The sequence below is a fragment of the Micromonospora sp. NPDC050417 genome (genome assembly GCF_044458865.1).
Taxonomy (GTDB): Bacteria; Actinomycetota; Actinomycetes; order Mycobacteriales; family Micromonosporaceae; genus Micromonospora_G.
In genome coordinates, this window is sequence record NZ_JBITIH010000019.1 from 1 (window position 1) to 56,395 (window position 56,395).

Annotated in this window: 57 protein-coding genes, 1 pseudogene and 1 riboswitch (1 of these 59 cut by a window edge); of the genes and pseudogenes, 12 read left to right on the forward strand and 46 right to left on the reverse strand. The window is 70.8% G+C overall.

All coding sequences use genetic code 11. The annotated features are described in order from the left end of the window. Positions 1-453: 453 nt before the first annotated feature. Complete coding sequence (gene tyrS, locus ACIBF5_RS23290; protein WP_396815116.1) at positions 454-1,698, reverse strand: tyrosine--tRNA ligase; 1,245 nt, start codon at positions 1,696-1,698, stop codon at positions 454-456. Between the two features lie 182 nt (positions 1,699-1,880). Here tyrS and ACIBF5_RS23295 point away from each other — a divergent pair, with 182 nt between their 5' ends. From ACIBF5_RS23295 to ACIBF5_RS23320, 6 genes are all read left to right on the forward strand, one after another. After that, the gene (locus ACIBF5_RS23295; RefSeq protein ID WP_396814938.1) at positions 1,881-2,294 is read left to right on the forward strand and encodes a PaaI family thioesterase; all 414 of its coding nucleotides are present in this window, start codon (positions 1,881-1,883) and stop codon (positions 2,292-2,294) included. Positions 2,295-2,635: 341 nt separating this feature from the next. Continuing rightward, positions 2,636-3,562, forward strand: a complete 927-nt coding sequence (locus tag ACIBF5_RS23300; protein ID WP_396814940.1) for a sulfite exporter TauE/SafE family protein — start codon at positions 2,636-2,638, stop codon at positions 3,560-3,562. Positions 3,563-3,787: 225 nt separating this feature from the next. Continuing rightward, on the forward strand, positions 3,788-4,753 hold the full coding sequence (locus tag ACIBF5_RS23305) for a metal ABC transporter substrate-binding protein (RefSeq protein WP_396814942.1): 966 nt from the start codon (positions 3,788-3,790) through the stop codon (positions 4,751-4,753). Next, positions 4,746-5,528, forward strand: coding sequence for a metal ABC transporter ATP-binding protein (locus ACIBF5_RS23310; protein ID WP_396814944.1), 783 nt, complete (start codon positions 4,746-4,748; stop codon positions 5,526-5,528). Before ACIBF5_RS23305 ends, ACIBF5_RS23310 begins: the two co-directional genes overlap by 8 nt. Beyond that, a complete protein-coding gene (locus tag ACIBF5_RS23315) occupies positions 5,528-6,430 on the forward strand; it encodes a metal ABC transporter permease (RefSeq protein WP_396814946.1) in 903 nt (300 codons plus the stop codon). The genes ACIBF5_RS23310 and ACIBF5_RS23315 overlap by 1 nt, the downstream gene beginning before the upstream one ends. Next, a complete protein-coding gene (locus ACIBF5_RS23320; RefSeq protein WP_396814948.1) occupies positions 6,427-7,287 on the forward strand; it encodes a metal ABC transporter permease in 861 nt (286 codons plus the stop codon). Before ACIBF5_RS23315 ends, ACIBF5_RS23320 begins: the two co-directional genes overlap by 4 nt. 23 nt (positions 7,288-7,310) lie before the next feature. Here the strand turns inward: ACIBF5_RS23320 and ACIBF5_RS23325 are convergent, their stop codons facing one another. The 7 genes from ACIBF5_RS23325 to ACIBF5_RS23355 all read right to left on the reverse strand — a co-directional run bounded on the left by ACIBF5_RS23325 (position 7,311) and on the right by ACIBF5_RS23355 (position 14,945). Further along, on the reverse strand, positions 7,311-8,330 hold the full coding sequence (locus ACIBF5_RS23325) for an ABC transporter permease (protein WP_396814950.1): 1,020 nt from the start codon (positions 8,328-8,330) through the stop codon (positions 7,311-7,313). After that, positions 8,327-9,928 carry a sugar ABC transporter ATP-binding protein gene (locus tag ACIBF5_RS23330; protein ID WP_396814952.1) on the reverse strand — a complete coding sequence of 534 codons (1,602 nt, stop codon included), beginning with the start codon at positions 9,926-9,928 and terminating at the stop codon, positions 8,327-8,329. Before ACIBF5_RS23330 ends, ACIBF5_RS23325 begins: the two co-directional genes overlap by 4 nt. After that, the gene (locus ACIBF5_RS23335) at positions 9,928-10,980 is read right to left on the reverse strand and encodes a sugar ABC transporter substrate-binding protein (protein ID WP_396814954.1); all 1,053 of its coding nucleotides are present in this window, start codon (positions 10,978-10,980) and stop codon (positions 9,928-9,930) included. The genes ACIBF5_RS23330 and ACIBF5_RS23335 overlap by 1 nt, the downstream gene beginning before the upstream one ends. Before the next feature lie 128 nt (positions 10,981-11,108). Beyond that, positions 11,109-12,419, reverse strand: coding sequence for an L-fuconate dehydratase (locus ACIBF5_RS23340; protein WP_396814956.1), 1,311 nt, complete (start codon positions 12,417-12,419; stop codon positions 11,109-11,111). Further along, positions 12,416-13,270 (reverse strand): fumarylacetoacetate hydrolase family protein, encoded by an 855-nt coding sequence (locus ACIBF5_RS23345; RefSeq protein ID WP_396814958.1) that lies wholly within the window; start codon positions 13,268-13,270, stop codon positions 12,416-12,418. Before ACIBF5_RS23345 ends, ACIBF5_RS23340 begins: the two co-directional genes overlap by 4 nt. A gap of 393 nt (positions 13,271-13,663) precedes the next feature. Next, the gene (locus tag ACIBF5_RS23350) at positions 13,664-13,858 is read right to left on the reverse strand and encodes a hypothetical protein (RefSeq protein ID WP_396814960.1); all 195 of its coding nucleotides are present in this window, start codon (positions 13,856-13,858) and stop codon (positions 13,664-13,666) included. A 472-nt stretch (positions 13,859-14,330) separates the two neighbouring features. Further along, complete coding sequence (locus ACIBF5_RS23355; RefSeq protein WP_396815117.1) at positions 14,331-14,945, reverse strand: DNA-3-methyladenine glycosylase; 615 nt, start codon at positions 14,943-14,945, stop codon at positions 14,331-14,333. Between the two features lie 275 nt (positions 14,946-15,220). On the opposite strand from ACIBF5_RS23355, the gene ACIBF5_RS23360 reads away from it, so the two are divergent. Next, entirely contained in the window at positions 15,221-15,406 is a 186-nt protein-coding gene (locus ACIBF5_RS23360) for a hypothetical protein (protein ID WP_396814962.1), read from the forward strand. After that, a complete protein-coding gene (locus ACIBF5_RS23365; RefSeq protein ID WP_396814964.1) occupies positions 15,406-15,684 on the forward strand; it encodes a hypothetical protein in 279 nt (92 codons plus the stop codon). The genes ACIBF5_RS23360 and ACIBF5_RS23365 overlap by 1 nt, the downstream gene beginning before the upstream one ends. A 97-nt stretch (positions 15,685-15,781) precedes the next feature. On the opposite strand, the gene argH is transcribed toward ACIBF5_RS23365, so the two are convergent. The 19 genes and pseudogenes from argH to ACIBF5_RS23460 all read right to left on the reverse strand — a co-directional run bounded on the left by argH (position 15,782) and on the right by ACIBF5_RS23460 (position 33,487). After that, positions 15,782-17,245 carry an argininosuccinate lyase gene (argH, locus tag ACIBF5_RS23370; RefSeq protein WP_396814966.1) on the reverse strand — a complete coding sequence of 488 codons (1,464 nt, stop codon included), beginning with the start codon at positions 17,243-17,245 and terminating at the stop codon, positions 15,782-15,784. Between the two features lie 8 nt (positions 17,246-17,253). After that, positions 17,254-18,465: an argininosuccinate synthase gene (locus ACIBF5_RS23375; protein ID WP_396814968.1), complete on the reverse strand. Its 1,212-nt coding sequence runs from the start codon at positions 18,463-18,465 to the stop codon at positions 17,254-17,256. A gap of 103 nt (positions 18,466-18,568) precedes the next feature. Then, positions 18,569-19,045: pseudogene (locus tag ACIBF5_RS23380) on the reverse strand (arginine repressor); the annotation flags it as partial. After that, positions 19,042-20,046 (reverse strand): ornithine carbamoyltransferase, encoded by a 1,005-nt coding sequence (gene argF / locus ACIBF5_RS23385; protein WP_396814970.1) that lies wholly within the window; start codon positions 20,044-20,046, stop codon positions 19,042-19,044. The gene argF and the pseudogene ACIBF5_RS23380, both read right to left, overlap by 4 nt. Next, entirely contained in the window at positions 20,043-21,263 is a 1,221-nt protein-coding gene (locus ACIBF5_RS23390; protein ID WP_396814972.1) for an acetylornithine transaminase, read from the reverse strand. Before ACIBF5_RS23390 ends, argF begins: the two co-directional genes overlap by 4 nt. Beyond that, the gene (gene argB, locus ACIBF5_RS23395; protein WP_396814974.1) at positions 21,260-22,195 is read right to left on the reverse strand and encodes an acetylglutamate kinase; all 936 of its coding nucleotides are present in this window, start codon (positions 22,193-22,195) and stop codon (positions 21,260-21,262) included. The genes ACIBF5_RS23390 and argB overlap by 4 nt, the downstream gene beginning before the upstream one ends. Then, the gene (argJ, locus tag ACIBF5_RS23400; protein ID WP_396814975.1) at positions 22,192-23,364 is read right to left on the reverse strand and encodes a bifunctional glutamate N-acetyltransferase/amino-acid acetyltransferase ArgJ; all 1,173 of its coding nucleotides are present in this window, start codon (positions 23,362-23,364) and stop codon (positions 22,192-22,194) included. The genes argB and argJ overlap by 4 nt, the downstream gene beginning before the upstream one ends. Before the next feature lie 58 nt (positions 23,365-23,422). Further along, a complete protein-coding gene (argC, locus tag ACIBF5_RS23405; RefSeq protein ID WP_396814976.1) occupies positions 23,423-24,430 on the reverse strand; it encodes an N-acetyl-gamma-glutamyl-phosphate reductase in 1,008 nt (335 codons plus the stop codon). A gap of 263 nt (positions 24,431-24,693) precedes the next feature. Next, positions 24,694-27,216: a phenylalanine--tRNA ligase subunit beta gene (pheT, locus tag ACIBF5_RS23410; protein ID WP_396814977.1), complete on the reverse strand. Its 2,523-nt coding sequence runs from the start codon at positions 27,214-27,216 to the stop codon at positions 24,694-24,696. Between the two features lie 40 nt (positions 27,217-27,256). Further along, the gene (locus ACIBF5_RS23415) at positions 27,257-28,318 is read right to left on the reverse strand and encodes a phenylalanine--tRNA ligase subunit alpha (protein ID WP_396815118.1); all 1,062 of its coding nucleotides are present in this window, start codon (positions 28,316-28,318) and stop codon (positions 27,257-27,259) included. A 170-nt stretch (positions 28,319-28,488) separates the two neighbouring features. Then, entirely contained in the window at positions 28,489-29,367 is an 879-nt protein-coding gene (locus tag ACIBF5_RS23420) for a TrmH family RNA methyltransferase (RefSeq protein WP_396814978.1), read from the reverse strand. A gap of 29 nt (positions 29,368-29,396) precedes the next feature. Further along, positions 29,397-29,789, reverse strand: a complete 393-nt coding sequence (rplT, locus tag ACIBF5_RS23425) for a 50S ribosomal protein L20 (protein WP_396814979.1) — start codon at positions 29,787-29,789, stop codon at positions 29,397-29,399. Positions 29,790-29,824: 35 nt separating this feature from the next. Continuing rightward, positions 29,825-30,019, reverse strand: a complete 195-nt coding sequence (gene rpmI, locus ACIBF5_RS23430; protein ID WP_396814980.1) for a 50S ribosomal protein L35 — start codon at positions 30,017-30,019, stop codon at positions 29,825-29,827. Positions 30,020-30,038: 19 nt separating this feature from the next. Beyond that, the gene (gene infC, locus ACIBF5_RS23435) at positions 30,039-30,653 is read right to left on the reverse strand and encodes a translation initiation factor IF-3 (RefSeq protein WP_396814981.1); all 615 of its coding nucleotides are present in this window, start codon (positions 30,651-30,653) and stop codon (positions 30,039-30,041) included. Positions 30,654-30,988: 335 nt separating this feature from the next. Next, the gene (locus ACIBF5_RS23440) at positions 30,989-31,402 is read right to left on the reverse strand and encodes a PH domain-containing protein (protein ID WP_396815119.1); all 414 of its coding nucleotides are present in this window, start codon (positions 31,400-31,402) and stop codon (positions 30,989-30,991) included. Between the two features lie 94 nt (positions 31,403-31,496). Next, positions 31,497-32,345 carry an ATP phosphoribosyltransferase gene (hisG, locus tag ACIBF5_RS23445; protein ID WP_396814983.1) on the reverse strand — a complete coding sequence of 283 codons (849 nt, stop codon included), beginning with the start codon at positions 32,343-32,345 and terminating at the stop codon, positions 31,497-31,499. A 63-nt stretch (positions 32,346-32,408) separates the two neighbouring features. Beyond that, on the reverse strand, positions 32,409-32,690 hold the full coding sequence (locus ACIBF5_RS23450; protein ID WP_211349693.1) for a phosphoribosyl-ATP diphosphatase: 282 nt from the start codon (positions 32,688-32,690) through the stop codon (positions 32,409-32,411). Between the two features lie 66 nt (positions 32,691-32,756). Then, a complete protein-coding gene (locus tag ACIBF5_RS23455; RefSeq protein WP_396814985.1) occupies positions 32,757-32,927 on the reverse strand; it encodes a hypothetical protein in 171 nt (56 codons plus the stop codon). Next, entirely contained in the window at positions 32,924-33,487 is a 564-nt protein-coding gene (locus ACIBF5_RS23460) for a SigE family RNA polymerase sigma factor (protein WP_396814987.1), read from the reverse strand. The genes ACIBF5_RS23455 and ACIBF5_RS23460 overlap by 4 nt, the downstream gene beginning before the upstream one ends. Before the next feature lie 187 nt (positions 33,488-33,674). On the opposite strand from ACIBF5_RS23460, the gene ACIBF5_RS23465 reads away from it, so the two are divergent. From ACIBF5_RS23465 to ACIBF5_RS23475, 3 genes are read left to right on the forward strand one after another with little or no spacing between them, the layout of a single operon-like run. Next, entirely contained in the window at positions 33,675-34,538 is an 864-nt protein-coding gene (locus ACIBF5_RS23465) for an ABC transporter substrate-binding protein (protein WP_396814989.1), read from the forward strand. Beyond that, positions 34,535-35,380 (forward strand): amino acid ABC transporter permease, encoded by an 846-nt coding sequence (locus ACIBF5_RS23470; RefSeq protein WP_396814990.1) that lies wholly within the window; start codon positions 34,535-34,537, stop codon positions 35,378-35,380. Before ACIBF5_RS23465 ends, ACIBF5_RS23470 begins: the two co-directional genes overlap by 4 nt. 3 nt (positions 35,381-35,383) lie before the next feature. Beyond that, positions 35,384-36,181, forward strand: coding sequence for an amino acid ABC transporter ATP-binding protein (locus ACIBF5_RS23475; protein ID WP_396814991.1), 798 nt, complete (start codon positions 35,384-35,386; stop codon positions 36,179-36,181). A gap of 27 nt (positions 36,182-36,208) precedes the next feature. On the opposite strand, the gene ribH is transcribed toward ACIBF5_RS23475, so the two are convergent. From ribH to ACIBF5_RS23510, 7 genes are all read right to left on the reverse strand, one after another. Further along, positions 36,209-36,709 (reverse strand): 6,7-dimethyl-8-ribityllumazine synthase, encoded by a 501-nt coding sequence (gene ribH / locus ACIBF5_RS23480; RefSeq protein ID WP_396814993.1) that lies wholly within the window; start codon positions 36,707-36,709, stop codon positions 36,209-36,211. A gap of 2 nt (positions 36,710-36,711) precedes the next feature. Further along, positions 36,712-38,013, reverse strand: coding sequence for a bifunctional 3,4-dihydroxy-2-butanone-4-phosphate synthase/GTP cyclohydrolase II (locus ACIBF5_RS23485; protein ID WP_396814995.1), 1,302 nt, complete (start codon positions 38,011-38,013; stop codon positions 36,712-36,714). Beyond that, positions 38,010-38,615 carry a riboflavin synthase gene (locus ACIBF5_RS23490; RefSeq protein ID WP_396814997.1) on the reverse strand — a complete coding sequence of 202 codons (606 nt, stop codon included), beginning with the start codon at positions 38,613-38,615 and terminating at the stop codon, positions 38,010-38,012. Before ACIBF5_RS23490 ends, ACIBF5_RS23485 begins: the two co-directional genes overlap by 4 nt. A 3-nt stretch (positions 38,616-38,618) precedes the next feature. Further along, positions 38,619-39,680, reverse strand: coding sequence for a bifunctional diaminohydroxyphosphoribosylaminopyrimidine deaminase/5-amino-6-(5-phosphoribosylamino)uracil reductase RibD (ribD, locus tag ACIBF5_RS23495; protein ID WP_396814999.1), 1,062 nt, complete (start codon positions 39,678-39,680; stop codon positions 38,619-38,621). Positions 39,681-39,852: 172 nt separating this feature from the next. Further along, a riboswitch (FMN riboswitch) is annotated at positions 39,853-40,030 on the reverse strand. A 185-nt stretch (positions 40,031-40,215) separates the two neighbouring features. Then, positions 40,216-41,178, reverse strand: coding sequence for a response regulator (locus ACIBF5_RS23500; RefSeq protein ID WP_396815001.1), 963 nt, complete (start codon positions 41,176-41,178; stop codon positions 40,216-40,218). Continuing rightward, complete coding sequence (gene rpe / locus ACIBF5_RS23505) at positions 41,175-41,855, reverse strand: ribulose-phosphate 3-epimerase (protein WP_396815003.1); 681 nt, start codon at positions 41,853-41,855, stop codon at positions 41,175-41,177. Before rpe ends, ACIBF5_RS23500 begins: the two co-directional genes overlap by 4 nt. Before the next feature lie 170 nt (positions 41,856-42,025). Next, a complete protein-coding gene (locus ACIBF5_RS23510; protein WP_396815005.1) occupies positions 42,026-43,033 on the reverse strand; it encodes an NAD-dependent epimerase/dehydratase family protein in 1,008 nt (335 codons plus the stop codon). A 290-nt stretch (positions 43,034-43,323) separates the two neighbouring features. On the opposite strand from ACIBF5_RS23510, the gene ACIBF5_RS23515 reads away from it, so the two are divergent. Then, positions 43,324-44,217 (forward strand): septum formation family protein, encoded by an 894-nt coding sequence (locus tag ACIBF5_RS23515; RefSeq protein ID WP_396815007.1) that lies wholly within the window; start codon positions 43,324-43,326, stop codon positions 44,215-44,217. A 126-nt stretch (positions 44,218-44,343) separates the two neighbouring features. On the opposite strand, the gene ACIBF5_RS23520 is transcribed toward ACIBF5_RS23515, so the two are convergent. From ACIBF5_RS23520 to ACIBF5_RS23575, 12 genes are all read right to left on the reverse strand, one after another. Next, on the reverse strand, positions 44,344-45,891 hold the full coding sequence (locus tag ACIBF5_RS23520) for a transcription antitermination factor NusB (protein ID WP_396815009.1): 1,548 nt from the start codon (positions 45,889-45,891) through the stop codon (positions 44,344-44,346). Beyond that, positions 45,888-46,832, reverse strand: a complete 945-nt coding sequence (gene fmt / locus ACIBF5_RS23525) for a methionyl-tRNA formyltransferase (protein WP_396815120.1) — start codon at positions 46,830-46,832, stop codon at positions 45,888-45,890. Before fmt ends, ACIBF5_RS23520 begins: the two co-directional genes overlap by 4 nt. Before the next feature lie 5 nt (positions 46,833-46,837). After that, positions 46,838-47,398: a peptide deformylase gene (gene def, locus ACIBF5_RS23530; protein WP_396815011.1), complete on the reverse strand. Its 561-nt coding sequence runs from the start codon at positions 47,396-47,398 to the stop codon at positions 46,838-46,840. A gap of 241 nt (positions 47,399-47,639) precedes the next feature. Then, positions 47,640-48,638, reverse strand: a complete 999-nt coding sequence (locus ACIBF5_RS23535) for an AAA family ATPase (RefSeq protein ID WP_396815013.1) — start codon at positions 48,636-48,638, stop codon at positions 47,640-47,642. A 177-nt stretch (positions 48,639-48,815) separates the two neighbouring features. After that, a complete protein-coding gene (locus ACIBF5_RS23540; protein ID WP_396815121.1) occupies positions 48,816-50,921 on the reverse strand; it encodes a primosomal protein N' in 2,106 nt (701 codons plus the stop codon). Between the two features lie 38 nt (positions 50,922-50,959). Beyond that, positions 50,960-52,153: a methionine adenosyltransferase gene (gene metK / locus ACIBF5_RS23545; protein ID WP_396815015.1), complete on the reverse strand. Its 1,194-nt coding sequence runs from the start codon at positions 52,151-52,153 to the stop codon at positions 50,960-50,962. Between the two features lie 87 nt (positions 52,154-52,240). Further along, a complete protein-coding gene (gene coaBC, locus ACIBF5_RS23550; protein WP_396815018.1) occupies positions 52,241-53,449 on the reverse strand; it encodes a bifunctional phosphopantothenoylcysteine decarboxylase/phosphopantothenate--cysteine ligase CoaBC in 1,209 nt (402 codons plus the stop codon). 18 nt (positions 53,450-53,467) lie between these two features. Next, a complete protein-coding gene (gene rpoZ, locus ACIBF5_RS23555; RefSeq protein ID WP_007075826.1) occupies positions 53,468-53,731 on the reverse strand; it encodes a DNA-directed RNA polymerase subunit omega in 264 nt (87 codons plus the stop codon). Positions 53,732-53,751: 20 nt separating this feature from the next. Then, positions 53,752-54,294: a guanylate kinase gene (locus ACIBF5_RS23560; protein WP_396815020.1), complete on the reverse strand. Its 543-nt coding sequence runs from the start codon at positions 54,292-54,294 to the stop codon at positions 53,752-53,754. A 25-nt stretch (positions 54,295-54,319) separates the two neighbouring features. Further along, the gene (gene mihF, locus ACIBF5_RS23565) at positions 54,320-54,637 is read right to left on the reverse strand and encodes an integration host factor, actinobacterial type (protein ID WP_396815022.1); all 318 of its coding nucleotides are present in this window, start codon (positions 54,635-54,637) and stop codon (positions 54,320-54,322) included. A 171-nt stretch (positions 54,638-54,808) separates the two neighbouring features. Continuing rightward, positions 54,809-55,651 (reverse strand): orotidine-5'-phosphate decarboxylase, encoded by an 843-nt coding sequence (pyrF, locus tag ACIBF5_RS23570; protein WP_396815024.1) that lies wholly within the window; start codon positions 55,649-55,651, stop codon positions 54,809-54,811. A gap of 81 nt (positions 55,652-55,732) precedes the next feature. After that, positions 55,733-56,395: the 3' portion of an adenosylmethionine--8-amino-7-oxononanoate transaminase gene (locus tag ACIBF5_RS23575; protein ID WP_396815122.1), read on the reverse strand. Its footprint extends 552 nt past the window's final position; 663 of the gene's 1,215 nt are visible here — the last part of the coding sequence; its start codon lies beyond the right edge, outside the window; it ends in the stop codon at positions 55,733-55,735.

Below are 56,395 nucleotides of genomic sequence, written 5' to 3' on the forward strand. Positions count from 1 at the left end.
TCCCACTTCCATTCACACCCGGCGTTCCCGCCCGGCGCTTTAACTACGCTACCCGGTCGTTTCCGCCGAGTCAAACCGGCGTTTCCCGGTTTGTCCTACTCAATCCCATGGAAAGTCACGGCAGGTGATCTGCCGTAGAAGTTCCTGAGGGATTTGCAGGCCGTCCTGTCTGCGGATTCACCCGCACGTCGTCCGGTTCCCTGCCGACCTGTAACCATACCCGGTCAGACCCGCGACACCAAATCGACCCCACCAGCAGATCGTCCGTGTCGCTCCGCCCGGCCAGTCTCCTCCCGGCGGTTACCCGCCGGAGAGCCTGGAGGTTGTCCCGCAGATCCGGCCTTCCGGTGTTGTTCGCACCGTTTCCGTCCGTTCCCCTGCGGGCAGAGAGAAAGTTACGCGCCCGGCGGATTGATCGTCAAATCCGCCGGGCGCGTTCCGCGTCACACGTGACTAGCCGGCCAGCTCCACACCGGCGAAGGTGCGCTTGCCCCGGCGCAGTACGAGGAATCGGCCGTGGAGCAACGCCTGTGGCGACACCGTGGCGTCCACATCCGACACGCGCTCGTTGTTGACGTACGCGCCACCCTCGGTGATCGCCCGGCGCGCCTCGTTCAAGCTCGCCACTAACCCGGCCTCCTTGAGCAGCACGGCAACCGTCGGCAACTCCGCGAGGCGTACCAGTCCGGCCTCCGTGAGCGCGGCCTCCAGCGTCTGCGGGGCGAGTTCGTCCAACGAACCGCGCCCGAACAGCGCCTGACTCGCCGCAATGGCCTGGCGGGTCTCCTCCTCCCCGTGCACCAGGGTGGTGAGTTCCTCAGCCAGGGCGCGCTGCGCCAACCGGGCCGCCGGTCGCTCTGCCGTGGCGCGCTCCAACTCCTCGATCTCAGCGTGCGAGCGGAAGCTGAAGTACCGCAGGTAGCGGCTGATGTCCCGGTCGTCCGAGTTGATCCAGAACTGGTAGAAGGCGTACGGACTGGTCATCGAGGGGTCGAGCCAGACGGTGCCGCTCTCGCTCTTACCGAACTTCGTACCGTCGGATTTGGTGACCAGCGGGGTGACGAACGCGTGCGCCGGGCCGGCACCGCGGCGCCGGATGTAGTCGACCCCGGCGGTGATGTTGCCCCACTGGTCGGATCCGCCGAACTGCAACTGGCACCCGTACCGCTGGTGCAGCTCGTAGTAGTCGTGCGACTGCAGCAGCTGGTAGCTGAACTCGGTGTAGCTGATCCCGCTCTCCAGCCGTGCGCGCACGACCTCCCGGGCGAGCATCTTGTTGATCGGGAAGTGCTTGCCGACGTCGCGGAGAAATTCGACCACCGACATGGCGCCGGTCCAGTCCAGGTTGTTGACCAGCTGGGCGGCGTTGTCGCCGGTGTAGCTGACAAAGGGGGACAGCTGTTGGCGGATGCGCTCCACCCATCCGGCGACAACCTCTGGCGGATTGAGTGACCGCTCCGCGCTCTCCTTGGGGTCACCGATCTGTCCGGTCGCGCCCCCCACCAGCAGCAATGGCCGGTTTCCGGCCAGTTGCAGCCGGCGCGCGGTGGTGATCTGCATCAGGTTTCCGATGTGCAGGCTCGGCGCGGTCGGATCGAAGCCGACATAGAACGTCACCGGCCCGGCGGCGAACTGCGCCCGCAGTTCCTCCAGCCCGGTGGCGTCCTGGATCAGGCCCCGCCACTGCAGGTCATCCATCAGCGGTCCCGGTCCGGTTGGTCCGGTGGGTGTCTCGCTGCTCTCGGTCACGGTGCTGCTATCGGTCACGGTAGGGATTCTCCCCCATCCCCGCTGGTGGCCCCTACCCGGTTTACCAGGCGGGTAAGGAGTCGGCGGATGATCACCACCGCGGGCGACAGCCCGGTCGAGGAGGAGCAGCCGTGGAACTACCTGAACTGACCGGTGGTTTCACGGGTCTGCTGGGACTGCGGCTGGACGAGGCAACCGCCGAGCGCGTGGTGATCAGGTGGGACTGCCGACCAGAGCTGCACCAGCCGTACGGAATCCAGCACGGCGGGGTCTACAGCTCGGTGGTCGAGTCAGCCGGGAGCATCGGTGGTGCCCTCTGGTGGGGCGACCGGGGTCAGGTGGTCGGGGTCTCGAACCAGACCGACTTCCTGCGCGCGGTGCGCGACGGTGAACTGACCGCGGTGGCGACCCCGGTGCACCAGGGCCGCAGCCAGCAGCTCTGGCAGGTCGTCATCACCGACGCCGACGACCGGCTGGTCGCCCGTGGTCAGGTGCGGCTGCAGAATCTGAACACCACGCCGCCGGCCGGCACGTCCGCCCGGTAGCCGCCGGCTCCCCCCGCCGCCAGCTCGACCTCCGGGTACGCCCTGCGCGTCCCGTTCCCCCTCCCGCTACGCGACCCGCGCACGGCCGGGGATGGTTGCCGCCTTCTGTCCCGCGCCCTGTCGAGGGCTGTCCGGGCGAGCCGCCTCCGGCCGAGCGGCTCCGCGCCCGCGGCCTGTCGACCGAGGGTGGCTCTCCACCCGGGTGAGAACTCTTGACCCCACCATCCGAGTAGCGCACAATCCCTATCACTTAAGTAGGGAACAGCACCGCCTCGTCTCCTGCCCTCACGCCGAACCCCCACGTACCAACGCCGGCGACTGATTCAGGGAAAGGAACCACCGTGCGCAAACTCCTCCTCCTCGCCTTGGTGGGCCTCGGTGCCCAGTTGGTGGATGGCAGCCTCGGCATGGCCTACGGCGTCACCTCCACCACGCTGCTACTGGCCATCGGCACCAACCCGGCCGCCGCGTCCGCCACCGTGCACCTGGCCGAAATCGGCACCACGCTCGCCTCCGGCGCCTCGCACTGGAAGTTCGGCAACGTCGACTGGAAGGTCGTAGCCAAGATCGGTATACCGGGCGCCATCGGCGCGTTCGCCGGGGCAACCTTTCTCTCCGGTCTCTCCACCGAGGTCGCCGCGCCGGTGATGGCGCTCATCCTGCTCGCGCTCGGCATCTACATCCTGGTCCGCTTCACCGCCTTCGGTATCCCCCGCGACCGCCTCGGCCTGCCGCTGCGCAAGCGCTTCCTCGGCCCGCTCGGCCTGGTCGCCGGTTTTGTCGACGCCACCGGTGGCGGCGGCTGGGGCCCGGTCGGCACCCCGGCGATCCTCGCCAGTGGTCGGATGGAGCCGCGCAAGGTGATCGGTTCGATCGACACCAGCGAGTTCCTGGTCGCCATCGCGGCCAGCCTCGGCTTCCTCATCGGCATCGGCAGCGAGAACATCGACTTCGCCTGGGTGGCCGCACTGCTGATCGGCGGCGTCATCGCCGCGCCGATCGCCGCCTGGCTGGTCCGGCACATCCCGCCACGGATCCTCGGCTCCGCGGTCGGCGGGGTCATCATCCTGACCAACAGCCGCTCGCTGCTGCGCAGCGACTGGATCGACGCCTCGGACAGCGTCCGGTACGCCGTCTACGCCGTCATCTACCTGATCTGGGCGGCGGCACTCGCGTACTCGATCAAGCAGTACCGGGCCAACCGCGACGCGGAGCGGATCGAGGCGGACACCACCGAGCAGCACCGGTCGGCGGCGACGCCGGTCTGACCGGGGGCCACCCGCTCCGATCGGAGCGGGTGGAGACGTACCCACGGCGACGCCGCGAGGATCACTCCTCGCGGCGTCGCCGTCTGCGTGCCGGACCACCGCCATTTCCTTCCCGGCCGGCGTCCGCTCGTCGAATGACACATGCTCTCGTGCTAATGACTCCATTAGACGATAGGAAATGAGGAGGGCTAGCGTCTCCGGAGTTCAATTACGAAGGAGGCATTGTTGAGAGCGTCAGCATCCTGGGCGGTACGGGCGGCAGTCGCGCTCGCGACCGTATACGCCGTATCCGCGTGCGGCTCCACGGAAACCGGAAACAGCGACGGTACGGCCGGATCGTCCGCGAATGGCGGGCAGTTGCCGGTGGTGGCGACGACACCGGAGGTGGCGGACTTCGTCCGGAACGTCGGCGGGAGCGGGGTACGGGTGACCCAGCTCATCAAGCCCAACGTCGACCCGCACGAGTACGAGCCCACCCCCGCCGACATCCAGGCCATCAGCACCGCGTCGCTGGTGGTCAAGAACGGTGTCGGGCTGGAGAAGTGGCTGGACCAGACGATCACCTCGGCCGGTTTCAAGGGCGCTGTCGTCGACACCAGCCAGGGTGTGAACCTGCGCAAGGGTGATCCCGACGACGAGGAGATGGCCGCGGGCGACCCGCATATCTGGCACGATCCGCGCAACGCCAAAATCATGGCCGAGAATATAGAGAAGGCTCTCGTCTCCGCCGATTCCGCACACGCGGCGGCGTACCAGAAGAATTACCAGGACTACGCGGCGAAACTTGACGCACTCGATGCGGAGAACGTCAGGAAGTTCGCTGCCCTTCCGGCCGGTCAGCGCAAACTGGTGACCAATCACGACGCGTTCGGGTACTACGTCGACCGCTATCAACTGGAGTTCGTCGGGTCGGTCATCCCGAGCATGGACACCTCGGCGGAACTCTCCGCGTCCCAGCTCACCGACCTGGTCGCGAAGATCAAGGCAACCGGCACCAAGGCGATCTTCAGCGAGAGTTCGCTGCCGCCGAAGAGCGCCGAGACGATCGCCCAGCAGGCCGGGGTGATGGTGATCGGTGGCGAGGACGCGCTGTACGGCGACAGTCTCGGCACCGAGGGGACGCCGCAGGGCACGTACATCGGCGCGGAGGAGCACAACACCGACACGATCGTGGAAGCCCTGGGTGGCTGAGGCATCCGCCCCGGCACCGGCCGCCGACGCTGCCCTGCGCTTCTCGCGGGCCAGCGTCGGCTACGCCGGTCGGACCGTGTTGCACGGCGTGGACCTGCGGGTCGAACCGGGCCAGGCGCTGGCGCTGGTCGGGCCGAACGGCGCCGGCAAGTCGACGCTGATCAAGGCCGTTCTCGGCATGGCGCAACTGCTCGACGGATCGCTGACGATCCTGGGGCGCCCGCCGGCCGGCTCGCGCGGGCTGGCCGCGTACGTCCCGCAGGTCGACAGCCTCGACGCCGACTTCCCGGTCGCCGCCGGACAGGTGGTGCTGATGGGGCGCTACCGGCACAGCGGCTGGCTCCGGCCCCCGGGCCGGACCGACCGGCGGATCGCCGCCGAGGCGCTGGCCCGGGTCGGACTGGCCGACCGCGCGCGGGACCGGTTCGGGCTCCTCTCCGGTGGTCAGCGGCAACGCGTACTGCTGGCCCGGGCGATCGCGGCGCAGCCTCGGCTGCTGCTGCTCGACGAACCCTTCAACGGCCTCGACGCACCGAGCCAGGAGGAGATCGTGCGGGTGCTGGCGGAGCTGCGGTCCGAGGGCACCGCGCTGGTGGTCAGCACCCACGACCTGAGCATCGCCCGGGACCTCTGCGACACCGTCTGCCTACTCAACGGTCGCCAGTACGCGTTCGGTCCGGCCGAGCGGACACTCTCCCCCGCGCTGCTGCGTCAGACGTACGGCAGTCAGGCGGTCGAGTTGCCCGGCGGCGGCACCGTGCTGGTCGAGCCCTGATGGGCGGTCTGCTGATCGACCCGTTCGCGCCGCCGTTCATGGCCCGGGCGCTGGCGGAGTTGGCGCTGCTGGCCCTGATGTGCGGACCGGTCAGTGTCCTGGTCTTCGTCCGACGGCTCTCCTTCGTCGCCGACGCGCTCACCCACACCGTCTTCCCGGGGGTGGTCGTCGGCTACCTCGCTGGCGGGGTCGAGGGCATCTTCGGTGGTGCGCTCGTCGCCGGCCTGGTCACCGCGGTCGCGCTGAGCCTGCTCACCCGGCACGGGCGGCTGAGCGAGGATGCTGCCATCGCGGTCATGCTGACCGCGATGTTCTCCATCGGCGTGATCCTGGTCTCCCGGCGTTCCTCGTACACCGCCGACCTGACCTCCTTCCTCTTCGGCCGAGTGCTCACCGTCAGCGAACCTCAGTTGTTACAGACCGGCCTGCTGGCGATCGTCGTGCTGGGCGTACTCGCGGTCAGCGCCCGGATGTTCGTGTTCCGCGCCTTCGACCCGGTCGGGGCCACCGCCGCCGGCTACCGGATCGGCTGGCTCGACGCCTGGCTCAACGTCGTCGTCGCCCTGGTCGTGGTCGCCGCGGTCCGCGCCGTCGGCACCGTACTGGTGGTCGCCCTGCTGCTGGTGCCGGCGGCGACCGCACGTCTGCTCACCGACCGGTTGTCGGTGATGGCGGTGATCGGAACCGGTGTCACCCTGGTCGCGGGCTACCTTGGCCTGCTCGCCAGTTGGACCGCCTCGGTCGACTTCGGCCTGCGGCTCACCTCCGCATCGGCGGTGGTGCTGGCACTGGTGGCGGCCTATCTGCTGGCGCTGCCGGTTGGCGCGCTGCGCGCCGCGCGGGCCCGACGCCGGACGGCGCGGCTCCCCCATCCGACACCCGCCGAGGGGAGGCGGCGATGAGCTGGTGGGACGACGTCTTCCACCGGGCCCTGGTGGCGGCGGTGCTGGTCGGCATGCTGGCCGCGCTGGTCGGCGTGCAGGTGGTGCTGCGCCGGCTTTCCTTCTTCACGATGGCGATGAGTCACGCGACCTTCCCGGGTGTGGTCGCGGCCAGCATCATCGGGATCAACATCTACCTCGGTGGGGCGCTCGCCGGCCTGCTCGTGGCGATCGCGGTGGCGGCGCTGACCCGGGTCCGTGGGCAGGACGCGGCGGCGGCGACCGGTGTCATCCTCTCCGCCGGCTTCGCCCTCGGCGTCGGGCTGGTCGCCACCCAGAACGGATTCAGCCGGGACCTCTCGTCCTTCCTGGTCGGTTCGATCCTGACGGTGTCCACCGGGGACCTGGTGGTGATCGCCGCCGTGCTCGGTCTGGTCGGACTGGTCTCGACCCTCGGGGCGCGGCAGTTGCTCTTCGTCGGCTTCGACCGGGTCGGCGCCCACGCCGCCGGATACCGTCCCGGACTGGTCGACCTGGTGCTGCTGGTCGGAATCGAGTTGGTGATCGTGGCGGTGGTTCCGGTCGTCGGCACCATCCTGACGCTGGCCCTGGTGGTCGCGCCGGCCGCCGCCGGGCGGGCGTGGTCGGACCGGATCGGAGTGATCACCGCGCTGGCGATGTTCTTCGGCGCGGTCAGTGGTGTCGCCGGCCTGCTCGTGTCGAGCGCGTACGACGTGGCCGCGGGAGCGAGCATCACGCTGGTGGCAACCGCGATCCTGCTGCTCTCCCTGGTCGGCGGGGGCTGGCTGCGGCCGGTGCTGCGCCGGCTCCGTACGGGGGCGTCGGCCGGGCCGGCGGCCACGGACCCGTACCGGTGACGGGAACCGCGGCCGCCGGTCGTTCAGTCCTGTGCCTTGCCGGTGGTGAGCCGGGCCAGTAGCAACGCGACCAGGATGATCAGACCGTAGATGGCCTGGATCCACTGCGCGGAGACACCGGCGAGGGTCAGAATGTTGTTGATCAGGCCGAGCACGATCACGCCGCACAGGGCACCGAAGAGGGTGCCCTTGCCACCGTCCATGCTCACCCCGCCGATCACCGCCGCCGCGAAGACGGTGAAGATCATGCCCTGTCCCTGGGCCGCGGCGACCGAGCCGAGCCGACCGGTCATCAACAGACCGGCCAGGGCGGCGAGCACACCAGCGATCATGAACACGATGAACACCACCCGGTCGGTACGGATACCGGCCGCCCGCGCGGCGTCGGCGTTGCCACCGATGGCGTAGATCGACCTTCCCTGGCGGAAGAAGCCGAGTACGGCGATGCCGACGGCGAAAAGCACACCGCAGAGCCAGATCGACGCCGGCAGGCCCAGCCAGAGCGCGTTGCCGAGGTAGAGCACCGAGGGCGGCAGTTCGAACAGGTTCTGCCCGCCGGTGATGCCGATCTGCAGACCACGCAGGACGATCAGCATGCCGAGTGTCACGATGAACGCGGAAAGCCCGAGCCGCAGGATCAGCATCCCGTTGAAGGCGCCCACCAGTAGCCCGATCAGCAGGCAGATCGGGATGGCCAGGGTGGTCGGCCAGTCCGTACCGAGGCCGTTGCTGGCGGCCGGGATGACCAGCGCGACGGCGAGCGCCGGCGCCAGGCCGACAGTCGACTCCAGCGAGAGGTCGAACTTGCCGCCGATCAGGATGATCGCCTCGGCGAGGACGAGCAGCGACAACTCGGTCTGCTGCTGCAACACGTTGGTGATGTTGGCGGTGCTCAGGAAGACCGGGTCGACCAGCGCCCCGACCAGGATCAGCACCAGGATCGCGGGTACCAGTGCGAGGTCGCGCAGGCGGGCCAGGCGCAACCGGCGTCCGGCGACCACCGGCGGCGCCCCGGTGGTGGTGATGGTGGTGGTTCCGGTCATTGTTCGGCTCCTTCCGGGGCCGCCGACTCCCGTGCGGCCACTCCCTCCACAGCGGCGACGACGTCCGCGTCCGCCCAGCCGGGTGCGAGCTCCCGCGTCACCTGACCGTGGAACATCACCAGGACCCGGTCGCAGCCCCGCAGGTCGTCGAGTTCGTCGGAGATCATCAGCACCGCCGTGCCGGCGTCGGCCGCGTCGCGTACCGCGCCGAGCAGTGACTCCTTGGACCGCACGTCCACCCCTGCGGTCGGATTGATCAGCACCAGCACGCGGGGATCGGTGGAAAGCGCCCGCGCCAGCACCACCTTCTGGGCATTACCACCGGAGAGGCTGTTCACCGGCGCGTCGGGGCCCGGTGCCAGGATGTCGTACCGTTCGATCATCTGGCTGGCGGCGGCGTCGCGGCGCCTCGGCACGATCACCCCGGCCGGACCGAACCGGTCGGAGATCGGCAGGGTGGCGTTCTCCGCGATGGAGAGCAGCGGGATCAGCCCCTCGCGGTGCCGATCCTGGGGGACCGTGCCGATCCCGGCGGCGAGCGCGCCGGGCACGCTGCCCGGCGGTACGACCCGGTCGCCGACCCGGACGGTGCCCGCGTCCGCCCGGCGCAGCCCGCTGATGCTCTCGGCGAGCGACACCTTGCCGCTGCTGCCGGAGCCGGTCACGCCGACCAGCTCGCCGGCACGTACCGCGAGGGTGACGTCGTGGAAGGCGTCGGCCAGCCGCAACCCGTCGGTACGCAGCACCACCGGCGCGTCCGCCGGCGGCGGCGGCGGCGGCCGTTCGTTGCCGGTGGTGAGGCCGACCGCCTCACCGGTCATCGCCTCGACGAGTTCCCCTCGGGGCAGTTCGGCGACCGGGCGGGTGAGCACCCAGCGGGCGTCGCGCAGCACGGTCACCGTGTCACAGACCTGGTAGACCTCCTGCAGGTGGTGCGAGATGAAAAGGAGCGTCACCCCGGCCGAGGCGAGGCCGCGCAGCCGTTCGAAGAGCCGCTCGATGGCGATCCCGTCCAGTTGGGCGGTCGGTTCGTCGAGGACGATGAACCGGGCACCGGTGGAGAGCGCCCGGGCGATCTCCACCAGTTGCCGCTCTTCGACGTTCAGGTCCCCGGCGAGCCCGCCCGGGTCGACCGCGAGGCCGAACTCCTCCAGCAGGTCACCGGCGCGGCGGCGGAGTTTGCGCCACGAGATCGGCCCACGTTCGGTCTGCCGGTTGAGGAAGAGGTTCTCGGCCACGCTCAGCGTCGGGATGATGGTGGACTTCTGGTAGACGCAGGCCACCCGGCGGCGCCAGCCGTTCCGGTCGCCGAGTGGCGGTGCCGGCTCACCACCGAAGCGGACCTCGCCACTGTCCGGACGTTGCAGCCCGGTCAGGATCGACACCAGGGTGGACTTGCCGGCACCGTTGCGCCCGACCAGGGCGTGGGTCTCCCCGGTGACGATGGAGATACCGACCTCGGCGAGCGCCGTGGTGGCGCCGAAGCGTTTACTGACGCCGGTCGCCTCGACGGCGATGCCGGGCGCCGCGCCCGTGCCCGGGGCGGAAGCGGCCCCGGGCACGGTCTGCGCACTGAACGGATCGGTGGGTGAGGACATCACTTCTTGACCTGGTTGCCCCACAGCCCGGCGTCGTCGACGTTGGCCGCGGTGACCAGCGGCGCCGGAAGCTGGTCCTCAAGCTGGCCGTTGCCCACGTCGACGATGGTGCTGTCGTGGTCGGTCGGGCCCGGGGCGAAGGTCTTGCCCTCGACCGCGGCCTTGGCGTAGAAGAGCGCGTACTTGGCGTAGAGGTCGGCCGGCTGCGAGACGGTGGCGTCGATCTCGCCCTTGCGGATCGCCTCGAACTCCTGCGGGATGCCGTCATTGGAGACGATGAAAATGTGCTTGGGGTCGCTCGGCGGCACCAGCAGGTTCTTCGACCGCAGCAGTTGCAGGGTCGGGGCGAGGAAGACCCCGCCGGCCTGCATGTAGACGCCCTTGATGTCGGGGTGCTGGGCGAGCCGGGTCTGCAGTGCGGCGGAGGCCTTCGCGCCCTCCCACTCGGTCGGCTCCTCGAAGATGGTGATCTGCGGGAACTTGGCCTTCATGCACTCGGCGAACGCCTCCGAACGGTCCCGGCCGTTGACCGAGGCGAGCGAGCCCTGGAATTCGATCACCTTGCCGGTGCCGCCGAGCTTCTCGCCGAGGAACTCGCACGCCTTCTGCCCGTACGCCCGATTGTCCGCGCGGACCACCATGAAGACCTTGCCCTTGTCGGGGCGGGTGTCGACCGACACCACCGGGATCTTCTTCTGTTCGAGTTGGGTGAGCGTGGTGGCGATCGCGCCGGTGTCCTGTGGCGCCATCACGATCGCCTTGGCACCCTGGCTGGTCAGCGCCTGCGCGTTCGCCACCAACTTGGCGATGTCGTTCTGCGAGTTGGTCGGGGCCATCAGGTTGATGCCCTCCTCCTGCGCGAACTGCGGCACGTACTTCGCGTAGGAGTTCCAGAAGTCGGAGTCCGCTCGGGGCAGGTCGACCGCGATCGGCGGCTTGTCGCCGCCCGCGCCGCCGGACGAGCCGGTGCCGGAGTCGCCGCAGCCGGAGGCGGTCAGGGCAAAGGTGACGACCAACGCCGCGGTGACCGCGGCGCGCCTGGTCAGTTCCATGGTGATCCTCACTGTCGGGACGGAAACGCGGGTGGGGATGCGCTGGTCTTACCGTGGTGACAGGGTGCTTACCGTGGTGACAGGTGTCGCATTTTGATCAACTCAGGGATGGGTCTGGTCGGAGCCGCTCATGACGGCTCCGTACGCCACACCGGACCGTCCGGATAGCGGTGGTCGGCGAGACTTTCCGGTCGCATGGTGGAGCTGAAGCCGGCGGTGGTCGGAGCGAGGTAACGGCCGTCTTGCACGCGTACCGGATCGGCGAAGTGTTCGTGCAGGTGGTCGACGTACTCGATGATCCGGTTCTCCATGGTCCCGGAGACCGCCACATAGTCGAACATCGACAGATGTTGTACCAGTTCGCAGAGGCCCACGCCGCCCGCGTGTGGACAGACCGGGATGCCGAACTTCGCCGCGAGCAACAGGATCGCGATGTTCTCGTTGACCCCGGCCACCCGGGCCGCGTCGAGCTGCACGAACGCGACCGCGTCGAGCTGGAGCAACTGCTTGAACATCACCCGGTTCTGCACGTGCTCACCGGTCGCCACCGGGATCGGCGCGATCCGTCGGGCGATCGCCGCGTGCCCGAGTACGTCATCCGGACTGGTCGGTTCCTCGACCCACCAGGGTGAGAACTCCGCGAGCGCGCGCACCCAGGTCACCGCGGCATCGACGTCCCAGCGCTGGTTGGCGTCGACCGCGATCCGGATCTCCGGTCCGCAGGTCTGGCGGGCGATCCGCATCCGCCGGATGTCGTCTTCGAGGTCGGCACCGACCTTGAGCTTGATCTGGGTGAACCCGTCGTCGATCGCCTCGCGGCAGAGCCGGCGCAGCTTGTCGTCGTCGTACCCGAGCCAGCCGGGCGAGGTGGTGTAGGCGGGGTAGCCCTCGGCCAGCAGCCGGGCGACTCGTTCGTCGCGCCCCTGTGCCCCGGCGCGCAGGATGACCAGCGCCTCCTCCGGGGTGAGCGCGTCGGTCAGGTAGCGGAAGTCGACCAGGGCGACGAGGTCTTCCGGCGTCATCGAGGCGAGCAGTTGCCAGAGCGGCATGCCGGCGCGCTTCGCCTTGAGGTCCCAGAGCGCGTTCACCACGGCGGAGATCGCCATGTGCATGACGCCCTTCTCCGGGCCGAGCCAGCGCAGTTGCGAGTCGTGCACCAGCTCGCGCCAGAGCCCACCGAGGTCGTCCAGCACATCCTTGACCAGGCGACCGACCAGGTACGGGCGGAGCGCGGCGATTGCCGCCTCCTGCACCTCGTTGCCCCGGCCGATGGTGAAGGCGAAGCCGTGGCCCTCGTGGTCGTCCGGTGCGTCGGTGCGCAGCACGACGTACGCGGCCGAGTAGTCGGGGTCCGGGTTCATCGCGTCCGAGCCGTCCAGCTCGCGCGAGGTGGGAAACCGGATGTCGTACGTGTCCAGGGCGACGAATCGGCTGCTCACCACGCGACCCCCACTCGTTGCCGCTGGCGACCGAGTCCGTCGATCTCCAGTTCGACCACGTCACCCGGGCGCAGGTACGGCTTCGGGTCCGGCATCCCCAGCGCGACCCCGGCCGGGGTGCCGGTGTTGACGATGTCGCCCGGGTAGAGCGTCATGAACTGGCTGACGTACCGGATGATCTCCGGCACATCAAAGATCATGTCCTTCGTGTTGCCGTTCTGCCGCAGCGTGCCGTTGACCCAGAGGCGCAACCCCAACTGCCCCGGGTCGGGGATCTCGTCCGCGGTGACCAGCCACGGCCCGAACGGGTTGAAGGTCTCGCAGGACTTGCCCTTGTCCCACTGGCCGCCACGTTCCAGCTGGAACGCGCGCTCGGAGACGTCGTGCGAGATGGCGTAGCCGGCCACGCACTCCATCGCCTGCTCGGCCGAGGAGAGGTACCGGGCGGTCTTGCCGATCACCACGGCCAGCTCGACCTCCCAGTCGGTCTTCTCGCCGCCATGCGGCACCAGCACCTCGTCGCAGGCGCCGACGATGGTGTCGGGCGCCTTGAGGAAGAGGACCGGTTCGGTGGGTGGAGTGGCGCCGGTCTCCCGGGCATGGTCGTGGTAGTTCAGCCCGACGCAGACGATCTTTCCGGGGCGGTGCAGCGGTGGGCCGAGCCGCAGCCCGCGCCCGCGCAGCGGCGGCTGCCGCAGTTCGAGCAGCCCGCGTACGTGATTGATACCGCCGGCAGCGAGAAAGTCGCCGTCGAAATCCGTGACTGAACCGGAGAGGTCGAGGATCGTGCCGTCATCGACGAGCACGGCGGGGCGTTCGCCGCCGGGTGGACCGACCCGTAACAGCTTCACGGCAAGCGTTCCTTTACCTCGTTGACATCTCCCCGCGTCATACATCGGATGTCTATCAGTCCATCGACACGCGCACAAGCCCGTCTATGTGCCGATTAGACCCTCCAAGCGCGCTCCACACCGGATTGTGCAAACCGGGGAATGCCCGTACGTCCTATCTTGACCAAGCCATACATCCAATGTTAACTACGCGTGACGACACTGTCGGGATCGATCAAGTCGCGTCTGCGCGGCACGGGACGCCGACCCGGTCAGCGCCGCAGGTGGAAGGGGCCACGCAACCGAATCGACGCCGGTCGGCGACGGATGTGCAGCGTCAGCAGGCCGGCACCCGGGATGCCGGACCGCTACCCGCCGAAGCGGTCCGGCCCCTCCAGCAGGAGCGGCCGAACCCTATTGGCCGGATGGCCGTGGCTCGGCTGACCGATGGGCGGCCAGCATCACGGCGATCCGGGGTAGCGCGGTGCCGATCGGTTCGCGGACGACCTCCACCGCGAGCGCGTCGTACGGCGTCGGATCCCGGCTCACGATCGCCAGCCGCGCACCCGAGTCGACCGCCAGCGCGCAGTGCGAGGCGACCGGCTCCACCGGCCGACGGCACGCCGGTAATCTCCCGCAGGTCCAGGATCAGGGCGGATTCCGCCGAGCTGACGTACGGCGCCGACTGCCCCCGAGCGCTCGCCGCCGGGTACCAGAGCGACACCATCAGCTCGCGCCGTTCGTGACCCGACCAGGGATCGGCACGATTCGGGTCAACGAGGTGCAGCGTGCTCCGCCCCACCGGGTGGAGACCCGTCGGCACCGGCAGCGCCAGCTCGCCCGCGTCCGCCCAGGTCACCGAGGGGTCCATGCCACCATCGCCGCCGCCACGGCCAGGGCCGGACCCCACCCGGGGCAGCTTCCCCGGCGTACATCCCGCTCGTCCATGGTTCCTCCGTCCGTCGGCCCGCCGCGCCGCATCGCGACGGCACCCCCAGCCTCGACGGCCCGCGCCATCCCACACAACGGCCGATCGCCCACGCGGACGACGCGGCGGGGTCGCGAGGCGGATCCCGGCGGTTCACACCTTCCGCGGAGTGTGACGGCGGTAGACGCTCACCGTCGGGTCCCCGTGCAACCAGAACCGCCAGGGCCGGTCGTGGGCGCTGGTGACTCCCACCCTCGGGCCGGCCACCACCGCCGTCGGTGGCACCGGATCGGCGGGCGGCGTCAGCCGTACCGGGCCGTCGCCGAGCAGGAACAGTCCGTAGGCGGCCCGGTCCACCCCGAGCGCCGCGCAGAGCCGCGCCGGCCCACGGGCCAGATCCAGATCCCGGCGTACGGCCGTCCGCCGGCTCCGTGCCAGGTCGAGCCCGTCGACCACCTCGCCCGCCCGGAGGAGTACGGCCGACGCCTCCCCCTCCTGCCCGGTCACCACATTCATGCACCAGTACATGCCGTAGGTGAAGTAGACGTAGGCGTACCCGGCCGGACCGAACATCACCGAGTTACGTGGCGTACGTCCCCGGTGCGCGTGCGACGCGGGGTCGCCGGCCGTTCCGGCGTACGCCTCGACCTCGGTCAGACGGACCGTGACACCGCCGGCGGTGAGCCGGCAGTTGAGCAGGCCGCGCGCCGCGGGCAACAGTGGTCCGGCGAGCATCGTCGGCAGGTCGACCCCGGTCCCCTCGCCCATTCCCACGCTGTCGGTCACCCGGTCAGCACAGCACAGCCGAAGTCTGTCGCACTCGCCGGCCCTGGGGCGGTGAGGCGGTGCGTGGCCGCGGCATCGGCGGTGGTCGAGTCTGCTTCGGGGCGCCGACGTGAGCGAATGGAGATGATTCATGACGAGAAAGACTCACTCGCCCGGTAACCCGTGACGAAGTCTTGCAGCTCACGCGGGGTTACCACGAGAGTTACCTTTTGTCGCCAACACCTCGGGCGTCGCCACCGCGCCGCTCGCTTCGGTCGATGGACGGAGGACTTGTCGTGGTCGTCACCGTGACAGCGATCAGCGGCATGACGGTGGGTTTCATCGCCGGTCTGTACGCCTACCGGGTGTCCCGCCGCTGGTGCGCCGCCTGTGGCAGCAGTCTGAGCTGCCCCGCCTGCTCCACGCTCGGCGTACGACGCAATGCCGCAGGTCGGCGGTTCTGATGGGAACGACCTCACCACCGCCACCGCCGCACGTACCCGCCGGCACTGTCCTGGAGCTGTCGAAGGAGGACTGGCGCTACGGCGGCTTCACCCTGTTCCTCCGGGTCGAGTCGGTACGAGACGACCTGTCCAGCTACTACGACGACGAGTGGGTGTGGGTCAGCGGGCAGCAACTCGCCCGCGACGGCACGCCGCTCGGACAACTCGACGCGCTGGTACGGGTCGCCGCGCTGCCCCCCGCAGACGATCCCGCCACGCTCGGGGAGCAGTTCGACTGAGGCGACCTCGTCCCGCCGCAGCCCGCACTCTCCCCTCGGGCCGGCCCGAGTCGACCGGTCCGAGGGGGAAGTGCGGGCGCGGGTTGGCGCAGCTACCTCAGCGCGGCACTACCTGCTCGGCCGCCCAATTTCGCCAGCTTTCGAGCTGGTCGGTAGCGGCGGCGAGCTGGTCGGCGACCGGGCCGGGGCCGGTGGAGCCGGGGGTGGTCCGGGCAGCCAGTGCCGAACGGACCGAAAGCACCGTACGGACGTCGGGATCGAGGTGTTCGCTCACCGTCGCGAGATCGGCGTCGGAAACCTCGTCCAGTGCGCACTCCCGGGCGACGCAGAGAGCGACCAGCCGGCCGGTCACCTCGTGCGCGTCACGGAACGGCACGCCCTTGCGCACCAGCCAGTCGGCGACCTCGGTGGCGAGTGAGTATCCGACCGGGGCGGCAGCGGCGATCCGGTCCACCCGGACCGTCATGGTGGAGATCATGCCGGCCAGCGCGGGCAGCAGCAGTTGCAGGGTGTCCACCGCGTCGAACGCCGGTTCCTTGTCCTCCTGCATGTCCCGGTCGTACGTCAGCGGAAGGCCCTTGAGCATGGTCAGCACCGCGACCAGGCCACCCACCAACCGACCGGACTTGCCTCGCGCCAGCTCGGCGATGTCCGCGTTCTTCTTCTGCGGCATGATCGACGAGCCGGTGGCGAAGGAGTCGTCCAGCTCCACCCAACCGAACTCCTGCGAGGTCCAGAGCACCACCTCCTCGCCGAGTCGGGACAGGTGCACGCCAACCAGCGACGTCACGAAGAGGAACTCGGCGACGAAGTCCCGGTCGGCGACCGCGTCCATGGAGTTCGCGAACGAGGACCGGAAACCGAGTTCCTTCGCGACCGCGACCGGGTCCAGGGGCAGGCCGGAGCCGGCGAGCGCACCGGCCCCGAGCGGGCTGACCGCGGTCCGGTGGTCCCAGTCGCGCAGCCGCTCCAGGTCTCGCAACAGCGGCTGGACATGTGCCAGCAGCCAGTGCCCGAAGGAGACCGGCTGGGCGTGCTGCACATGGGTCATGCCCGGTGCGGGGGTGTCCAGGTGCCGTCCGGCCTGTTCCGCGAGGGCGTCGGCCAGCTCGACCAGCCGGGCGGCCACGCCCCGGGCGTGGTCGCGCAGGTAGAGCCGCAGATCGGTGGCGACCTGGTCGTTGCGGGAACGCCCCGCGCGTAGCTTGCCGCCGAGGCCGCCGAGCCGCTCCAGCAGACCACGCTCCAAGGCGGTGTGCACGTCCTCGTCGTCCACGGTGGGCCGGAACGCCCCGGAGGCGCAGGCCGCCTCCAGGTCGTCCAGGGCCGCGAGGATCTGTCCGAGCTCGTCCGGGTTGAGCAGACCAGCCCCGGCCAGCACCCGGGCGTGTGCCCGGGAGCCGGCCAGGTCGTACGGAGCGAGACGCCAGTCGAACTGGACACTGACCGACAGTCGCGCCAGGGCCTCGGCGGGGCCGCCGGCGAATCGGCCGCCCCACAGGCTCGTACGGTTGGTGCCGGCGCTGTTCTCGGTCAGACCCTTGTCGTCCACGCCCGCCATTTTGAACGTCACTGCTGCGCGCCGCCCAACCGGGTGTCACGGGCGGTGGCCAGGCGGCTGGGCAGGCCCCAGAGCTGCACGAAGCCCTTGGCCAGCGACTGGTCGAAGGTGTCGCCGGTGTCGTAGGTCGCCATGCCGAAGTCGTAGAGGCTGGCGTCGGAGCGCCGGCCGGTGACCACCGCGCGACCGCCGTGCAGGGTGAGCCGCACCTCGCCGGAGACGTGCTGCTGAGTGTCGTCGATGAAGGCGTCGAGCGACCGCTTCAACGGCGAGAACCAGAGGCCGTCGTAGACCAGCTCGGCCCAACGCTGGTCGACACCCTTCTTGAACCGGGCCACGTCCCGTTCGACGGTGACGTTCTCAAGTTCCTGGTGGGCGACGATCAGGGCGATGGCGCCCGGCGCCTCGTAGACCTCGCGGCTCTTGATGCCGACAAGCCGGTCCTCGACCATGTCGAGGCGACCGACACCCTGCGCGCCCGCACGCCGGTTCAGCTCCAGGATCGCCTGGTACGGGGTGACCGTCTCGCCGTCGATGGCGACCGGGATCCCGGCCTCGAAGGTGATCACCACCTCGTCCGGGTCGCGCGGCTCGGCCGGGTTGGCGGTGTAGGAGTAGACGTCCTCGATCGGCGCGTTCCAGATGTCCTCAAGGAAACCGGTCTCCACCGCGCGGCCCCAGAGGTTCTGGTCGATCGAGTACGGCGACTTGTGCGTGACGTCGATCGGCAGCCCCTTCTCCTCGGCGTACGCGATCGCCTTGTCCCGGGTCCAGGCGAAGTCCCGGGCCGGCGCGAGCACCTTCAGGTCGGGCGCGAGCGCGCCGATGCCGACCTCGAACCGGACCTGGTCGTTGCCCTTGCCGGTGCAGCCGTGCGACACGATGGTGCCGCCGTACTTCTTGGCCGCCGCCACCAGGTGCCGGACGATCAGGGGCCGGGAGAGCGCCGAGACCAACGGGTAGCGGTCCATGTAGAGCGCGTTGGCACGCAGTGCCGGCAGGCAGAAGTCGGCGGCGAACTCCTCGCGGCCGTCGACCACCTCGGACTCGACCGCACCGCAGTCCAGAGCCCGCTGGCGGATCGCGTTCATGTCCTCGCCGCCCTGGCCCACGTCGATCGCCACGGCGATCACCTCGGCACCGGTCTGCTCGGCCAGGTAGGGAATGGCAACCGAGGTGTCCAGTCCCCCGGAGTACGCCAGTACCACGCGTTCAGTCATGGTGTCCTGCTCCTCTCAACATTGATGAATCCACGACCCACGTCGGCTGCTGGCCTTCGCCCGGCCGGTTCTGATCGAGTATCGGTAGCCCGGGCTGGCTCACGGCCCACCCGGAAAGCTGCTCCCCCAGCGCCGCGCCGCCGTCGGGCGTACGGGCGACGACCAGGATCGTGTCGTCGCCGGCGATGGTGCCGACGACCTCCGGCAGGCCCGCCCGGTCCAGCGCGCTGGCCAGGTAGTGCGCCGCGCCGGGCGGCGTACGCAGGACGGTGATGTTGCCGCTGGAGTCGACTCCGGTGAGCAGTTCGCGCAGCAGTCGGATCAGTCGTGCGGGCGCCTGCTCGGCGTCGCGCAACGGTCGCTTGCCGTCTTCGGGGATCAGGTAGACGGCGGGACCGTCACCGCCGCGCACCTTGACCGCACCCAACTCGTCCAGATCTCGGGAGAGGGTGGCCTGGGTGACCTGCACACCGTCGGTGGCGAGCAGTTCGGCCAGTTCGGTCTGGGAGCGGATCGGCTGCTCGCGGATCAGCTCCACGATGCGCGCGTGCCGGGCGGTCCGGGTCAACGGGCTGGTCATGACGTCAGTGTCCCGGAGGGTGTGATCGTCGCTTCCGCCGTCATGTGCCCCGACACGCCGGTGCCTCCGGGTGTCGTCGTCGACGCCTCCACCAGCCAGGAAAGCAGCGCCTTCTGCGCGTGCAGGCGGTTTTCGGCCTGGTCGAAGACCGCGCTCTGCGGGCCGTCGAGAACCTCGTCGGTGATTTCCTCGCCCCGGTGCGCCGGCAGGCAGTGCAGCACGATCGCGTCGGGCGCTGCCACGGCGAGCAGTGACTTGTTGACCTGGTACGGCCAGAACGGGGTGAGCCGGTCCCGGCCGTCGCCCTCCTGTCCCATGGACGTCCAGGTGTCGGTGGCGAGCACGTCCGCCCCGTCGGCCGCCTCCCGGGGATCGCGCAACACCTGTACGGAGCCGCCGGTCCAGGCCGCGATCTCGGCGGCCCGGCCCACCACCGCTGGCGTCGGGTCGTAGCCGGGCGGACCGGCGACGCGTACGTGCATGCCGGCGACGGCACCGGCGAGCAGGTACGAGTGGGACATGTTGTTGGCCGCGTCGCCGACGTAGGCCAGGGTCCGGCCGGCGGTTCCGCCGCACCGCTCCCGGATGGTGAGCAGGTCGGCCAGGAGCTGACACGGGTGGAAGCCGTCGGTGAGGGCGTTGACCACCGGCACGGTGGCTCCGGAGGCGAGTTCGGCCAGTCGGGCGTCTCCGTGGGTTCGCAGCACGATCGCGCTGACGTAGCGGGAAAGGACCTGGCCGGCGTCGGCGAGCGACTCGCCGCGACCGAAATGGGTCGCCTGGGTATCCACGATGATCGGGTGTCCGCCGAGTTCCGCGATGCCCACGTCGAAGGAGATCCGGGTCCGCAGGCTCGGCTTGTCGAAGAGCACCGCGACGGCTCGGGGGCCGGCCAGTGGACGGGCGGCGAAGCGGTCGGCCTTCATCCGGGCGGCCAGGTCGAGCACCTCGGACTGCTCCGCCGGGGAGAGGTCGTCGTCGCGCTGGAAGTGACGGATCACGGGGTCACCGCCGCTTCGGGCGCCGCGTCGGCCGCTGATCCGGCGGGCGCCGGGGTGGCGGCGTCGAGCGCGGCTGGCAGCGCGGCGACGAACGCGTCCGCCTGTTCGGCGGTCAGGATCAGCGGCGGAGCGAGCCGCAACGCGTGGGGTTGCACCGGGTTGACCAGGAATCCGGCGTCGCGCAGGAGGCCGGCGACCGCCGGCGCCGCCGGGGCCGTCAGCACCACACCGAGCAACAGGCCAGCGCCACGAACCTCGGCGACCAGGGGGTGTCCGAGCGCCTCCACGCCACGCCGGATCCGCTCACCGATCCGCTTGACGTGGTCCAGCAGACCTTCGCTGGCAATGGTGGAGACGACCGCGAGCGCCGCCGCACAGCTGATCGGGTTGCCTCCGAAGGTGGTGCCGTGCAGACCCGGTGTGAACAGTTCGGCAGCCGGGCCGAAGGCCAGGCAGGCGCCGATCGGCAGACCACCGCCGAGACCCTTGGCGAGGGTGACGACGTCCGGCTCGACGCCCTCGGCCTGGTGGGCGAACCAGTGTCCGGTCCGTCCGATCCCGGTCTGAATCTCGTCCAGCACCAGCAGTGCGCCATGCTCGGCGGTGATTCGCCGCGCCGCGGTGAGGTAACCGGCCGGGGGAACGACAACACCGTTCTCGCCCTGGATCGGTTCGAGGATCACCATCGCGGTGGCGTCGGTGACGGCCGCCTCCAGCGCCGCCACGTCGCCGTACGGAACGTGGGTGACGTCACCGGGCAACGGCCGGAACGGGTCCGCCTTGCTCGGCTGCCCGGTCAACGCGAGCGCGCCCATGGTCCGACCGTGGAAACCACCGACGGTGGAGACGACGTGGGTGCGTCCGGTAAGCCGGGAGAGTTTGAAGACCGCCTCGTTCGCCTCGGTGCCGGAGTTGGCGAAGAAGACTCGCCCCTGCCGACCCGCCAACGCGAGCAGCAACTCGGCGAGCGCCACCGGAGGCTCGGCGACGAACAGGTTGGAGACGTGTCCGAGCGTGGCGACCTGCTTCGAGACCGCTGCGACCACGGCCGGGTGGGCGTGGCCGAGCGCGTTGACGGCTATCCCGCCGAGCAGGTCGACATACTCTCGGCCGTTCTCGTCCACCACGACAGCGCCGCTACCGCGGACCAGCGCCACCGGCGGCAGCGCGTAGTTGTCCATCATGGTCTGCGACCAGCGGTCGACCAGCGATGTCATGACGAGATCACCATGGTTCCGAATCCTTCCGAGGTGAAGACTTCCAGCAGGGTCGAATGCGCGACCCGGCCGTCGACCACGTGTGCCGCCGGGACGCCGCCGCGCACCGCACGCAGGCACGCCTCCATCTTCGGCACCATCCCGGATTCGAGGCTGGGCAGGAGTTCGGCCAGTTCGTCGGCGGTCAGCGCGGAGATGAGGCTGGAGGTGTCCGGCCAGTTCGCGTAGAGACCGGGCACGTCGGTGAGGACGACCAGCTTGCGTGCCTCCAGAGCGACGGCGAGCGCGGCGGCGGCGGTGTCGGCGTTGAGGTTGTGCAGCACACCGTCGACGTCCGGCGCGACGGTCGAGATGACCGGGATCCGGCCGGCGGCGAGGATGTCGGTGAGCGCGTCGATGTTGACCGTCGCGACGTCGCCGACCTGGCCGATGTCGACCGCCTCGCCGTCGACGTACGCCGGGCGCCGGACGGCCGTGAAGAGCCGGGCGTCCTCACCGGAGAGACCGACCGCGTACGGCCCGTGCTCGTTGATCAGCCCGACCAGTCCACGTCCGACCTGGCCGACGAGCACCATCCGCACCACGTCCATCGCCTCGGGTGTGGTGACCCGGAGCCCTCCCTTGAACTCGCTGACGATGCCGAGCCGGCTCAGCATCGACGAGATCTGCGGGCCGCCGCCGTGTACGACGACCGGGCGCAGCCCGGCGTAACGCAGGAACACCATGTCGGCGGCGAAGGTCCGTTGAAGTTCGGGGTCGATCATCGCGTTGCCGCCGTACTTGACCACGACAGTGGCACCCGAGAAACGGGCCAGCCAGGGCAGCGCCTCGATCAGCGCCGACGCCTTCTGCTGTGCCTGGCTCAGGTCGCGGGAGAGCGGGCTGCCGTTTGTCGACCCGCCGTTGCCGCGCGCGGGCGTGTGCACCGTCATGACGAGTAGGCCGAGTTCTCGTGCACGTAGGCGTGCGAGAGGTCGTTGGTCCAGACGGTGGCCGCCTCGGTGCCGGCGTTCAACCGGACCTCGATGGTCACGTCACGGCCACCGAGGTCGACCTTGGTCCGGTCTTCGGCTGCGGCGCCGGAACGGCACACCCACACCCCATTGACCGCCACGTCGAGTTGGTCGGGCTCGAACGCCGCCGTGGTGGTGCCCACGGCCGCGAGGATCCGACCCCAGTTGGCGTCATTGCCGAACAGTGCCGTCTTGACCAGGTTGTTCCGGGCCACCGACCGCCCGACCTCGACCGCGTCGTCCTCGCTTGCCGCCGCCGTGACGTCGATCGCGATCTGCTTGGTGGCGCCCTCCGCGTCGGCCAGCAACTGCTGGGCCAGGTCGTGGCAGGCGGCGGTCACCGCGGCGGTGAGTTCCGCCTGGGTCGGTTCGATCCCCGAGGCACCGCTGGCCAGCAGCAACACGGTGTCGTTGGTCGACATGCAGCCGTCGGAATCGATCCGGTCGAAGGTGACCCGGCAGGCGGCGCGGAGCGCGGTGTCGAGTGCCTCCGATCCGGCGACGGCGTCGGTGGTGAGCACGCAGAGCATGGTCGCCAGGGCGGGGGCCAGCATGCCCGCTCCCTTGGCCATCCCGCCGACCGTCCAGCCGGTGCCGGGGGCGACGGTCGTCTTCGGCCGGGTGTCGGTCGTCATGATCGCCTCGGCGGCGGCCAGGCCGGCGTCGCGGGCGAGCCCGCGCACCGCGGCCCGCACGCCGGGCAGCAGCTTCTCCATCGGCAGCCGCTCGCCGATCAGTCCGGTCGAGCAGACCGCCACCTCGCCGGCGCCCAGGATCAACCTGGCGTTCGAACCCGTCAGACTGGCCGCGGTCTGCTCGGCGGTGGCATGGGTGTCCTGGAAGCCGAGCGCGCCGGTGCACGCGTTGGCGCCACCGGAGTTCAGCACCACCGCTCGGACCACGCCGCCGCGGACGACCTGCTCGGTCCAGAGCACCGGCGCGGCCTTGACCCGGTTGGCGGTGAAGACCCCGGCGGCGGTGGCGTCCGGGCCGTCGTTGACGACGAGGGCGACATCGGCCAGGCCACTCTTCTTGAGACCGGCGGCGACACCGGCCGCCCGGAACCCCCGCGGTGCGGTGACGCTCATGATTCGCGCTCCTGGATCAGCTGCGGCGTGAGGCCGTCGGGATGGGTGTTCGTCTCGGTCACGGTGCCACTCCGTGGATCGGCACCCCTGTGGTCTCCGGCAGACCGAGCATCAGGTTGGCGCACTGCACTGCCTGGCCGGCGGCGCCCTTGCCGAGGTTGTCGATGGCGCTCACCACGATCACGCGGCCCGAGTCGACGTCGACTGTCGCCTGCAGGTGGCAGGAGTTGGAGCCGTAGGTGGCCGCGGTGTGCGGAAAGATCCCCTCGGGCAGGACATGGACGAACGGGGAATCCGCGTAGGCGTCGGCGAGCACCGAGCGGGGATCCGACGCACCGGCGCCGAGCGGCAACGCGGTGACGGTGGCCAGGATGCCGCGTGGCATCGGTGCCAGGACCGGGGTGAAGGAGAGGCTGGTCGCGCCGGTTGCCTGCTTGATCTCGGGCACGTGCTGGTGGGCGCCGACCTTGTACGGCGTCAGGTCGCCCATCACCTCGCTGCCGAGCAGGTTCACCTTCGCGGCCCGGCCCGCACCGGAGGTGCCCGAGGCGGCGACCACCACCACGTCCTGGGCGGAGACCGCTCCGGCCGCGATCAGCGGGGCGAGGGCGAGGATCGTGCTGACGGCGTAGCAGCCGGTGGCGGCGACCCGGTTCGCGGCGGCGATCGCCGCCCGCTGGCCGGGGAGTTCTGGCAGGCCGTAGGTCCATGCGCCGGCGTGGCTGCCGCCGTAGTAGCGGTGCCAGGCGGCGCTGTCGCGCAGCCGGTGGTCGGCGCCGAGGTCGACCACCTTGACAGTCTCGGGAAGGGCCGCCGCGAGCGCCGCCGACTGTCCGTGCGGCAGTGCGAGGAAGACCAGGTCCGCGTCGGCCAGCGACGCCGCCTCGGTCTGGCCGAGCGTCAGGTCCAGGCCGACCAGGTGCGGATGCACGGCCGACACCGGCGCGCCGGCCTGGCTGTGCGCGGTGGCGCTGACCAGATCGAGCTCCGGATGTCCGGCGATCAGGCGCAACAGCTCGCCACCGGCGTAACCACTGGCGCCAGCGACCGCTACTCGGATACCCATGCCCACCTCCGCATTTCTATGCGGACAAGGTATCAGGACACGCTCCGGACCGCAATAGCATACGGCTCCCTGAATGATCACTCATCGTCGCGGCGCGCTGGCTACCCGAGAGCGAGCCCAGGGACAGCCCGGTACACCAGCGAAAGCAGCCGGAAGGTCACCGAGGGAACGAGAAGATCACCGAGGAACGACCGGAAACGCCACCGGGGCCGGTCTGACGACCGGCCCCGGTGCTACCTCCGCCGCCCCGCAGGGCGGCACTTCTAGGCTCCGCGCAGGGTGGCACCCAGCCGCGACGCCGCCTCGGCGACCGCCCCGTCCCGGGCCGCCACCGCCTCCTCCACCGTCAGCGTGCGGTCCGGCGCCCGGAAGGTGAGCTTGTACGCCAGCGACTTACGCCCCGCACCGAGCTGCGGCGAGGCGTAGACGTCGAAGAGCCGTACCGACTCCAACAGGGCACCCGCACCGTCGACCAACGCCCGCTGCACATCGGCCGCGGCGACCTCCTCCGGCACCACCAGGGCGACGTCGATCAACGCGGGCGGGAACCCGGAGATCCGCGGCGCCGGACGCACCGGAGCCTCCGGCAGCAGATCCAGGTCCAACTCCATCGCACTGGTACGCCGAGGCAGCTCCAGTGCCTCCACCGCCGCCGGGTGCAGCTCACCCGCACAACCGACCACGGTGCCGTCCACCAGCAGCTCGGCGCAGCGACCCGGGTGCCACGGCGCGCGTTGCGCCGCCCGGACCGTCACCTGCCCGTCCGGGATGCCGGCGGCGGCGATCACGATCCGGGCCGCCTCCACCGCGTCGGCCCATCCCGCCGGCTGCCCGGACCCCCACCAACCGGTCCGCTCGATCTCACCGCTGAGCACCGCGGCCACGTGCCGGGGCTGGTGCGGCAGGACCGCGTCGGCGGCCGCGAACTCGACGTCGCTGGGTCGGTGGTCGACCGCCATCGGCGGCGGGCTGCCGGCACCGGGCTTCGGCTCGAAGACCGTACCGATCTCGTAGAGGGCCAGGTCACGCTGACCCCGTCCGATGTTGCGTCGCAACGCCCCGAGCAGGGAGCTGAGCAGCGTGGTACGCAGCAACGGCTCCTCGTCGGAGAGCGGGTTGGCCAACCGGACCGCCCGGCGACGGGAGTCGTCGTCCGGCAGCCCGATCAGGTCGAAGAACTGCGGCGACACGAACGGGAAGGACACCACCTCGACGTACCCGTTCTCGGCCAGCGCCCGGGCGACCACCCGGCGGCGCCGCTGCTCCGCGGTGAGGCCACGACCGGGCGGGGCGAGGGGCAGCACCGACGGGATCTCGTTGTAGCCGCCCAGCCGGGCGACCTCCTCGACCAGGTCGGCCGGATCGGTGAGGTCGGGCCGCCACGTCGGCGGGGTGACCCGCAGCAGCTCAGCCTCGGTGACGACGGTGCAACCGACCTCTTCGAGCAGTGCGACCACCCGCGCCAGCGGGTACGTCACCCCGATCCGCCGGGTCGGCAGCTCCGGGTCGAGCACGATCGGAGCGGGCGGCGCGACCTGGTTGAAGTCGAGGATCTCCGGACCCGCCGAACCGCCGCCGTACGTGGTGAGCAGTTCGACCGCCCGGTCGAGCGCGACCAGCGGCAGCCCCGGGTCGACCCCGCGCTCCCACCGCTTGGCGGCCTCACTGAACAGCTTGTGCCGACGGGCGGTACGCCCGACCATGACCGGGTCCCAGTGCGCCGCCTCGAAGAGCACCTCCGTGGTGCTGGCGACCACCTCGCTGGTCTGGCCCCCCATCACCGCGGCGAGCGAGATCGGCACTCCCTCGCCACCCGCCGGGTTCGCCTGCCCGGCGTCGCAGATCACCATGTCCTCCGCGTCGAGTACGCGGGCGACGCCGTCCAGGGTGGTCAACTTCTCCCCGGCCAGTGCCCGGCGGACCACCAGCGCCCCGGTCAACCGGTCGGCGTCGAAGGCGTGCATCGGCTGGCCGAGTTCGAGCATCACGTAGTTGGTGATGTCCACCGGCAGCGAGATCGTCCGGATACCGGCGACGGTCAACCGCTGCCGCAGCCACTGGGGGCTCTGCGCGGTCGGGTCGACCCCCCGCACCAGCCGGGCGGCGAACCGGTCACAGCCGAGCGGGTCCCGGACCTCGACCGGGTACGCCGGGGTCTCGGTGGCGCCGGGGGCCGGCACCTTACCCGGGTCACGGAACGGCACTCCGAAGGCATGCGCGAGTTCGCGGGCGATTCCGCGCACCGAGAGGCCGTAGCCCCGGTCCGGGGTGATCTCCAGCTCGACCACCACGTCGTCGAGCCCGACCACCGGCCGCGCGTCGTCACCGGGCTTGGCCACCGTCTCGGCGGGCAGGACCAGGATGCCGGCGTGGTCCTCACCGAGGCCCAGCTCGCGTACCGAGCAGATCATGCCGTGGGAGTTGCGCCCGTACGTCTTGCGGGCACCGATCGCGAAGCCGCCGGGCAGCACGCCACCGGGCAGGATCACCACCACCCGGTCGCCGGGGGCGAAGTTGGTCGCCCCGCAGACGATCTCCTGTAGTTCGCCGGTGCCGTTCGCGGCGCCGACGTCCACCCGACAGAACCGGATCGGCTTCTTGAAGCCGGTCAGTTCCTCGATCTCGCGTACCTCGCCAACCACCAGCGACCCGGTGACCGTGGCCCGTAGGTCCACGATCGACTCGACCTCAAGGCCGAGGTTCACCAACGCCTGTTCCAGCTCCTCGGGGCCGAGGTCGACGGGGAGGTCGACGTGCTCGCGCAGCCAGGAAACACCAACTCGCATGACTCAGACCACCGCTTCCGAAGTTCGATTCCGCATGCCGCTACGCCTCGACACCGAGGGCACGGGTGAACCGCACGTCGCCCTCGAACAGGTCCCGCATCTCACTGACCCCGTTGCGGACCATGACCGTACGGTCGATACCCATACCGAAGGCGAAGCCGGAGTAGACATCCGGGTCGATCCCGCAGGCCCGCAGGACCCGGGGGTTGACCATGCCGCAGCCACCCCACTCGACCCACTGGGCGCCGCCTCGGTGCTCCGGGAACCAGACGTCGAACTCCGCCGACGGCTCGGTGAACGGGAAGTAGTGCGGGCGCCAACGGGTCCGCGCCTGCGCCCCGAACATCGACCGGGCGAAGTGGTCGAGCGTGCCCCGCAGGTGCGCCATGGTGATGCCCTTGTCGACCACCAACCCCTCGACCTGGTGGAAGACCGGGCTGTGGGTGGCGTCCAGTTCGTCGGTGCGGTAGACCCGCCCCGGGCAGACCACGTAGATCGGGGGCTTGCGGCTCAGCATCGTCCGGGCCTGCACCGGTGAGGTGTGCGTACGCAGCACCAGTCCCGGTACGTCCACGTGGAAGGTGTCCATCAGGCCACGGGCGGGGTGGTCCGGCGGGATGTTGAGCGCGTCGAAGTTGGTCCACTCCAACTCCAGCTCCGGTCCCTCGGCGACCTCGTAACCCATTCCGACGAAGAGGTCACCGACCCGCTCCATCAGCAGGGTCAACGGGTGCCGGGCGCCACGCGGGCGCCGGTCGTACGGAAGCGTGACGTCGACCCGCTCCTCGGCGAGCACCCGTTCGGCCTGGGCCCGCTGCAACTCGGCCCGCCACTCGTCGTAGCTGGCCTCGACCGCCCGGCGGGCCTCGTTGACCCGCTTGCCGGCGTCGGACTTGGCGGCCGGCGGCAGCGCGCCGATCTCCCGGCGGGCCAGTGAGATCGGTGCCCGGTCACCGAGGTGCGCGGGGCGCAGCGCGGCGAGGGCGTCCGGGTCGGCGGCGGCGGCGAAGGCCGCCCGGGCCGTCGCGACGGCCTCGTCGAGGGCGTGCTGGTCGAGCAGGGCGACCTGTTTGGGGTCGTAGGGATCGTTGCGGTAGGTCATGGCGTACGGGTGCTCCCTCACGGCGGAAGGCCAGCCTCGGCGCGGCGGCCATCAGAGTTTACGGACGCGCGGCGCCGCCGCAGCCCACCGGTGGGGAGAGGAGAGCGGAAAGGGTCAGCCCTGCCGCCCGCCGACACCGGCGGGCTGGGTAAACGAGTCCGTCCTGGCACTCATGCGGCGGGGTCTCCTGCCTTCTTCGTTCTCAACGCTCTGGCCGAAGCGTACAGGCAGACGGCGGCGGCAGCAGCCAGGTTAAGGCTCTCGGCCCGGCCGTGCAGCGGCACCCGGACCCGGGCGTCGGCCGCGTCGGCCAACTCGGCCGGCAGGCCGTGCGCCTCGGAGCCGAACAGCCAGGCGGTCGGCCGGGCCAGTCCGTCGGAGTCCGCCAGGTCGTCCAGGTCGGTCTCGCCGTAACCGGAGGCGGCGAGCACGGTCAGTCCCGCCTCGCGCAGGGCCGCGACCACGGCCGCCGGGTCGGCGGCCCGGACCACGTCGACGTGGAAGAGGCTGCCGGCCGAGGCCCGCACGCACTTGCCGTTGTACGGGTCCACGGCGTCACCGGCGAAGATGACCGCCCCCGCCCCGGCGGCGTCGGCGGTACGCAGCACCGTACCGGCGTTGCCCGGGTCCCGGATCTCGGCGAGTACGGCAACCAGTCGCGGCGTCCGCGCCAGGGCCTGTGCGAGCGGTCGGTCGAACTGGTGGCAGACGGCGACCAGCCCCTGCGGGGCGACCGTCTCGGTCAGCGCGGCGAGTCCCTCGTCGGTTACCGGGGAGACCGGGATCCCACTGGCGTACGCGGCGTCGGTGAGTTCGACGTACCGGTCCAGGGCGGCCGGGGTGCCGAAGAGTTCCACCACGACACCGGGTCGGTCCAGGGCTTCCCGGACCGCCTGCGGTCCCTCGGCGAGGAACCGACCGGTGCTGTCCCGGTCCCTGCGCCGTTGCAGCCGGCGGGCGGCGACCACCCGGGGCGTACGGGGTGTGAACGCCTGCTGGTCCGCGCCCCGAACATGGTCGAGGCGCCCCACCTGCGGTCCGGACGGCATACGGGGCGCCTCGATCATCTGTTGCCTGGTCAGGCGGCCTGAGCCGCCGCGCCGCCGGTGCCCTCGGCCGCGACAGCGGCACGGGCCACCTCGACGATGGCGGCGAAGGCCACCGCGTCGTTGACGGCCAGGTCGGCCAGGATCTTGCGGTCGACCTCGATACCAGCGAGCTTGAGCCCCTGGATCAGGCGGTTGTAGGTCATCCCGTTGGCCCGGGCGCCCGCGTTGATCCGGGTGATCCAGAGCTGCCGGAAGTCGCCCTTGCGGTCGCGACGGTCCCGGTAGGCGTACTGCATCGAGTGCAGCACCTGCTCCTTGGCCTTGCGGTACAGCCGGGAGCGCTGACCGCGGTAGCCACTGGCGGTCTCCAGCAGGGTACGACGCTTCTTCTGGGCGTTTACAGCCCGCTTGACGCGTGCCATCTCAACTACTCCTTAAGGGTTAAGTGGCGGGCGCGTCAGCGGCCCAGCAGCTTCTTGATTCGCTTGGCGTCGACCGCGGCAACCTCGACCGTGCCGGTGAGCCGGCGGGTCTGCTTGGAGGCCTTCTTCTCCAGGTTGTGCCGCAGGCCAGCCTGCTGGGCGACGATCTTGCCGGAGCCGGTCACCTTGACCCGCTTGCCCATTCCGGTGTGGCTCTTCATCTTCGGCATCTGTTGCGTCTCTCCCCTGTTACTCGCCGACGGTGCCGGCGGGTTCGGCCGCCTCGACCGACGTTGTCTCGTCGATCGCGTCGGCACCGGCCTCTCGCTCACGCGGGCCGCCGGCCTTGGCCGCCGTGGCGGCGGCCTTGGTGGCGCGGTGCGGAGCCAGAACCATGATCATGTTTCGGCCGTCCTGCTTCGGCGCGGCCTCGACGTACCCCAGCTCCGAGATCTCCGACTCAAGTCGGCGGAGGAGCCGGTAGCCAAGTTCCGGGCGACTCTGCTCGCGACCACGGAACATGATCGTTACCTTGACCTTGTCACCCGCCTTGAGGAACCGCACCACGTGACCCTTCTTGGTCTCGTAGTCGTGCGGGTCGATCTTCGGCCGGAGTTTCATCTCCTTGATGACGGTCTGCTGCTGGTTACGCCGCGCTTCGCGCGCCTTCAGTGCGCTCTCGTACTTGAACTTGCCGAAGTCCATGAGCTTGCACACCGGCGGGCGCGCCATCGGCGCGACCTCGACCAGGTCCAGGTCGACGTCCGCGGCCAGCTGCAGAGCGCGCTCCAGCGGGACGATGCCCACCTGCTCACCCTCAGGGCCGACCAGTCGGACCTCACGTGCCCGGATCTGTTCGTTCACGCGTGGTTCGACGCTGATGGGGCCTCCTCGAGTCGGTTCTCCTACGGTGCCGACCTCCTCGTCGGCTCCCGGGTGGGAACCGACCCGGAAAGCAGAAGGCCCCGGCGCATGCCAGGGCCCGCTCGACCGGTCAGCACGGCAGAATGCCGCACGTCCGGCTCGGATCAGGACCCGGGCCGGTGACCGGACCCGGCCACCAACTGGGGCGACTCGGGTGGGAGCAGGCGCTCCGCTTTGACGCTGTCATCACGAACGACAGCATGGTCGACCCGGCAAGGTTAGCAGGTCAGGTGGGAAGCCGCGAAAACGGGCACCCCCGGCGGGTCGGGTCGGGCTCAGCTCGCGCTGGGCACCGGCTGCGCCCGATCTCGCAGCGCGCGCAGCGCCCGTACCCCGGCCACCGCCGAATCCTTGTCGACCGCCTGCAGGGCGATCATCGGCACCAGTTCGTCGTCGTGCAGTTCCAGGCTCGCCCAGGGCGAGCCGCGGTCGAAGCGCACCGCTCGTACCACCTCCCAGGGGAGGTGGTACGAACCGATCACGTTGCGCACCCGGATCCCGTCCGCATCGGCCTCGACCTTCACCCGGGTGAAGAGGAGGACCACCACGGCACCGAGGACACCCAGTCCGATCATGGCGAACGAGTCGCCGCGCTGGAAGGTCGCGGCACCCTGGCCGGTCGACCCGTGCAGCGCCAACCCGAGCGCGGTGAAGACCACCACCAGCGCCGGAGCCAGGATCCAGCACATCACCCGGAGTCGGTGCGGACGGAGCCGTACGAGGTCGGATTCGGTCACAGCCGCCATTTTGCCACTTCGCGGGGCCGACCCTCGCCGTGGGGCGTCAGAGCCGGCAGGCGTGGATGTCGGTGACCAGGATCGCCCGGGCGCCGAGATCATAGAGCTCGTCCATGATCCGGTGTACGTCACTGCGCAGCACCATGGCCTGAACCGCCACCCAGCCCTCCCGGTGCAACGGCGAGATGGTCGGCGACTCGATCCCCGGGGTGAGCGCGGTGGCCCGGTCGAGCAGGTCGGCCCGGACGTCGTAGGCGAGCATCACGTACCGGCGTGCGACCAGGACGCCCTGCAGCCGGCGCAGCAACTGCTCGGCCTTCTGGTTGTTCGTCGGGGCGCCGACCCGACGGATCAGCACCGCCGACGAGCGCAGGATCGGCTCACCGATGATCACCAGGCCAGCCTGGCGCAGGGTGGCGCCGGTCTCCACCACGTCGGCGACCACGTCGGCCACGCCGAGCCGGACCGCGTTCTCGACCGCACCGTCGAGCCGGACCACGTCCGCCGTGAGGCCCCGTTCGGTCAGGTGGCGTTCCACCACGCCCGGGTACGCGGTGGCGATCCGGCGTCCGCCGATCTCGTCCGACGAGGTGATCGTTTCCGGGGAGGCGGCGAACCGGAAGGTGGCGCCGCCGAAGTTGAGGTCGAGCACCTCCTCGGCCGGGCTGCCGGCGTCGATCAGCAGGTCCCGGCCGGTGATGCCGAGATCGAGGTCACCGGAGCCGACATAGGTGGCGATGTCCCGGGGACGCAGGTAGAAGAACTCGACGTCGTTCGGCTCGTCCCGGCAGACCAGGTCCTTCGGGTCGGTGCGCTGGCGGTAGCCCGCCTCGCGCAGCATCTGGGTGGCGGGAGCGGAGAGAGTGCCCTTGTTGGGGATGGCGATGCGCAGCATCGGAGGTGCTCCTTCGATCGGCAGGATCAGGGTTCGACCGTTGAATCGGGGGCGGGTGGCACCTCAGAGATGTCGGTAGACGTCCTTGAGCTCCAGACCGGTGGCGAGCATCAGCACCTGGGCCTGGTAGAGCAGTTGGGAGATCTCCTCGGCGGCCCGCTCGGGGCCCTCGTGCTCGGCGGCCATCCACGACTCGGCCGCCTCCTCGACGACCTTCTTGCCGATCGCGTGCACGCCGCGTTCCAGGGCGGCCACCGTCGCCGAGCCCGGAGTGCCGGCGGCGGCCTTGGCCTGCAGCTCGGCGAACAGCTCTTCGAACGTCTTCACGGAATCGGATTCTCGCAGCTACCCGCTGCCGACCCCCGCGCCGGGTCGGTTCCCGGCCACCTGGTGGACCGGTGCGGTGCCGTGTCAACGGTCATCCCGCGCAACCCGGCCCCGGCCAACCAGCCACGGGAGCCGCCGGATCCGGCGCCACCAGCGCCGCCGGATCCGGCGGCGGATGGCGGCCAGCGCGGCTGGCGACACCTCGACCCGGGCCGCCTCCTCGGCGAGCACCCGACGCAACAGTTCCTCGTTCATCGCAGCGCACCCAGTGACCGGCGCAGAGCGGCGACGCCCCGGAAGGTGTGACTCTTCACCGCGCCCCGGCTCAGCCCCATCACCTCGGCGGTCTCCGCCTCCGACAGGTCGGCGTAGTAGCGCAGCACGATCGCCTCCCGCTGCCGGGCGGGCAGGGCCCGGAGCGCGGCCAGTACCGCGTCGTGGCGGAGCAGGTCGAGCGCGCCTGCCTCGGCGCTCGGCGCGTCCGGGGCGGGCCGGACGGTGGCCAGGTGCGCCTGCACCACCCGGCGGTGACGCAGCGTCGAACGGCACCGGTTCACCACCGTCACCCGCAGGTACGCCAGGGCCCGGTCGGCGTCGCGCAACCCCGGCCAGTGCCCGTGCAACACCACGTACGCGTCCTGGACGACCTCCTCGGCCGCACCCTGGTCGCGCAGGAGCAGCACGGCGAGCCGGACCAGCGGACGGTAGTGGGTGGCGAAGAGGTGGGTGACCGCCTCGTCCGCGCTCCACTGCGGTGCCCGCGGGTACGGCATGGTCCTCCCGCCGAGCGCGTCGGGCAGCGCGTGGATGGTCACCCGTGGACGACGCGCGGGTCCTGACTCCGGTTTACCGCCAGTGGCCGGTCCACGCCAGAGTGTGGCCAGAAACCGACGCCCCCACCAGGACAGAGGCGACGCCCCCACCGGGACGGCTACCTAATCCCTACCGAAGTGCTGGGAAACTCCTATCGACGCTTCCGTACCTGCGCCTATGCTGTCCGCCATGGCTCGCCGTACCGTGCCGGTCGCCCTCGGGGCCGCGACCGCCCTCCTCGCCGCCCTCGCCGGCTGCGCCCCGCAGGACGTGGAGTCGACCCCTTCGGCGTCCACCCCGGCCTCCTGCGAGAAGGCGTCGCTCACCACCAGGACCCCCGGCAAGCTCACCATCGGCACCGACGAACCGGCGTACGAGCCGTGGTTCACCGACAACAAACCGGAGAACGGCGAGGGCTTCGAGTCGGCGGTGGCGTACGCGGTCGCGGAGCGGCTCGGCTACGCCCGTACCGAGGTGGTCTGGAACCGGGTGAAGTTCGAGAACGCGATCGCCCCGGGGCCGAAGGACTTCGACTTCGACATCAACCAGTTCTCCATCACCGAGGAACGCAAGCAGGCGGTCGACTTCTCCGCCCCGTACTACCTGGTCCGGCAGACCGTGATCGCGCTGAAATCCTCGAAGATCGCCGGCAGGACGACGCTGGCCGACCTGAAGGGTGCCACGCTCGGCGCCCAGGTCGGCACCACGAGCTACCAGGCGATCACCGACGTGATCAAACCCGGGCCGCAGCCACAGGTCTTCAACACCAACGACGACGCCAAGAAGGCGCTCCAGAACGGACAGATCGACGGGCTGGTGGTGGACCTGCCGACCGCGTTCTACATCACCGGCGCCGAACTGACCGACGCGACCATCGTCGGCCAGGTGCCGCAGGTCGGCGTACCGGAGACGTTCGGACTGGTGCTGGACAAGGGCTCGCGCCTGACCGGATGCGTCGGCGCGGCGGTCACCCAGCTCCGCGAGGCCGGGACGCTCGGCGAGCTGGAGAAGAAGTGGCTCGCCCAGGTGGCGGGCGCACCCGAACTCACGTGAGCCTGCTCGCCCCCACCCCCTCCGCGATCGCCCGCGAGCGGGCCGCCCACCGTCGCCGGCAGACGGTCCGCTCGGTGCTGGTCGCCGCCGCCTCCACCGGACTGCTCGGCACCCTGCTGGTGGTGGCGGTGACCGGGTCACCCGGCTGGGAACGGGTCCGGCAGTCCTTTCTCGACCTGGAGATCGCCCGGGCAGCCCTGCCCGACGTGCTCACCGGACTCTGGCTCAACGTCCGGCTGCTCTTCTTCTGCGCGCTCGGAGCGCTCGCCCTCGGCCTGGTGGTGGCGCTGCTGCGGACCCTGCGCGGGCCGGTCTTCTTCCCGATCCGAGCCCTGGCCACCGGCTACACGTACGTCTTCCGGGGACTGCCGCTGATCATCGTGCTCTACGTCTTCACCCTCGGCGTGCCGGGCCTGCGGCTGCAGGGCATGCCACCGGTGCTCGTACTCGGGGGCTGCGCACTGGTGATCACGTACAGCGGTTACCTGGCCGAGGTGTTCCGGGCCGGGATCGAGTCGGTGCACCCGAGCCAGTTCGCCGCCGGCCGCTCACTGGGGCTGACCTACCGGCAGACCATGCGCCACGTGGTCCTCCCCCAGGCCGCACGCCGAGTCGCCCCGCCGCTGCTCAACGACGTGGTCGCCCTACAGAAGGACGTCGGGCTGGTCTCCCTGGCCGGACCGATCGACGCGGTACGCGCCGCCCAGATCCAGACCGCCCAGCACTTCAACTACACGCCGTACATCGTCGCCGGGGTGTTGTTCGTGCTGCTCGCCATCCCGTTGATCGCGGTGACCGACTGGGTGACGCTGCGCGCCGCCCGCCGCCAAGCGGGAGGCTGAGCGATGACCCTCACCGATCGGAGCACCCAGCGCCCGGAACGGACCCCCGATCCGGGTCCCGGCCTGCTCGCCTGCCGGGGTCTGCGCAAGTCGTTCACCGGACGGGCGGTGCTCGACGGGCTCGACCTGGACGTGGCCGAACACGAGGTGGTGGCGTTGATCGGTGCCTCCGGCTCCGGCAAGTCGACGCTGCTGCGCTGCCTCAACCTGCTGGAGGAGATCGACGACGGGACGATCCACCTCGACGGCGAGCACATCACCGACCCCCGGGTCGACCCCGACCTGGTACGTCGCCGGATCGGCATCGTGTTCCAGTCGTACAACCTCTTCCCCCACCTGCGGGTGCTGGAGAACATCACCCTGGCGCCGCTGTGGGTGCACCGGCGCGACCGGGCCGAGGCGGAGGCACAGGCACGCGAACTGCTGGACCGGGTCGGTCTGGCGGAGCACGCCGGGGCCTATCCCGACCGGCTCTCCGGCGGCCAGCAGCAGCGGGTCGCGATCGTCCGGGCACTGGTCAACTCGCCCCGGCTGATGCTGCTCGACGAGGTCACCTCGGCGCTCGACCCGGAACTGGTGGGCGAGGTGCTGAGTCTGATCCGCGACCTCAAGGCGGACGGGATGACGATGGTGCTGGCCACCCACGAGATGGGCTTCGCCCGGGATGTCGCCGACCGGATCTGCTTCCTCGACGGCGGGCGGGTGATCGAGCAGGGTCCACCGGAGCGGGTACTGGGCGAGCCGACCGAGCCGCGTACCCGGCAGTTCCTCCGGCGGATCATCGAGGCCGGCCGGCTCTGAGCGGCCGGCCCCGATCCGTACGTTCGCTCAGCCGCCGAAGCCCAACTGGCCGGTACGCGGCTTCAGGTCCCGGATCGCCAGGGCGGCGTCGAGGGCGGCGATGGTGGCCGCCCACCCCTTGTCCTCGGCCGACCCGGGCAGACCGGCCCGGTCCCGGGCCTGCTCGATCGTGTTGACCGTGAGCACCCCCTGGCCGACCGGCTTACCCGCGTCCAGCGCGACCCGGGTAAGCCCCTCGGTCACCGACTGGCAGACGTAGTCGAAGTGGGCGGTGCTGCCCCGGACGACCACGCCGAGGGCCACCACCACGTCGTACTTACGGGCCAGTGCCTGGGCGACGACCGGCAGTTCCACCGAACCGGCGACCCGGGCCACCCGTACCTCACGTACCCCGGACGCCTCGGCGGCGGCGACCGCTCGCTCGACCATGTGGTCGGTCAGCTCGCCGTGCCAGCGAGCCGCGACCACGCCCACGGTCAGCCCCGCCGCGTCCACCGCGGTCGCCCCGGGCTCCCCGAAACCAGCCATCGTTACGCCGATCCTTCCGTGATCCCGTCGAGTTCACCCAGCAGGTGGCCCATCCGGTCCCGCTTGGTCCGCAGGTAGCGGACGTTCTCCGGGGTGGCTCGCACCGGCAGGCTCTCCCGCCCGGTGATGGTCAGCCCGTAGCCTTCGAGCCCGGCCCGCTTGGCCGGGTTGTTGGTGAGCAGTCGCATGGACCGTACGCCCAGGTCGTAGAGGATCTGCGCACCGGTGCCGTACTCCCGGGCGTCGGCCGGCAGGCCCAGTTCCAGGTTCGCGTCGACGGTGTCCCGCCCCTGGTCCTGGAGTTGGTACGCCTGCAACTTGTGCACCAGGCCGATGCCCCGACCCTCGTGCCCGCGTACGTAGAGCACCACGCCGCGCCCCTCCTGCGCCACTCGGGCCAGGGCGGCCTGCAACTGCGGCCCGCAGTCGCAGCGCAACGAGCCGAAGACGTCTCCGGTGAGGCACTCGGAGTGCACCCGGACCAGCACGTCCTGCCCGTCGCCGATCTCGCCGTAGACGAGCGCGACGTGCTCGGCCGAGTCGTTCTGGACCGTGTAGCCGAGCGCCCGGAACTGCCCGTACGGGGTGGGAAGCTTCGCCTCGGCGGCCAGTTCGACCTGCTTTTCGGTCCGCCGCCGGTACGCGATCAGGTCGGCGATGCTGACCAGGATCAGCCCGTGTTCGGCGCTGAACTTCTCCAGGTCCGGCAGGCGCATCATGCTGCCGTCGTCGTTGACCAGTTCGCAGAGCACACCGGCCGGGTTGAGCCCGGCGAGCCGGGCCAGGTCGACCGCGGCCTCGGTGTGTCCGGCCCGGCGCAGTACGCCGCCGGCGCGGGCCCGCAGCGGCACCACGTGTCCGGGCCGGGCCAGGTCGGTGGGGCTGGTCGCCGGGTTGGCCAGCAGCCGGATGGTGTGCGCCCGGTCGGCGGCCGAAATGCCGGTGCTGACGCCCTCGCGAGCATCCACGGTCACCGTGTACGCGGTGCCCCGGCGGTCCTGGTTGGTGTGGTACATCGGCGGCAGTTCGAGCCGGTCGGCCTCTTCCTCCGTGATCGGCGCGCAGATGTAGCCCGAGGTGTGGCGGACGGTGAAGGCGAGCAGTTCCGGGGTCGCCAACTCGGCCGCGAAGATCAGGTCGCCCTCGTTCTCCCGGTCGGCGTCGTCGACGACGACCACCGGTCGACCGGCCGCGATCTCGGCGATCGCCGCCTCGACGACGTCGAACCCGGTCGAGGCGGCGAGGGCCGTTTCGGCGAGGTCGGACTCGGGGCGTACGGACTCTTCCATGACGGACTCGCTCATGACGTGGCCTTTCCGGTGCCGAGTAGCCGCTCGACGTACTTCGCGACCACGTCCACCTCAAGGTTGACCGGGTCGCCGAGCTTCTTGTGCCCGAGCGTGGTGAGCTTGAGCGTGGTCGGGATCAGACCGACGGCGAACGTGTCGTCACCGATCTCCGCGATGGTCAGGGACACTCCGTCGACGGTGATGGAGCCCTTCTCGACCGCGTAGCGCGCGATCCCGGCCGGCAGCGAGAACCGGACCGTCTCCCACTGTTCGGCCGGTTCGCGGCCGATGATCTCGCCGACCCCGTCGACGTGTCCCTGGACGAGGTGCCCGCCGAGCCGGGTGCCGAGCGTCGCCGCCCGTTCCAGGTTGACCGGGTCACCGGGGAGCAGCCCGCCGAGGGCGGAGCGTCGCAGTGTCTCCCCCATCACGTCGGCGGTGAAGACGTCACCGTCGACGTCGACCACGGTCAGGCAGACGCCGTTGACAGCGATCGAGTCGCCGTGTCGGGCGTCCGAGGTAACCACCGGGCCGCGGACCGCGACCAGGGCGGAGTCCGCCCCTGTGTCGGTCAGCCGTACGACCTCGCCCAGTTCCTCGACAATGCCGGTGAACATGTCTCAGCCCTCCCTCTTTCGGGGCAGCGCGGTGATCCGCAGGTCGGGGCCGACCTGCGTGATATCGACGAACTCAAGGTCGATGACCTCGGAGATGGTGCGGGGTCCGGCGTCGGCGAGGGCCGCCGGGCCGGCGCCGAGCAGCTTGGGAGCGACGTAGCCGACGACCTTGTCGACCAGGCCGGCGGCGAGGAACGCACCGGCGAGGGTCGGTCCGCCCTCCAGCAGCACGGCCCGCACGCCCCGTTGGTAGAGGCCGGTCATCAGGGCGTCCAGGTCGACCCGGTCCTCCTTGGTGGCGCCGACCTCCGCGGTGGTCACCACCCAGGTGCGGGCGGCGCCGTCGCGCACGCGGGCATCCGCCGGGGTACGACCCTCGCTGTCCACCACCACCCGCAACGGCTGCCGGATGGCGAGGCTGCCGTCGCGCAGGTTCCGGGCGGTCAGTCGCGGGTCGTCGGCGAGCACCGTGCCGATCCCGACGAGCACCGCGTCGACGGTGCCGCGCAGTGCGTGTACGTCCATCCGGGCGGCCTCGGAGGTGATCCACATGCTGGTGCCGTCGGCAGCGGCGGAGCGGCCGTCGATGGTGGAGGCGAACTTCCAGATCACATAGGGGCGGCGGCGTCGTACGGCGGTCAGCCAGGCGATGTTGCCCGCCTCCGCCTCGGCGGCACGTACCCCGATCTCGACCTCGACCCCGGCGGCCCGCAGGGTGGCCGCGCCACCCGAGGCGACCAGGTTCGGATCCGGTACGCCGATCACCACCCGGGCCACTCCGGCCTGGATCAGCGCGCCCGTGCAGGGGCCGGTACGGCCGGTGTGGTCGCAGGGCTCCAGGGTGACCACGGCGGTGCCGCCCCGGGCGCGTTCACCGGCCTGGGCCAGCGCGACAATCTCGGCGTGCGGCCCACCGGCGTAGGCGTGGAACCCCTCCCCGACCAACTCGCCGTTGACGTCGAGCAGGACGCAGCCAACCACCGGATTGGGGCTGGTGCTGCCCAGGCCGCGCGCGGCCAGCTCGATCGCCCGACGCATCGCCGCATCGGTGGAGACGCTCACCATGTCCGTGTCCTACTCTCCTCGCCCGTCGGTCAAACGCGCGACGAGTGGGAGACATTCCGGCACAAACCAGAGCAGGCGGTGGCGGAGAACCCCGGGGACGGCAGAGCCGACCCGGGCAGGGTCGACGAAGCTGGACGCCACAGGGCGCAGTTCGTGATGACCCGTCCGTCCCGCGCGCTGTCTCCCATCCGGACTGTCTGAGTGCGGGCGGGAAGCCCGCGCTCAACCGTCGGCCCTGGGTTCTCACCAGGTCCACCGTCCGACACAGGGTCGTCCGGGTCGCGGGCTTACCGTGGCCGAGGCCGCGGATCACCGCCGGTTCGGAATTTCACCGAGTCCCGCCAGCGCGTGGTGGGTACGTCGTGAGTCTTACACGCTTTCCCGCCTCGCTCGCCATCGACGCGACCTACCTCACAACGTCGATCTTTCCGTGGAGCGCTCAATCGGGCGGGAATATCCGAGCGGCCAAGCCCGGCACCCCATCCGCCGTCGCCCGCTCTCCACCTGGCGCTCGCCAGCACTCCACCCGAGGCCGTCAGCTCTCCACCCGGCGCCGGTCGACCGCCACGTACGAGCCGGGTTGGTGCTTCGCCAGACTCTTCATCTCCGAGGCGGCGGCGATCACCTCGAGCGGGTCGGTGAACCGCCGCTCCGGCACCGACAGCGAGACCCCGATGGAGAGCGTGACCAGCGCGGCCCGCTGCACGTTCCCCCGCCGGTCGCGTAGTTCGACGTAGCCGCGCCCGGCGTCGGAGGGGTCGTACAACTCGTCGGCGGCCTTCTCGAAGTCGACCACCGCGCGTTCGGTGAGCGGACGTACCTGGTCGGGGGTGCAGACGATGACGAAGTCGTCGCCGCCGATGTGGCCGAGGAACGCGGGTGGGAGCCCGACCGAGACCACCGCCCGGTGCAGGCTGCGGGCCAGGGCGCTGATGAACTCGTCACCCCGGCTGAAGCCGTACCGGTCGTTGACGCTCTTGAACCGGTCGATGTCGACGTAGCCGACCGCGTAGTCGACGCCGCTGCGTACCCGGTCGGTGATCTCTCGCCGGACCCGGCTGTTGCCGGGAAGCCCGGTCAGCGGGGAGACCTCCCGGAACTCCTTGTTCCGGCGCAGGGTGGAGCTGACCCGGGCGATGAGTTCGGCGGTGTCGAAGGGCTTGACCAGGTAGTCGTCCGCCCCTGCGGTGAGGCCGTGCACCTTGTCCACGGTCATGCCCTTGGCGGTCAACATGATCACCGGCAGGGCGGAGGTCAGCGGGTTGGCGCGCAGCCGGCGGGTGAGTTCGAGGCCGTCGATCCGGGGCATCATCAGGTCGACCACGGCCAGGTCGGGGCGTTGTGCCTCGATCATGTCCAGGGCTTCCTGGCCGTCCCGGGCATGCCGTACGTCAAAACCGTGCAGTCGAAGGTTAAACTCCACAAAACGGGCGATATCCTCGTCGTCGTCGACGACCAGAATGAGATCCTTCGGTTCCTCCGCCGGCTCGGCGCTCACGGCCGCGGCACGGCACGCTCGGCCAACCCCCGCAGGTGCCCGATCGCCGCCGCCGGATCGGCCGCACCGTAGACAGCGGTGCCAGCCACGAAGGCGTCGGCACCCGCCGCGGCGGCCTGCTCGATCGTGTCCGTGGCGATCCCGCCGTCGACCTCGATCCGCAGTTCCAGGTGACCGCTGGCGGCATGCCGGCGGGCCGCCCGCACCTTGTCCAGCAACTCGGGAATGAACCGCTGCCCACCGAACCCGGCCTTGATCGTCATGATCAGGAGGGTGTCGAAACTCGGCAGCAGTTCCAGGTACGGCTCGATCGGCGTGTCCCGGTCGATCGCCAGCCCCGCCTTCGCGCCAGCCGAACGAAGCTCCTTGGCGAGCGCGACCGGGTTGTCACACGCCTCCGCGTGGAAGGTCACGTTGTACGCGCCGGCGTCGGCGTAGGCCGGGGCCCACCGCCTCGGGTCCTCGATCATCAGGTGCACGTCGAACGGGAGCGTGGTGACCGCGAGCAGGCTCTGCACCACCGGCAGACCGATGGTCAGGTTCGGTACGAAATGGTTGTCCATCACATCGACGTGCAGCCAGTCCGCCGCCGACTCGACCACCCGGGCCTCGTCGGCAAGATGCGCGAAGTCGGCGGCGAGAATGCTGGGCGCGATGATCGGCGTCGGTGCGGTCACCGGGCCAGTCTACGAACGCGCGCCACGCGTACGACACGGGCCACCGGCCCCGTCCCACAACCCGGCCGTGCCGACCCCCACTGGCACCGGAAGGAAGGGCCCCCTCTTAACGCATACGGATGTGAAGGGCCCCTTCCTAACCTGTGATGGACGGAACCGGATCAGGGTGGTCAACGACCGGGCACGGGCCACGCCGCCCAGGCATCGGTGAGGATCTCCGTCAACGCCGACCGGCGGGGCTCCCAGTCGAGCATCACCCGGGCGAGGTTGACGTCCGCGGTCAGCCGGAACGGCTCGGGTTTGGGCGGCAGCCGGCGTACGTCGACGGTCCGGCCGGTGACCTGCTGGGCGGTGGTGACCACCTCCAGCATGCTGGTCCCGTGCCCGCTGCCGATGTTGAGCAGCCGGTGCTCGCCGGGCCGGGTACGTTCCACCGCCAACCGGAACGCCTCCGCCGCGTCCACCACGTGCACGAAATCGCGGACCGCCGCCCCACCCCCGTTGAGGATCACGTGCGGGAGCTGACCGGTCATCGCCCGGAAGACGTTCGGGATGATCCGACCCGGGTCGAGATCGCCCACCCCACCGGCCGCGCCGGCAAGGTTGAACAGACGCAGGGTCGTCGCACCGATCGCGCCGATCGAGGCCTGCGCGGCGACGAGCTGCTCGGCGGCGACCTTGGAGGTGGCGTACGGGCTCTCCGGGTGCGTGTCGAGATCCTCGCTGAGCACCCCCTCGGGCCGCGACCCGTACACGATGTTGGTCGAGGCGAACACGAACGAGATTCCCGGCCGTTCCTCACTGGCCTGCTCGAACGCCTTGAGCAGGTTGAACGTGCCCACGGCGTTGACGTCGAAATAGGTGAGCGGGTCGGCGAGCGAGTCCCCGGCGCTGGTCAGCGCGGCCAGGTGGCACACGCCGTCGAAACCGCCCTCGCCGACGATCCGTGCCATCCGTGCGCGGTCCCGCAGATCCCCGGTGATCAGTTCGGCCCCGGGAGCGAGCCGCTCGGTGGACCTACGCCGACTCAACACGGTCACCCGGTGTCCCGAGGCGAGCAGGTCGAGGCTGACCGCGTGCCCGAGGAAGCCGAGCCCACCGGTGACCAGTACGTGCACGTGGGGTCCGATCTGGCCAGATTCCGCCGCCGCGAGGCAGAGACGTGAGAGGTCCAGCAATCGTACGACGATGAAGCTCCTGCCGGGGACATCCGTTCCGGCCGGTACGTGCCGATCGATGGATATGCGGCGGCGATGGTCGCACCGACGCAAGTGGACCCGCGGGTGGGCGGGGTTGCCCGGACGGACCGCCGACCGGCCACGCCCCGGAACCAACGCCCATGCCGGCGCCGATGCCGACGCAACTGGAACCGTGCTGGCCCGCTACCGGTATGCTGCTCGGCCGATGGCCCACCCGCGCCCGGCCGGGCGGGGAAGCTGGCCGTCGGGTCCCCGGGGAGGACGAACACATGCGACGGTGGCTGGCTGCGGTGGCACTCGGTGGGTTGGCGGCGCTGATGCTGGGTGGCTGCGCGCTGCCCGCCGGCGTGGACGGCGACCTGACCGACGACTGGGCGGCGATCGGTGAGCCGGTCATCGTCGTGCCGGCGGTCGGTGCCTGCCACCCCCGGTTCGTGGAGGTCGGCTTCCTGAGTTCCTACCAGCCGGTCGAATGCGCCGAGCAGCACGACGCCGAAACCCTCTACGTGGGCACCTTCACCGGCGCCGAGGCGGACCGGACGACCCCGCCCCCGGACGGCTCGCCAGCGTGGCGGACGGCGCGGGCAGAGTGCGACAAGAAGGTCAACGAGGTGGTCGGCGGCGACTGGCGGGCCGGTCGACTGACCCTGAGCCTGATCCCGCCCTCAAGCTACGCGTGGTCCGGTGGCGCCCGCTGGTTCCGGTGCGACGTCGGCGAGATCGACGGCCTGGACAACCGGGACGTGGTGGGCCGCACCGGCAGCCTCAAGGGCGCGATGAGCGGGGCCTCCGCGCTGGCGTACGGCTGCTTCAACCCGAAGCTCGAGGCCGACGGCGACATCATCGAGCTGCAACCGGTGAACTGCACCGCAAAGCACAACACCGAGTTCGCCGGGATCTGGGACGCACCGGACGTCTCCTACGATGCGCTCCGCAAGGACGATAGCCGGATCGAGCGGGGCTGTCTGGCGGCGATCGCCGCCTTCGCCAAGGTGCCCAACAACGGTGACATGAAGTACCGCACCGGCCGGATCACCTACTACCCCAGCGAGGCGGACTGGAACGCCGGCAACCGTGGCGTGCAGTGTTTCCTCTGGCTCGACGAGCGCCAGGTGACCCGTTCGCTGAAGGGTTCCGGGTCGAGCGGGCTGCCCATCAACTGACCGGGGTCGGCAGGGTCGTTCCGGCGCGGGTCGGCCCTGCCCCCAAGCCACCGGTGGGGTGTCACGCCGGTCGGACGACCCGCGTGACACCCCACCGGTGTGACACCCGTTGGTGGACGGAGGCGGCTACTCGCCTCGGCGCAGTACCGCCAGGAACATCGCGTCGGTGCCGTGCCGGTGCGGCCAGAGCTGCACCGTCGGACCGTCGCCCAGGCCCGGCATGCCCGCCGGCAGCAGCGGCCGGGCGTCGACGAAATCGACCGGTACGCCCGAACGCCGGGCCGCCTCGGTGACCGTCACGTGCGTCTCCACCACGTGCGGCGAGCAGGTCACGTACGCCACCACCCCGCCGGGGCGGACCGCCCGCAGCGCGGCGGTGAGCAGTTCCCGCTGAAGCCGGGTCAGCGGCGGCAGGTCGGAGGGCTGACGACGCCAGCGCGACTCCGGACGCCGACGCAACGAGCCGAGCCCGGTGCAGGGAGCGTCGACCAACACCCGGTCGAAGCCACCCGCCGGCAGGTCGGGATCGTCGCCGGCGGTCCGCCCGTCCGTGGTGAGCACGGTGACCGGCAGACCACGGACCGCCTGCGAGACCAGCCGGGCGCGGTGCTCGGCCACCTCCACGGCGGTCAGGGTCGCACCCCGCTGGGCGGCCAGGGAACCGAGTAGACCCGCCTTGCCGCCAGGGCCGGCACAGAGGTCGAGCCACCGGCTGTCGCTCCCCTCGACCGGGGCCGTGGCGAGCGCCGTCGCGACGAGCTGTGAACCCTCGTCCTGCACGTGCGCCCGGCCCTCGGTCACCGCGGGCAGGTCGCCCGGGGCGCCGCCGCCGAGGTAGACCGCGTACGGCGAGAAGGCGCCGGGCGCCCCGCCCACCGCCTCGGCCAGTTCGACCGGGTCGGCCCGGCCGGGCCTGGCGCAGAGGTGCACCGGTGGACGTTCGTTGTCCTCGATCAGCAGCCGCCGGGTCTCGGCCAGATCCCCGCCGAGGGACTCGGCGAAGGACCGGACGATCCACTCCGGGTGGCTGTACGCGAGCGCCAGGTGTCCGATCGGGTTGGACTCGTACGACGGGGCGAGTTCGGTGACCCAGGTGTCGAGGTCCTTGCCGGAGATCTCCCGCATGACGGCGTTGGTGAACCCGGTCGCCCCGGGAGCCACCGAACGGACCAGGTCGACCGTTGCGGAGACTGCGGCGTGCGCCGGCACCCGGGTGTAGAGAAGCTGGTAGGCGCCGATCCGCAACGCGTCCCGGGGCTGCGGGTCGATCCGCGCCACGTCCCGCCCCGCCGCGGCGGTGAGGATCGCGTCCAGGGTGCCCCGGACCCGCAGGGTGCCGTAGGTCAGTTCGGTGGCGAAGGCGGCGTCGCGACCGTGCAACCGCATGTCCCGCAGGATGCCGGGCAGCACCAGGTTGGCGTACGCGTCGTCGCGGTGCACCGCCGCCACCGCCTCGTACGCCGCCTGGCGGGCGAGGTCGGCCGGTGGGCGGGCGGGTCGGCCACGTACGGGGCCGGCGAACCGGTCCCGCCCCGGCCGGGTGTCCCGTCCCCGGTCGTCCGTACGGTTGCGTCCGCGCTCGTCGGGGCGGGCCGCCCGGTCGCCGGCGGAGCGGTCGGGGCCGCTGCCGTCCGGGCGCTCGGTCCGGTCGCGGTTCTCCAGCGGGGCGCTCACGCGGTCACCTCGGCGGCCTGGAAGCTCTCGCCCGGTGCGACCCGGACGCCGCGCGCCCAGTCCGCGGCGGACATCGGCTTCTTGCCCGCCGCCCGCACCTCACCGAGGATCACAGCGGTGGTGGCGGTACCGGCCAGTACCTGGTTCCGTTCGACGAGAAGCTCCCCTGGTGTGAGTTCGGGTGGGTTGGCGATCAGGCGGACCGGGCCGAGCTTGATCCGGTCGCCGCGGAAGGTGGTCCAGGCGCCGGGCGCCGGAGTGGCGGCGCGGATCCGGCGGTCGACCGCGAAACCCGGCTCGGTCCAGCGGACCTGGCCGTCGTCGACGGTCAGCTTGGGGGCGAGCGACACTCCGTCGGCCGGCTGCGGCTCGGCCCGTGCGGTGCCGTCCTCGATCGCGTCGAGGACGGCCACGAGCAGCCCGGCACCGGCGGCGGCGAGCCGGGTCAGCAGGTCACCGGAGGTGTCGGTGGGACGGATCTCGTCGGTAACGGTGCCGAAGACCGGGCCGGTGTCGAGGCCCGCCTCAAGCTGGAAGACGCTCGCGCCGGTCAGCTCGTCGCCGTGCAGCACCGCGTGCTGTACCGGAGCGGCTCCCCGCCAGGCGGGCAGGAGCGAGAAGTGCAGGTTGACCCAGCCGTGGGTGGGGACCTCCAACGCCACCGGCGGCACCAGCGCACCGTAGGCGACCACCGGTACGCAGTCCGGGGCCAGCTCGCGGAGGCGGTCGAGGAACTCCGGCTCACGGGGGCGGGCCGGGGTCAGCACCTCGATGCCACGCTCGTCGGCCCAGGCGCCGACCGGCGACCGGACCAGGCCCCGGCCACGACCGGCGGGGGCGTCGGGACGGGTCACCACGGCGAGCAACTCGTGCCGGGAGGCGGCGACGGCGTCGAGGGCGGGCAGGGCGACGGCCGGTGTACCGGCGAAGACCAGACGCACCCCGGTCACCGACCGAGCCCGAAGGGGCCACCCGCGCCGTGCGGGCTGACCTTGACCACCGGCGGCGCGCCGGCGTCGTACCACTCCGCCGCGCGGATCGCCTTCATCGCCTCCTTCCGCCCCTCGGTGTCGAGCCGGTCGAGGAAGAGGACACCGTCGAGGTGGTCGGTCTCGTGCTGTACGCAGCGGGCCATCAGACCGGTGCCGACGATCTGGAGCGGGTCGCCGTACGAGTTGAAGCCCTTGGCCACGACGTTCTGCCGGCGCTTCGTGTCGAAGTAGAGGCCGGGGATGGAGAGGCAGCCCTCCGGGCCGTCCTGTTCCTCCTCGTCCGGGAAGGCGAGCACCGGGTTGATCAAGTGCCCGACCACGTCGTCCACGTCGAAGGTGAACACCCGCAGGCCGACGCCGAGCTGCGGGGCGGCGAGCCCGGCACCGTTGCGGTCTCGCATGGTGTCGGTGAGGTCGGCGACCAGCTTGCGCAGCTCCCGGTCGAAGTCGACCACCGGCTCGGCCGGCGTACGCAGCACCGGATCCCCGAACAGACGGATGGGCTGGACGGTCACGCGGGACGGCTCCTTAACTGGTGGGCGGGACGGCTCGGCTGGTGAGGCTGGGACGGCCACCCGGGGGAACGACCGCCAGGAGGAGAGGGCGGGCGGGATGGATGATGCCGTACCAGTCTACGGCGGCGGTACCGGCAGATTTCAGGCCACCGACACCGGCGACGGCTGGTCGCCGCGCCGGTGGAAGGCCCGGGTCGGCTGGAGGTCCCGGTCGGCTGGAGGTCCCGGTCGGCAGCGCCGGTTACGAGGAGATACCGGCCTCGCTGGTCAGCAGCGGGTCCGCGGGGGCGGCCTCGGCCTGGGCGAGCACGTGCTCGGGCAACGGCAGCGAGACGTTGTGCGCGGCGTCCCAGTCGTAGATCGCGCCCAGTCCCACCTCGGTCTGGAAGAACTCGATCGCGGAGCGCCCACCGACCACGGGCTCGTCGACCTCGGCCACGAGCCGGCCGGGGACGAGCTTGAAGCCGTTGCGCAGGGCGGCGCTGAGCCGACGGTGACCGTCGATGACGAAGAACTCGGAGCCGGTGTAACCGATGCTGAGCGGTTCCAGCGCCGCCTCACCGGCCTGTGCGACGTCGGCGACGAAGTCCGATTCCCAGAGCCCGCGCAGGCCCTGGATCTCCTGGCTGGGGTAGATCCGGCCGGGGTCGAGCAGGAGCAGCGGCGGGGAGTCGCGCAGCACCTCCTTGCCCAGGGAGCCCTCGAAGGCGGCGATCACGTGTTCCACCACCTCCATCGCCGAAGCCCGGGTGGTGTCACAGATCAGGTCGTAGTTGCGCAGTTTCGCCTTGTCCACGCCGTACCGGAGGATGAACCGCCCACGCTCGCTCTCGCTGCGCTCGTGCAGCTTGGCCTTCGCCTCCTCGACCGAGGTGTAGCTCTCGGCGGGGCCGGAGGGGCGGGCCAGCACCCGGCGGGCCGCCTCGGTCGGCTCGGTGATCATGTGAATCTTGAGCGCGTTCCGGAAGAAGTGCCAGGCGAGCCGACTGTCGACGATGAGCTGCTCACCGGAGTCGGCGATGTCCTGCTGGAGCTGGTCGACGTAACCGTCGACCGCCTGGTCGAGCTCGGCGTGCAGGTTGAGCTGGAGCGTGGTCATCTGGCGTCGCTGCGCCATCTCACGGTAGAGGTCGCCCACACTGATGCGGCGCAGGCCGAGCCGCTCACTCAGTTCGATCGACACCGTGCTCTTGCCGCTGCCGAGATCTCCATTCAGAACGATCGATTGACGACCGGTCACGACGCACACACCCCTGATCGCAGACTGACTAGGATCACTCGATTGCACACCGAACCGGTGTGATCACGGCATCGTCACACCAATGGGCGGCGACATGAGGGGCGACTTTACCACGCGTCAACCCGCCTTCTGGCGGACCGTATGTCCGCCGCCACCCTCCGGGTGACCACCGGACTGTCAGAACAGGTCCAACGGATCGACCTGGACCCGTACCGCGTCGGTGGCCTTACGGGCGGTCCGTACCCCGGCCGCCTCGTGCAGCGCGACCGCCAACGCGGCGGCCCGGCCCCGGGGCACCCGGACCAGCATCCGCTCCTGCCCCCGCGCCGCCGGCACCGGGCCGAGCAGCTCCGCGCTGTCCGGCAGCCGGGTCACGGCGAGCAGGTCAGCGACGGCCTCCGGCGTTCCGGTCAGGCTCGCCATCCGCGCCGCCGGGGGAAAACCCAGCTCCCGCCGCTCGGCCAGCTCACGCCCGGCGAACCAGGCAGGATCCCAACGCAACAGGGCCTGCACCGGCGCCAGCGCACCATCGGCGACCAGCACCACCCGGCCATCCGAGGCGGCCGGCCGGGCCAGCGCCGCCGCGGTGAGCCACCGGCGCAACGCCTCCTCACCGGCCCGCAGGTCGGCCCGGGTCAGCAGGGCCCACGAGTCGAGCAGCAGCACCGCCCCGTAACCGCCGGTGGCGACCGGCTCCGCGCCCGGGGTGGCCACCACCAGCCCCGCCCCCGCCGGGACCGAGGCGAGCACCTCCTCCCGACCCGAGGTCCGCACCGGCACCCCGGCGAACGCCCGCCCCAGTTCCTCCGCCGTACGCCGGGCACCGACCACCGACGCGCGCAGCCGTCGCCCGCCGCACTGCGGACAGGTGTACGCCGCTGCTACCCGGCCACACCAGTGGCAACTCGGTACGGCGTTCGCCGAACCGAGCGCGAGCGGCCCCGAGCAGTGCGGGCAACGGGCCGGGGCGCGGCAGCTCGCACAGGCGACCGAGGGCAGGTATCCCCGACGCGGCACCTGCACCAGCACCGGCGCGTCAGCCCGCAGGGCGGCGCGGGCCGCCTCCCAGGCCAGGCTGGGCAGCCGCGCCGTGGCCGCCGCCGGGTCCCGAGCGAGCTGCGGGTCGTCACCGGTCGGGGTCACCTGCGGCATCCTGGCCCGTACGGTCGCCCGGTCGGCCACGATCTCCTTCGCCCAGCCGGTCTCCACCAACTGTTGTGCCTCGGCGGTACGGGCATGCCCGGCCACCAGCACCGCCGCGTCGGCAAGCTGTGCCCGGGTGAGCAGCACGTCGCGGGCGTGCGGGTACGGAGCCCTCGGTTCGGCGTGTAGATCGTCCCCGTCGTCCCAGATCGCCACCAGTCCCAACCGCTGCACCGGGGCGAACATCGCCGCCCGGGTGCCGATCACCACCGGCACCTGTCCCCGCCGCGCGGCGAGGAAGGCCCGGTAGCGCTTGGCCGGGCCGAGCGCCGCCGCGAGCATGACGTGCCGGCCAGGGCCGAGTACGGCGGTGAGCGCGGCGTCGAGTCGGTCGAGGTCCCGTGCGTCGGCAACCACCGCGACCACACCGCGCCCACCTCGTACGGTGGCGGCGGCGGCCTCGGCGAACCGCTCCGCCCACGCCTCACCGGGAAGCGCCGACCAGACCGCCCGGGGCTGGCGACCGCCGGTCAGCGCCCGCAGGAAGCCCGGCCCGGCCGGGTAGTCGCGCCAGCCCTGCCCGGCCCCGCCGGCCCCCACCGGCACCGCCGGGGACAGGTCGCCGGACGGCAGCGCCTCCTCGGCCGCCGACTCGGTCCCACCCGACTCGACGGCACGCACAGCGGACGCGTCCGACTCGTCGACACGCCCAGCGGGGCCCTCCGGATCCGCGCCACGCACAGCGGACGCGTCCGACTCGGCGGGCTCCGGGACGGGTGGGGGCGTCGACGCGGGCGGTGACTGCGACTCGACCCGGGCGTGCCGGGGAGGCACCGCCAGACGCAGGACGTCGGCCAGGCCACCGGCGTACCGGTCGGCCACGGCGCGGGCGAGCCGGGCGATCTCCGGGGCGAGCACCGGCTCCGGCGAGACCAGCCGTTCGAGATAGGTCAGCCGGCCGGTGTGTTCCGAGGACTCCACCCGTTCCAACAACCAGCCGTCCACGAGCTGACCGGCGAAGCGGACCCGTACCCGGGTGCCGGGGTGGGCCGTCTCTGCCAGTTCGGCCGGGACCAGGTAGTCGAACGGGCGGTCCAGGTGGGCCAGCGGTACGTCGACACAGACGCGAGCGACCGGCAGCCCTGTCGCGGGCTGCCGGTCGCTGCGCTTCGCGGTGGTCAGGCTCCCGCGGCCGACTTGAGGTCGGCGGCGCGGTCGGTGCCCTCCCAGGTGAGGTCCGGCAGCTCACGGCCGAAGTGGCCGTAGGCGGCGGTCTGCTGGTAGATCGGGCGCAGCAGGTCGAGGTCGCGGATGATCGCGGCCGGGCGCAGGTCGAAGACCTCGTTGACGGCCTTCTCGATCCGCTCGACCGGCACGTTCTCGGTGCCGAACGTCTCGACGAACAGGCTCACCGGGTGCGCCTTGCCGATCGCGTACGCGACCTGCACCTCGCACCGCTCGGCCAGCCCGGCGGCAACCACGTTCTTCGCCACCCAGCGGGTCGCGTACGCGGCCGACCGGTCGACCTTCGACGGGTCCTTGCCGGAGAAGGCGCCGCCACCGTGCCGTGCGTACCCGCCGTAGGTGTCCACAATGATCTTCCGGCCGGTGAGGCCGGCGTCGCCCATCGGGCCACCGATCTCGAATCGCCCGGTCGGGTTCACCAGCAGCCGGTAGCCGTCGGTCTCCAGCCCGAGTTCCTCCAGCTCCGGGGCGATGACGTGCTCGCGTACGTCCGGGGTGAGCAGCGACTCGAGCGAGATGTCGGCGGCGTGCTGGCTGGAGACGACCACCGTGTTGAGCCGGACCGGCCGCAGGCCCTCGTACTCGATGGTGACCTGGGTCTTGCCGTCGGGCCGCAGGTACGGGATCGTGCCGTCCTTGCGGGCCGCGGCGAGCCGGCGGGCCAACCGGTGCGCCAGCGCGATCGGCAGTGGCATCAGCTCGGGCGTCTCCGAGCAGGCGAAGCCGAACATCATGCCCTGGTCGCCGGCGCCCTGGGCGTCGAGCGCGCTCTCCGAGGAGCCGGACCGAAGCTCAAGGGCGCTGTCCACACCCTGCGCGATGTCCGGCGACTGGGAGCCGATGGAGACGCTGACGCCGCAGGACGCGCCGTCGAACCCCTTCTTCGAGGAGTCGTAGCCGATGTTGAGGATCGTGTCGCGCACGATGGTCGGGATGTCGGCGTACGCCTTGGTGGTGACCTCACCCGCGACGTGCACCTGGCCGGTGGTGATGAGGGTTTCGACCGCCACCCGGCTGCGCGGGTCCTGGGTCAGCAGCGCGTCGAGGATGCCGTCGCTGATCTGGTCAGCAATCTTGTCCGGGTGGCCTTCCGTGACCGACTCGGAAGTGAACAGGCGGCGTGCCACGGTGCTCCTAAAGGTGCTCGAAGAGTGTCGGGGCAGTGTAGCGCCGCCGACAATGGACCATTTCCAAGGTGACAGTGTGTTCAGCGGTTAAGACGAAGCGGTTAAGCGCCTTGTTACCAGGTCCCAGACGGAGTCGGCGAGGTCTTCCTTGGATTGCTCCGGAAAAGCCGTCCTCGATCCGTCCGCACCCAGCACGACCGCGGTGTTGGAGTCGGCGCCGAACACCTTGTCCTGCCCCACCTCGTTGACCACGATCAGGTCCGCCTTCTTCCGGGACAGCTTGCCCCGAGCGTTGGCTTCAGCGTCGCTGGTCTCGGCCGCGAAGGCCACCAACACCTGACCGGCGTGTCGCCGCTCACCGAGTTCCGCGGCGATGTCGGGGTTCGTCACCAGCTCGATGGTGGGCACCGCGCCGTCTTCGGTCTTCTTGATCTTCTGGCTGGCGTAGGTCGCCGGGCGGAAGTCCGCCGGAGCCGCCGCCATCACCACCGCGTCGGCACCGTCCGCCGCCGCGAGGGTGGCCTTACGCAGTTCTTCGGTGGTGGAGACCCGGACCAGTTCCACCCCCGGCGGGTCGGCGAGGGAAACGTTCGCGGCAATCAGGGTAACCATAGCGCCACGCGCGGTAGCGGTACGGGCGAAAGCGTAACCCTGCTTGCCCGAGGAACGGTTACCCAGGAAGCGCACCGGGTCCAGCGGCTCCCGGGTGCCACCAGCCGTGATCACCACCCGGCGCCCGACCAGGTCACGCGGCGGCACCGAACCCCGGGTCAGCGCCCGTCGGGCGAGCGCGAAGATCTCCGCCGGGTCAGGAAGCCGCCCCTTGCCGGTGTCGGCGCCGGTCAACCGGCCGCTGGCGGGCTCGATCACCTGTACGCCCCGGGCCCGCAGCGTCGCCACGTTCGCCACCGTCGCCGGGTGCTCCCACATCTCGGTGTGCATCGCCGGCGCCACCACCACCGGGCAACGGGCGGTGAGCAGTGTGTTGGTGAGCAGGTCGTCGGCGAGGCCGTGGGCGGCCTTCGCGATCAGGTCGGCGGTGGCCGGTGCGACCACCACGAGATCCGCCTGCTTGCCGAGGCGGACGTGCGGAACGTCCTGCACGTCGGCCCAGACGTCGTCCGCGACCGGCTGGCCGGAGAGCGCCGCCCAGGTCGGTGCCCCGACGAACCGTAGGGCGGAGGCAGTCGGTACGACCCGGACGCTGTGCCCCGACTCGGTGAAGAGCCGAAGCAGCTCACAGGCTTTGTACGCGGCAATGCCCCCGCCTACCCCGAGGACGACCTGAGCGGGCATGAGCGGTCTCGATCGGCCTTACGGCTGGTCGGTCGGCTCGGCGGTGAGCAGACCGGCGTTGATCTCGCGCATCGCGATCGACAGCGGCTTCTCCTGCGGCGTGGTCTCTACCAGCGGTCCGACGTACTCCAGCAGGCCCTCGCCGAGCTGGCTGTAGTAGGCGTTGACCTGGCGGGCCCGCTTGGCCGCGAAGATGACCAGCGCGTACTTGGAGGTGGTCTTCTCCAGCAGCTCGTCGATCGGAGGGTTGGTGATGCCTTCGGGATTGGCGATGGAACCCACGAGATAAACCTCTGTGTCTCTCAACCGCTGGTACGCGGCTGAGCGGGAGTCAGAAAGGATGAACCGAGCAAGCCTACCAGTTCCTCCGCCGCACGCTCGGCGAAGTCGTTGACCACCACCAGGTCGATATCCGACTCGCCGGGTGGTTCGGGGGTCGGCGGAACCGCCCCGGGCGGGACGAGGCAGACCAGACGGGACCCTGGCATGGCGGCCCGTACCCGCCGGGCGCCGGTCAGGTCGAGCGCGACCAGGACGGGTTGGCCGGAGCGTAACCGGCGCCGTACCGGCTCGACGGGAGTGCCGTAGAGGTGGTCGGCGTACCGGTCCCACTCCAGCAGTCCGTCGGTGGCGACCAGCGCCTCGAACTCGGCCCGGTCCACGAAGTGGTGACCCACCCCGTCGACCTCGTGCGGTCGGCGCGGCCTGGTGGTCACCGGGACCGATACCCACAACACGGACGAACGCGCCCGGATCAGCTCGACCACGCCTCCCTTGCCGGCCCCTGCGGGACCGGCAAGGAGCGTGAGACGAGCCGCCGGGCGCGCGTCGTCCGCCGTGCTCACTGCTTGTTTCTACACGCTGCCGAAACTAGTTGGCGGCGAACTCGGCAAGCAGTGCCTTGCGCTGCTGGTCACCCAGGCCACGCAGACGCCGGCTGTCGGCGATCTTGAGCTTCTCCATGATCTGGGTCGCCCGGATCTTGCCGATCCCCGGCATAGCCTGGAGAACGGCCGAAACCTTCAGCTTGCCGACGACGTCGTCGCCCTCCGCCCGGTCGAGGACGGCGGCGAGGGTGGTCTTGCCCTGCTTGAGCTGCTCCTTCAGCTCAGCACGGGCTTTGCGGATCTCCGCAGCCTTCTCCAGCGCGGCTGCACGCTGTTCGGGGCTCAGTTGGGGGAGCGGCACCAGTTCTCCTCAGGTCCCTATCGCGACGGGCGGAACGCACCGCCGCATCTGTGAAACGTGGGGTGGCTGGAAACCAAAGGGGTATGTGGTTCCCAGCGCCGGGAAAACTAGCGGTCAGCGGAGTTTTCGGCAACGTGGACTCGCCAAGATCACAATGCGGTGACCGCGCTGTCACTCAACGGCGGCGCCCAGTACGGTCCGACAGTCGGCGAGCGCACGGTCCGCCGCAGCGCGCAGCGCGGCCCGATCCGGGCCGTGTCCGAGGACCTCGCGGGAGTACGACGGGAGCACCGTCGAGAGGTCTCGCCCGAAGACCGTACGCAGGTCGGCGGCGCTCGCCCCCTGCGCGCCGAGGCCGGGCGCGAGCAGCGGTCCGCGTACACGGGACAGGTCGTGGCCGGTGTCGCCGATCGTCGCGCCGACCACCAGCCCGAAGCTGCCCAACGGGTCCGCACCCGCGTTGAGCAGGGAAATCTCGTCGATGACGGTCTGCGCGACGGTCCGACCGTCGGCGCCTCGCGCGTGCTGGACCGCCGGCCCCTCGGGATTCGAGGTGAGCGCGAGTACGAAGACGCCGCCGCCGTGCGCCGCCGCCGTGTCGAACATCGGCGCGAGCGAGCCGACACCGAGGTACGGGCTCGCGGTGATCGCATCGACATACAGCGGACTGGATGGATCAAGGTACGCGGACGCGTACGCGCTCACCGTCGAGCCGATGTCGCCACGCTTGACGTCGAGAAGCACAAGAGCGCCAGCTTCTCTCAACTGTCGGATAGTTGACTCAAGGACCGCGAGCCCACGGGATCCGAAACGTTCGTAGAACGCGGACTGCGGCTTGACCACGGCCACCCGGTCGCCCAGCGCCTCGACCACCGTCTCGCTGAACCGCGCCAGCCCGGTCACGTCGTCGGGCAACCCCCAGCGGTCCAACAGCGCGCCGTGCGGGTCGATGCCCACACAGAGCGGGCCGCGCTCCGCCATCGCCCGGTGCAACCGGGTCCCGAAGCTCTCCATCGCCTCTCCTCTCGTCGCCCGCCGCGCACCCGCGCCGCGGTCTCCAGCCACGTCAATGGGGGAAGGGCCCGAGCTGCGGACTCAACCCGCGGCGACGGCGGCGGCCACCCCGGCACCGATCCGGGCCACGTCCTCGTCGCCGGTGACGTACGGCGGCATGGTGTAGACCAGGTCCCGGAACGGACGCAGCCACACTCCCCGCTCGACCGCCGCGGCGGTCGCGGCGGGCAGGTCCACCTCGTGGTCGAGCTGCACCACCCCGATCGCGCCGAGCACCCGTACGTCGGCCACACCGGGCGCCGTACGCAACGGCTCCAGGCCCGCCCGCAGCCCCGCCTGCACCCTCGCCACCTCGGCCGCCCAGTTTCCCGCCCGCAGCAGCCCGATGGAGGCGTTCGCGACCGCACAGGCGAGCGGGTTGCCCATGAAGGTCGGCCCGTGCGCCAGCACGCCGCCGGCACCGATCCCCCGGGCCACCTCCGGCGTGCAGAGCGCCGCCGCGAGGCTCAGGTAGCCGCCGGTGAGCGCCTTGCCGAGGCAGAGCACGTCCGGGGTGACACCGGCGTGTTCGGCGGCGAAGAACGTACCGGTGCGACCAAAACCAGTAGCGATCTCGTCAAAAATGAGTAGCACCCCGTGCGCCTCGGTCGCCTCGCGCAACACCCGTAGGTAGTGCGGGTTGTGGAACCGCATCCCGCCGGCCCCCTGCACGACCGGTTCGACGATGACCGCGGCCAACTCGTG

Excerpts from the sequence above, each read along its gene's own strand:
- ACIBF5_RS23330 (WP_396814952.1), bottom strand. The coding sequence starts at position 9,928 with ATGTCCTCACCCACCGATCCGTTCAGTGCGCAGACCGTGCCCGGGGCC.
- argJ (WP_396814975.1), bottom strand. The coding sequence starts at position 23,364 with ATGAGCGTCACCGCACCGCGGGGGTTCCGGGCGGCCGGTGTCGCCGCC.
- ACIBF5_RS23465 (WP_396814989.1), top strand. The coding sequence starts at position 33,675 with ATGGCTCGCCGTACCGTGCCGGTCGCCCTCGGGGCCGCGACCGCCCTC.
- ribD (WP_396814999.1), bottom strand. The coding sequence starts at position 39,680 with ATGGTGAGCGTCTCCACCGATGCGGCGATGCGTCGGGCGATCGAGCTG.
- ACIBF5_RS23365 (WP_396814964.1), top strand. The coding sequence starts at position 15,406 with ATGGGAACGACCTCACCACCGCCACCGCCGCACGTACCCGCCGGCACT.
- argH (WP_396814966.1), bottom strand. The coding sequence starts at position 17,245 with ATGGCGGGCGTGGACGACAAGGGTCTGACCGAGAACAGCGCCGGCACC.
- ACIBF5_RS23335 (WP_396814954.1), bottom strand. The coding sequence starts at position 10,980 with ATGGAACTGACCAGGCGCGCCGCGGTCACCGCGGCGTTGGTCGTCACC.
- ACIBF5_RS23490 (WP_396814997.1), bottom strand. The coding sequence starts at position 38,615 with ATGTTCACCGGCATTGTCGAGGAACTGGGCGAGGTCGTACGGCTGACC.
- pyrF (WP_396815024.1), bottom strand. The coding sequence starts at position 55,651 with ATGGAGAGCTTCGGGACCCGGTTGCACCGGGCGATGGCGGAGCGCGGC.
- ACIBF5_RS23485 (WP_396814995.1), bottom strand. The coding sequence starts at position 38,013 with ATGAGCGAGTCCGTCATGGAAGAGTCCGTACGCCCCGAGTCCGACCTC.
- ACIBF5_RS23375 (WP_396814968.1), bottom strand. The coding sequence starts at position 18,465 with ATGACTGAACGCGTGGTACTGGCGTACTCCGGGGGACTGGACACCTCG.
- ACIBF5_RS23475 (WP_396814991.1), top strand. The coding sequence starts at position 35,384 with ATGACCCTCACCGATCGGAGCACCCAGCGCCCGGAACGGACCCCCGAT.
- ACIBF5_RS23390 (WP_396814972.1), bottom strand. The coding sequence starts at position 21,263 with ATGACATCGCTGGTCGACCGCTGGTCGCAGACCATGATGGACAACTAC.
- hisG (WP_396814983.1), bottom strand. The coding sequence starts at position 32,345 with ATGCTGCGCATCGCCATCCCCAACAAGGGCACTCTCTCCGCTCCCGCC.
- ACIBF5_RS23515 (WP_396815007.1), top strand. The coding sequence starts at position 43,324 with ATGCGACGGTGGCTGGCTGCGGTGGCACTCGGTGGGTTGGCGGCGCTG.
- ACIBF5_RS23455 (WP_396814985.1), bottom strand. The coding sequence starts at position 32,927 with ATGAACGAGGAACTGTTGCGTCGGGTGCTCGCCGAGGAGGCGGCCCGG.
- ACIBF5_RS23440 (WP_396815119.1), bottom strand. The coding sequence starts at position 31,402 with ATGTGCTGGATCCTGGCTCCGGCGCTGGTGGTGGTCTTCACCGCGCTC.
- ACIBF5_RS23420 (WP_396814978.1), bottom strand. The coding sequence starts at position 29,367 with ATGCCGTCCGGACCGCAGGTGGGGCGCCTCGACCATGTTCGGGGCGCG.
- rpmI (WP_396814980.1), bottom strand. The coding sequence starts at position 30,019 with ATGCCGAAGATGAAGAGCCACACCGGAATGGGCAAGCGGGTCAAGGTG.
- ribH (WP_396814993.1), bottom strand. The coding sequence starts at position 36,709 with ATGGCTGGTTTCGGGGAGCCCGGGGCGACCGCGGTGGACGCGGCGGGG.
- argC (WP_396814976.1), bottom strand. The coding sequence starts at position 24,430 with ATGGGTATCCGAGTAGCGGTCGCTGGCGCCAGTGGTTACGCCGGTGGC.
- ACIBF5_RS23355 (WP_396815117.1), bottom strand. The coding sequence starts at position 14,945 with ATGGGCGAGGGGACCGGGGTCGACCTGCCGACGATGCTCGCCGGACCA.
- ACIBF5_RS23315 (WP_396814946.1), top strand. The coding sequence starts at position 5,528 with ATGGGCGGTCTGCTGATCGACCCGTTCGCGCCGCCGTTCATGGCCCGG.
- pheT (WP_396814977.1), bottom strand. The coding sequence starts at position 27,216 with ATGCGAGTTGGTGTTTCCTGGCTGCGCGAGCACGTCGACCTCCCCGTC.
- argB (WP_396814974.1), bottom strand. The coding sequence starts at position 22,195 with ATGACGGTGCACACGCCCGCGCGCGGCAACGGCGGGTCGACAAACGGC.
- ACIBF5_RS23320 (WP_396814948.1), top strand. The coding sequence starts at position 6,427 with ATGAGCTGGTGGGACGACGTCTTCCACCGGGCCCTGGTGGCGGCGGTG.
- rplT (WP_396814979.1), bottom strand. The coding sequence starts at position 29,789 with ATGGCACGCGTCAAGCGGGCTGTAAACGCCCAGAAGAAGCGTCGTACC.
- ACIBF5_RS23325 (WP_396814950.1), bottom strand. The coding sequence starts at position 8,330 with ATGACCGGAACCACCACCATCACCACCACCGGGGCGCCGCCGGTGGTC.
- ACIBF5_RS23415 (WP_396815118.1), bottom strand. The coding sequence starts at position 28,318 with ATGACCTACCGCAACGATCCCTACGACCCCAAACAGGTCGCCCTGCTC.
- coaBC (WP_396815018.1), bottom strand. The coding sequence starts at position 53,449 with ATGCCCGCTCAGGTCGTCCTCGGGGTAGGCGGGGGCATTGCCGCGTAC.
- ACIBF5_RS23360 (WP_396814962.1), top strand. The coding sequence starts at position 15,221 with ATGGACGGAGGACTTGTCGTGGTCGTCACCGTGACAGCGATCAGCGGC.
- tyrS (WP_396815116.1), bottom strand. The coding sequence starts at position 1,698 with ATGGATGACCTGCAGTGGCGGGGCCTGATCCAGGACGCCACCGGGCTG.